This is a genomic window from Lactococcus sp. (assembly GCF_036648155.1).
Lineage (GTDB): Bacteria > Bacillota > Bacilli > Lactobacillales > Streptococcaceae > Lactococcus > Lactococcus cremoris.
In genome coordinates, this window is record NZ_JAVXIY010000001.1 from 287,017 (window position 1) to 344,687 (window position 57,671).

General features: G+C 36.4%; 52 protein-coding genes and 1 riboswitch (1 of these 53 running past the window's edge). Of the genes, 43 read left to right on the forward strand and 9 right to left on the reverse strand.

What is annotated here, in order from left to right:
• The 6 genes from phnC to RSC39_RS01525 form a co-directional block, all read left to right on the forward strand.
• Positions 1–167, forward strand: partial view of a phosphonate ABC transporter ATP-binding protein gene (phnC, locus tag RSC39_RS01500; protein ID WP_011834377.1) — the end only. The gene continues 574 nt to the left of window position 1, outside the view; only the last 167 of its 741 coding nucleotides appear in the window; its start codon lies off the left edge, out of view; its stop codon occupies positions 165–167.
• Positions 168–980, forward strand: a complete 813-nt coding sequence (gene phnE, locus RSC39_RS01505; protein ID WP_011834378.1) for a phosphonate ABC transporter, permease protein PhnE — start codon at positions 168–170, stop codon at positions 978–980.
• A 19-nt stretch (positions 981–999) separates the two neighbouring features.
• The gene (gene phnE, locus RSC39_RS01510; protein ID WP_011675354.1) at positions 1,000–1,809 is read left to right on the forward strand and encodes a phosphonate ABC transporter, permease protein PhnE; all 810 of its coding nucleotides are present in this window, start codon (positions 1,000–1,002) and stop codon (positions 1,807–1,809) included.
• 6 nt (positions 1,810–1,815) lie between these two features.
• Complete coding sequence (locus RSC39_RS01515; protein WP_332534671.1) at positions 1,816–3,375, forward strand: bifunctional metallophosphatase/5'-nucleotidase; 1,560 nt, start codon at positions 1,816–1,818, stop codon at positions 3,373–3,375.
• A 325-nt stretch (positions 3,376–3,700) separates the two neighbouring features.
• On the forward strand, positions 3,701–4,183 hold the full coding sequence (locus RSC39_RS01520) for a peroxiredoxin (protein ID WP_096816128.1): 483 nt from the start codon (positions 3,701–3,703) through the stop codon (positions 4,181–4,183).
• Positions 4,184–4,351: 168 nt separating this feature from the next.
• Positions 4,352–6,892: a M1 family metallopeptidase gene (locus tag RSC39_RS01525; RefSeq protein WP_332534572.1), complete on the forward strand. Its 2,541-nt coding sequence runs from the start codon at positions 4,352–4,354 to the stop codon at positions 6,890–6,892.
• 47 nt (positions 6,893–6,939) lie between these two features.
• Here the strand turns inward: RSC39_RS01525 and RSC39_RS01530 are convergent, their stop codons facing one another.
• From RSC39_RS01530 to RSC39_RS01540, 3 genes are all read right to left on the reverse strand, one after another.
• Positions 6,940–8,130 (reverse strand): MFS transporter, encoded by a 1,191-nt coding sequence (locus RSC39_RS01530; protein WP_332534574.1) that lies wholly within the window; start codon positions 8,128–8,130, stop codon positions 6,940–6,942.
• Positions 8,131–8,612: 482 nt separating this feature from the next.
• The gene (locus RSC39_RS01535; protein ID WP_332534576.1) at positions 8,613–9,086 is read right to left on the reverse strand and encodes a MarR family transcriptional regulator; all 474 of its coding nucleotides are present in this window, start codon (positions 9,084–9,086) and stop codon (positions 8,613–8,615) included.
• Positions 9,083–10,366 carry a cation diffusion facilitator family transporter gene (locus RSC39_RS01540; RefSeq protein WP_332534578.1) on the reverse strand — a complete coding sequence of 428 codons (1,284 nt, stop codon included), beginning with the start codon at positions 10,364–10,366 and terminating at the stop codon, positions 9,083–9,085. Before RSC39_RS01540 ends, RSC39_RS01535 begins: the two co-directional genes overlap by 4 nt.
• Before the next feature lie 275 nt (positions 10,367–10,641).
• Between RSC39_RS01540 and RSC39_RS01545 the strand changes: the two genes are divergently transcribed.
• The 5 genes from RSC39_RS01545 to RSC39_RS01565 all read left to right on the forward strand — a co-directional run bounded on the left by RSC39_RS01545 (position 10,642) and on the right by RSC39_RS01565 (position 16,724).
• Positions 10,642–10,992, forward strand: a complete 351-nt coding sequence (locus RSC39_RS01545; protein ID WP_021036680.1) for a PadR family transcriptional regulator — start codon at positions 10,642–10,644, stop codon at positions 10,990–10,992.
• A 309-nt stretch (positions 10,993–11,301) separates the two neighbouring features.
• Entirely contained in the window at positions 11,302–13,023 is a 1,722-nt protein-coding gene (gene lmrC / locus RSC39_RS01550) for a multidrug efflux ABC transporter LmrCD subunit C (RefSeq protein WP_080656311.1), read from the forward strand.
• A 3-nt stretch (positions 13,024–13,026) separates the two neighbouring features.
• Positions 13,027–15,021: a multidrug efflux ABC transporter LmrCD subunit D gene (gene lmrD / locus RSC39_RS01555; RefSeq protein WP_332534582.1), complete on the forward strand. Its 1,995-nt coding sequence runs from the start codon at positions 13,027–13,029 to the stop codon at positions 15,019–15,021.
• Between the two features lie 173 nt (positions 15,022–15,194).
• Entirely contained in the window at positions 15,195–16,460 is a 1,266-nt protein-coding gene (locus tag RSC39_RS01560) for a UDP-N-acetylglucosamine 1-carboxyvinyltransferase (protein ID WP_042748371.1), read from the forward strand.
• A 45-nt stretch (positions 16,461–16,505) separates the two neighbouring features.
• Positions 16,506–16,724, forward strand: coding sequence for a YdbC family protein (locus RSC39_RS01565; protein WP_003131683.1), 219 nt, complete (start codon positions 16,506–16,508; stop codon positions 16,722–16,724).
• Between the two features lie 35 nt (positions 16,725–16,759).
• Here the strand turns inward: RSC39_RS01565 and RSC39_RS01570 are convergent, their stop codons facing one another.
• From RSC39_RS01570 to thiT, 4 genes are all read right to left on the reverse strand, one after another.
• Positions 16,760–17,116, reverse strand: coding sequence for a DUF3397 domain-containing protein (locus tag RSC39_RS01570; RefSeq protein ID WP_011834393.1), 357 nt, complete (start codon positions 17,114–17,116; stop codon positions 16,760–16,762).
• A gap of 23 nt (positions 17,117–17,139) precedes the next feature.
• On the reverse strand, positions 17,140–17,688 hold the full coding sequence (locus tag RSC39_RS01575; RefSeq protein ID WP_011675372.1) for a biotin transporter BioY: 549 nt from the start codon (positions 17,686–17,688) through the stop codon (positions 17,140–17,142).
• A gap of 111 nt (positions 17,689–17,799) precedes the next feature.
• On the reverse strand, positions 17,800–18,276 hold the full coding sequence (locus tag RSC39_RS01580; protein WP_332534585.1) for an aminoacyl-tRNA deacylase: 477 nt from the start codon (positions 18,274–18,276) through the stop codon (positions 17,800–17,802).
• Positions 18,277–18,338: 62 nt separating this feature from the next.
• The gene (thiT, locus tag RSC39_RS01585; protein WP_011834396.1) at positions 18,339–18,887 is read right to left on the reverse strand and encodes an energy-coupled thiamine transporter ThiT; all 549 of its coding nucleotides are present in this window, start codon (positions 18,885–18,887) and stop codon (positions 18,339–18,341) included.
• 46 nt (positions 18,888–18,933) lie between these two features.
• Positions 18,934–19,033, reverse strand: a riboswitch (TPP riboswitch).
• A 586-nt stretch (positions 19,034–19,619) separates the two neighbouring features.
• On the opposite strand from thiT, the gene RSC39_RS01590 reads away from it, so the two are divergent.
• The 15 genes from RSC39_RS01590 to RSC39_RS01660 all read left to right on the forward strand — a co-directional run bounded on the left by RSC39_RS01590 (position 19,620) and on the right by RSC39_RS01660 (position 33,703).
• Positions 19,620–20,480, forward strand: a complete 861-nt coding sequence (locus tag RSC39_RS01590; protein WP_332534587.1) for a MetQ/NlpA family ABC transporter substrate-binding protein — start codon at positions 19,620–19,622, stop codon at positions 20,478–20,480.
• Between the two features lie 144 nt (positions 20,481–20,624).
• Positions 20,625–21,485 carry a MetQ/NlpA family ABC transporter substrate-binding protein gene (locus tag RSC39_RS01595; protein WP_332534589.1) on the forward strand — a complete coding sequence of 287 codons (861 nt, stop codon included), beginning with the start codon at positions 20,625–20,627 and terminating at the stop codon, positions 21,483–21,485.
• Between the two features lie 145 nt (positions 21,486–21,630).
• Positions 21,631–22,494: a MetQ/NlpA family ABC transporter substrate-binding protein gene (locus RSC39_RS01600; RefSeq protein ID WP_021165861.1), complete on the forward strand. Its 864-nt coding sequence runs from the start codon at positions 21,631–21,633 to the stop codon at positions 22,492–22,494.
• 20 nt (positions 22,495–22,514) lie between these two features.
• Positions 22,515–23,375 carry a MetQ/NlpA family ABC transporter substrate-binding protein gene (locus tag RSC39_RS01605; RefSeq protein WP_332534591.1) on the forward strand — a complete coding sequence of 287 codons (861 nt, stop codon included), beginning with the start codon at positions 22,515–22,517 and terminating at the stop codon, positions 23,373–23,375.
• A 123-nt stretch (positions 23,376–23,498) separates the two neighbouring features.
• Positions 23,499–24,605: a methionine ABC transporter ATP-binding protein gene (locus RSC39_RS01610; RefSeq protein ID WP_011834402.1), complete on the forward strand. Its 1,107-nt coding sequence runs from the start codon at positions 23,499–23,501 to the stop codon at positions 24,603–24,605.
• Positions 24,605–25,300, forward strand: a complete 696-nt coding sequence (locus RSC39_RS01615) for a methionine ABC transporter permease (RefSeq protein ID WP_332534594.1) — start codon at positions 24,605–24,607, stop codon at positions 25,298–25,300. The genes RSC39_RS01610 and RSC39_RS01615 overlap by 1 nt, the downstream gene beginning before the upstream one ends.
• A 42-nt stretch (positions 25,301–25,342) precedes the next feature.
• Positions 25,343–25,891, forward strand: a complete 549-nt coding sequence (locus RSC39_RS01620; RefSeq protein WP_011834403.1) for an ECF-type riboflavin transporter substrate-binding protein — start codon at positions 25,343–25,345, stop codon at positions 25,889–25,891.
• 118 nt (positions 25,892–26,009) lie between these two features.
• A complete protein-coding gene (locus tag RSC39_RS01625) occupies positions 26,010–27,707 on the forward strand; it encodes a DUF3744 domain-containing protein (RefSeq protein WP_332534596.1) in 1,698 nt (565 codons plus the stop codon).
• On the forward strand, positions 27,700–28,521 hold the full coding sequence (locus tag RSC39_RS01630) for an energy-coupling factor transporter transmembrane component T (RefSeq protein ID WP_063281884.1): 822 nt from the start codon (positions 27,700–27,702) through the stop codon (positions 28,519–28,521). Before RSC39_RS01625 ends, RSC39_RS01630 begins: the two co-directional genes overlap by 8 nt.
• Positions 28,522–28,832: 311 nt before the next feature.
• A complete protein-coding gene (locus tag RSC39_RS01635) occupies positions 28,833–29,126 on the forward strand; it encodes a helix-turn-helix transcriptional regulator (RefSeq protein ID WP_010905285.1) in 294 nt (97 codons plus the stop codon).
• Entirely contained in the window at positions 29,050–29,829 is a 780-nt protein-coding gene (locus tag RSC39_RS01640; RefSeq protein ID WP_021036694.1) for an ABC transporter ATP-binding protein, read from the forward strand. The genes RSC39_RS01635 and RSC39_RS01640 overlap by 77 nt, the downstream gene beginning before the upstream one ends.
• Positions 29,822–30,772 (forward strand): iron ABC transporter permease, encoded by a 951-nt coding sequence (locus tag RSC39_RS01645; RefSeq protein WP_332534600.1) that lies wholly within the window; start codon positions 29,822–29,824, stop codon positions 30,770–30,772. Before RSC39_RS01640 ends, RSC39_RS01645 begins: the two co-directional genes overlap by 8 nt.
• The gene (locus tag RSC39_RS01650) at positions 30,773–31,711 is read left to right on the forward strand and encodes an iron ABC transporter permease (protein WP_332534602.1); all 939 of its coding nucleotides are present in this window, start codon (positions 30,773–30,775) and stop codon (positions 31,709–31,711) included.
• A gap of 83 nt (positions 31,712–31,794) precedes the next feature.
• A complete protein-coding gene (locus RSC39_RS01655; protein WP_021036696.1) occupies positions 31,795–32,736 on the forward strand; it encodes an iron-hydroxamate ABC transporter substrate-binding protein in 942 nt (313 codons plus the stop codon).
• 61 nt (positions 32,737–32,797) lie between these two features.
• Positions 32,798–33,703 carry a LysR family transcriptional regulator gene (locus RSC39_RS01660; RefSeq protein WP_011834410.1) on the forward strand — a complete coding sequence of 302 codons (906 nt, stop codon included), beginning with the start codon at positions 32,798–32,800 and terminating at the stop codon, positions 33,701–33,703.
• A 61-nt stretch (positions 33,704–33,764) separates the two neighbouring features.
• On the opposite strand, the gene RSC39_RS01665 is transcribed toward RSC39_RS01660, so the two are convergent.
• Both RSC39_RS01665 and RSC39_RS01670 read right to left on the reverse strand, forming a co-directional pair.
• Positions 33,765–34,940: an MFS transporter gene (locus RSC39_RS01665; protein WP_332534607.1), complete on the reverse strand. Its 1,176-nt coding sequence runs from the start codon at positions 34,938–34,940 to the stop codon at positions 33,765–33,767.
• Positions 34,941–34,952: 12 nt separating this feature from the next.
• The gene (locus tag RSC39_RS01670; protein WP_332534609.1) at positions 34,953–35,771 is read right to left on the reverse strand and encodes an aldo/keto reductase; all 819 of its coding nucleotides are present in this window, start codon (positions 35,769–35,771) and stop codon (positions 34,953–34,955) included.
• Positions 35,772–35,912: 141 nt separating this feature from the next.
• Between RSC39_RS01670 and RSC39_RS01675 the strand changes: the two genes are divergently transcribed.
• The 17 genes from RSC39_RS01675 to RSC39_RS01755 all read left to right on the forward strand — a co-directional run bounded on the left by RSC39_RS01675 (position 35,913) and on the right by RSC39_RS01755 (position 57,487).
• Positions 35,913–36,260, forward strand: coding sequence for a helix-turn-helix domain-containing protein (locus tag RSC39_RS01675; RefSeq protein ID WP_011675392.1), 348 nt, complete (start codon positions 35,913–35,915; stop codon positions 36,258–36,260).
• A gap of 43 nt (positions 36,261–36,303) precedes the next feature.
• Positions 36,304–36,696: a VOC family protein gene (locus RSC39_RS01680; RefSeq protein ID WP_011675393.1), complete on the forward strand. Its 393-nt coding sequence runs from the start codon at positions 36,304–36,306 to the stop codon at positions 36,694–36,696.
• 178 nt (positions 36,697–36,874) lie between these two features.
• A complete protein-coding gene (locus RSC39_RS01685; protein ID WP_011675395.1) occupies positions 36,875–37,576 on the forward strand; it encodes a phosphoglycerate mutase in 702 nt (233 codons plus the stop codon).
• A gap of 184 nt (positions 37,577–37,760) precedes the next feature.
• On the forward strand, positions 37,761–38,324 hold the full coding sequence (gene ahpC / locus RSC39_RS01690; RefSeq protein WP_063281877.1) for an alkyl hydroperoxide reductase subunit C: 564 nt from the start codon (positions 37,761–37,763) through the stop codon (positions 38,322–38,324).
• 65 nt (positions 38,325–38,389) lie between these two features.
• Positions 38,390–39,916 carry an alkyl hydroperoxide reductase subunit F gene (gene ahpF / locus RSC39_RS01695; protein WP_332534675.1) on the forward strand — a complete coding sequence of 509 codons (1,527 nt, stop codon included), beginning with the start codon at positions 38,390–38,392 and terminating at the stop codon, positions 39,914–39,916.
• A gap of 194 nt (positions 39,917–40,110) precedes the next feature.
• The gene (locus RSC39_RS01700; protein WP_332534612.1) at positions 40,111–42,276 is read left to right on the forward strand and encodes a penicillin-binding transpeptidase domain-containing protein; all 2,166 of its coding nucleotides are present in this window, start codon (positions 40,111–40,113) and stop codon (positions 42,274–42,276) included.
• Between the two features lie 129 nt (positions 42,277–42,405).
• Entirely contained in the window at positions 42,406–43,002 is a 597-nt protein-coding gene (gene recR, locus RSC39_RS01705; protein ID WP_063281875.1) for a recombination mediator RecR, read from the forward strand.
• Positions 43,003–43,118: 116 nt separating this feature from the next.
• Complete coding sequence (locus tag RSC39_RS01710; protein WP_021036701.1) at positions 43,119–44,168, forward strand: D-alanine--D-alanine ligase; 1,050 nt, start codon at positions 43,119–43,121, stop codon at positions 44,166–44,168.
• Positions 44,169–44,419: 251 nt separating this feature from the next.
• On the forward strand, positions 44,420–45,742 hold the full coding sequence (gene murF, locus RSC39_RS01715) for a UDP-N-acetylmuramoyl-tripeptide--D-alanyl-D-alanine ligase (protein ID WP_332534615.1): 1,323 nt from the start codon (positions 44,420–44,422) through the stop codon (positions 45,740–45,742).
• A 168-nt stretch (positions 45,743–45,910) separates the two neighbouring features.
• Complete coding sequence (locus RSC39_RS01720; protein ID WP_043737361.1) at positions 45,911–47,563, forward strand: peptide ABC transporter substrate-binding protein; 1,653 nt, start codon at positions 45,911–45,913, stop codon at positions 47,561–47,563.
• Positions 47,564–47,872: 309 nt separating this feature from the next.
• A complete protein-coding gene (locus RSC39_RS01725) occupies positions 47,873–49,510 on the forward strand; it encodes a peptide ABC transporter substrate-binding protein (protein ID WP_332534622.1) in 1,638 nt (545 codons plus the stop codon).
• 78 nt (positions 49,511–49,588) lie between these two features.
• Positions 49,589–50,500: an ABC transporter permease gene (locus RSC39_RS01730; protein ID WP_011834421.1), complete on the forward strand. Its 912-nt coding sequence runs from the start codon at positions 49,589–49,591 to the stop codon at positions 50,498–50,500.
• A 15-nt stretch (positions 50,501–50,515) separates the two neighbouring features.
• Positions 50,516–51,547 carry an ABC transporter permease gene (locus tag RSC39_RS01735; protein WP_011834422.1) on the forward strand — a complete coding sequence of 344 codons (1,032 nt, stop codon included), beginning with the start codon at positions 50,516–50,518 and terminating at the stop codon, positions 51,545–51,547.
• A gap of 2 nt (positions 51,548–51,549) precedes the next feature.
• On the forward strand, positions 51,550–52,599 hold the full coding sequence (locus RSC39_RS01740; protein WP_011834423.1) for an ABC transporter ATP-binding protein: 1,050 nt from the start codon (positions 51,550–51,552) through the stop codon (positions 52,597–52,599).
• Positions 52,596–53,537: an ATP-binding cassette domain-containing protein gene (locus RSC39_RS01745; RefSeq protein WP_332534625.1), complete on the forward strand. Its 942-nt coding sequence runs from the start codon at positions 52,596–52,598 to the stop codon at positions 53,535–53,537. The genes RSC39_RS01740 and RSC39_RS01745 overlap by 4 nt, the downstream gene beginning before the upstream one ends.
• 400 nt (positions 53,538–53,937) lie before the next feature.
• Positions 53,938–55,509, forward strand: a complete 1,572-nt coding sequence (locus RSC39_RS01750; protein WP_332534627.1) for a peptide chain release factor 3 — start codon at positions 53,938–53,940, stop codon at positions 55,507–55,509.
• 322 nt (positions 55,510–55,831) lie between these two features.
• A complete protein-coding gene (locus RSC39_RS01755) occupies positions 55,832–57,487 on the forward strand; it encodes a DEAD/DEAH box helicase (RefSeq protein WP_310835241.1) in 1,656 nt (551 codons plus the stop codon).
• Positions 57,488–57,671: the final 184 nt, after the last annotated feature.

The window sequence follows — 57,671 nt, forward strand, 5'->3', positions numbered from 1 at the left end:
ACGAAGAGCTCAATAAAACGATTTTACTAAATATTCACCATGTTGAACTCGCCTTAGAATATGCCTCACGAATTATCGCCGTCAAAAAAGGAAAGATTGTCTATGACGGGCCTTCGCAAGAAGTAACCAAAGAAATCTTAGATGAAGTCTATAGAAAAGAGGCTTAAATGTACGATAAAATATTTAAGCCCAAAAAAATAGAACTCCTCACGGGTGAAGTGGTTGAAGAAAAAGTCAGTCGTACTTGGATTTACTGGATAATTATTATTATAATTATCGGTTTATCTGTACTTCTTACAAATTTTGACTTTAGTGCGCTTAGTCGAAGTGGACTCTTTTTACAAAAATTAGCAAGTATGCTTCCACCAAACTGGTCTTACTTTGATAAGGTACTTCCTCCTTTGCTTGATACGATTAAAATGAGCTTTTTTGCTTCCTTATTGGGAGCTTTATTAGCGGTCCCTTTTGCAATTTTAGCAGCCAATAACATCGTTAAAAATCGGTTAGTAAATGGAATCATTCGCTTTATTTTTATGCTTGCAAGAACTTTGCCGACGCTAGTTTTAGCTTTAATTGCGACTTATATTTTTGGACTTGGGACTTTTGCTGGGGTCGTTGCGATTTTTATTTTTACTTTTTCTTTTATCGGAAAACAATTATTTGAAGTCATTGAAACGGTTGATATGGGACCATTTGAAGCGGCAGAGGCCTTGGGAGTGAGTCCCTTAAAAGCCTTCTTTATTGCTGTTTTTCCTCAAGTTTTACCTACTTATCTTTCAACTGCCCTTTATGCTTTTGAAGGAAATGTTCGTTATGCAGCGATTTTAGGTTATGTTGGTGCAGGCGGGATTGGAAATATCTTAAATGACCGTGTAAATTTTCGAGATTTTGCCAGTGTCGGCATGATTTTGGTTTCAATTTTGGTTACGGTCATGATTATAGACTCTGTCAGTGCACTCATTCGCAAGAAGATTGCCTAGGAATGAAATGAGAGGAAAAATGAATTCACAAATTATTGAAGAATACAATCGACGTCCTAAAAAATGGTTTTATTATCTTTTGATTTTTATCATTTTGTTAGCTATTTCAATTTGGTCGACCTCGGTTGTTCATTATCACGGGGTGTCAGAACATGGTGCTTTAATTGCTAAAAATATTTTCACAGGAATTTTTCATCCAGATAGTAGTTTAATTTTCAATTTCACTGAAACAGGTTTGGCTTATCTCTTGCTGCAAACTTTTGCTATTGGGATTCTTGGAACTTTGGTCGGTGCGATTATCGCTGTTCCACTATCTTTTCTGGCGGCAACAAATCTGGTTCCTAACTGGCTGGCTTATTTGATTCGTTTTGTTTTAATGGCTATTCGGACGATTCCTTCATTTATCTATGCCCTTTTGTTTATTCCAGTTGTTGGTTTAGGTTCGTCAGCTGGTGTGATGGCGCTTGGTTTTGAGTCCATTGGGATGATTGCAAAGTTATTTATTGAGGCCATTGAGGATTTGGATATGGGGGTCATTGAAGCGATGGATGCAGCTGGTGCCACGACTTTTCAAAAAATTCGCTTTGGGGTTTTGCCACAACTTTTACCAGATCTTTACTCCATCCTGCTTTATCGTTTAGATATGAATCTTCGTGATGCTGCCATTTTGGGCTTGGTCGGTGCTGGAGGGATTGGTGCGCCATTGAGTTTTGCAATGTCTGGCTATAAATGGTCGTCTGTTGGAGCAATTTTACTCGGACTTTTAGTATTAATCATTTTTGTTGAACTCATTTCATCAAGAATTAGAAAAAAATTAGCGAAAGGATAAAGGATGATGAAGATAAGAATTCTTGAAACAAGTGACTTGCATGGCTTTGTTCTTCCCACAAATTTTACAGAAAAAGACATGGATTTACCTTTTTCGATTGCTAAAGCTCGAACTAAAATGGACGAACTGACAAGCTCTTCTGAACAAAAAGGAGAAATCGTCATAAAAATTGAAAATGGCGACATCTTGCAAGGGTCTGCTCTGGCTTACTATCTGGCAAAAAAAGCAAAAGATGGCGTCAAAGATTTAGTCAATGTCACAAATTCTTTTGGCTATGACGTTGGCTTACTAGGGAATCATGAGTTTAATTATGGGCTGGAGTATTTAGAAACGTATGTCAAGCAAGTCAATTATCCTATTTTAGCAGCCAATGTTTTGGATAAAAAAGGACAACCAGCTTTTGGACCAACTTATCAAATCATTGAAAAACAAGGCGTAAAAATTGGAATTGTTGGTTTCTTGACTCAGCATATTCCTCATTGGGAACAGCCAGCTACAATTAAAGATTTAACTTTTCAATCAATTGTTGAAGCTGCCAAAGAAATTTTACCCGACTTACGTCAGCGCGTTGATGTGCTTCTTGTAGCTTATCATGGGGGCTTTGAACGAGATTTAGTGACAGGAATTCCTACGGAAAGCTTAACAGGAGAAAATGAAGCCTACCAATTATTAGTTGAATATGGAGAATTGATTGACGCTCTAGTCACGGGACATCAGCATCGGGAAATTGCTCAACATGTTTTAGGAGTTCCCGTGATTCAGCCCGGATTTCGAGGGGCTTTTGTTGGGGAAATTGAGCTAGAATTAGATAAGCAAAAAAAAATTACCCATTCAAAAGCCAAAATTCATAGAACAGCCAAGTCGAAAGTTTCGACAGAGGTGGTTGAACTTATTTCTGATATCAGTAAGGAAACAGAAGAATGGTTAGACCAGCCAATGGGAAAAGTATTGGGGAATATGAAAATTCTGGATCCAATGGCCGCGCGGATTAGTGAGCACCCTTATATTGAACTGATAAATAAAATACAAATGGAAGCAACAGCTGCCAAAATTTCGGGGACAGCCCTTTTTAACAATGAAGCCAAAGGTTTTGATGAACAGATTACTATGCGCTCAATTTTGACAAATTATATTTACCCCAATACTTTAGCTGTTTTAAGAGTGACAGGAGCAGATTTAAAAGCTGCCTTAGAACGAACGGCTGAACATCTTGAAATTAATGATGAGGGAGAAATTATTTTTAGTCCTCGCTTTGTTGAACCTAAACCTGAGTATTATAATTATGATATGTATGAAGGCATTGATTATACTATTGATTTGAAGAAAAAGATTGGTCAGCGAATTGTGAACTTAAGTTTTGAGGGACGTCCAGTTGCCAGTGAGGAGTTTTTAGAAATTGTAGTCAATCAGTATCGAGCAGTCGGTGGTGGAAATTATCCAATGTTTTCTGCTGACAAGATTGTCAGAGAAATAACAGTGGACATGACAGAATTGATTGCGGCTTATTTGAAAAATCATCCTGTGATTCAAGCGACTGTCAATCATAATTTTATGATTTTAAAATAATAATTACTGACAGCTTTTTTAGCATTAATAAAGCGCTAAAAATTACTGTCAGTAATTTTTTTATTAAGTTTTGCTTTAGAATAAGCTAAGTTATTCTAAAGTTTTTCCTGATATACTTTATTTATTCAAAGGAGGAGCCTATCATAAAACAAACACTTAAAATCAAGAAAATTAATTATCAATTTGTGAAATCAGAAGACAATAAGCTAATACTTCCAAGTCCTTTAGAAAGTCCCTACCTGACAGCGAAAGATGAGCAATAAGAGCCAGATGAGAGGATATTCTGTGATAGAATGAAAATATAACTATTAATAAAGGAGCATTAATGACAATGAATATCACATCTCATGGTGAAAAAATAGCAACAATAAATCCGACAACAAGTGGTGATGCACCTGATTTTGAACTGACAGATTTAAAAGGAAATAAAATTAAATTATCAAAACTTGAAAAGCCTGTTTTGATTAGCGTGTTCCCAGACATCAATACTAGAGTTTGTTCACTTCAAACCAAACATTTTAATCTTGAAGCAGCAAAGCATTCAGAAATTGACTTTTTGAGTATTTCAAATAATACAGCAGATGAGCAAAAAAATTGGTGTGCAGCCGAGGGAGTTGACATGACAATTCTTGCTGATGATGGAACTTTTGGACAAGCTTATGGTCTTGTTTTAAATGATGGACCACTCAAAGGTCGTCTTGCTCGTAGTGTTTTTGTTGTAAAAGGGGGGCAAATCGTCTATAGTGAAATATTAGCGGAGCTTTCGGATGAGCCTAATTACGAAAAAGCCTTAGAAGCAACTAAATAATTAATGACAAAAAATTGAGGATATTGATAAGAGTGAATATCCTCAGTAAAAGCTGTCAGTAGACAGTTTTTTTAATAAGTGAAAGAAAAGATGTAATTTTTCTTTGTACTCGAAATTTTCTATTCAATTTGATATAATTATATTAATACTGAATATTTAGGAGAAGATATGGCTGTAAAACGTTTAATTGAAACTTTTGTTCCGGAAAATTATAAAATTTTCCTTGATATTGACCGTAAAACTAAGAAAATAAAAGGTCAAGTGGCAATTACTGGGGAAGCAAAAGATACTGTTGTTGCCTTTCATGCCAAAGGATTACACTTCAACAAAGTTCGCGCTTTTAGTGTTGATACAAACTTCATTGAAAATGAAGAAGATGAAGAAATTGTTGTTAAAATTGGTGAAACAGGGCGCGTGACTGTTTCATTTGAATATGAAGCCGAATTGACTGACAACATGATGGGAATCTATCCTTCATATTATGAAGTCAATGGTGAAAAGAAAATGCTAATTGGCACACAGTTTGAAAGCCATTTTGCTCGCCAAGCTTTCCCATCTATTGATGAACCAGAAGCGAAAGCAACTTTCGATTTGTCAGTAAAATTTGATGAAGAAGAAGGCGACATCATTGTTTCAAATATGCCAGAACTCTTGAATATTAATGGAATTCACGTTTTTGAACGTACTGTTAAAATGAGTTCTTACCTTTTGGCTTTTGTATTCGGTGAACTTCAATATAAAAAAGGCAAAACAAAATCTGGTGTTGAAGTAGGTGCCTTTGCAACGAAAGCTCATAGTCAGGCAGCACTTGATTTCCCACTTGATATTGCTATTCGTTCAATCGAATTTTACGAAGATTATTATCAAACACCCTATCCACTTCCACACAGCTGGCATATTGCCTTGCCCGACTTCTCAGCAGGAGCAATGGAAAACTGGGGATGTATCACTTATCGTGAAGTTTGCATGTTGGTTGACCCTGAAAATGCAACCATTCAAAGTAAACAATATGTGGCAACAGTTATTGCCCATGAATTGGCTCACCAGTGGTTCGGTGACCTTGTAACCATGCAATGGTGGGATGATTTGTGGCTCAACGAATCATTCGCTAACAACATGGAATATGTTTGTATGGATGCTTTGGAACCAAGTTGGAACGTTTGGGAATCATTCTCAATTTCAGAAGCCAATATGGCATTGAATCGTGATGCAACGGACGGAGTTCAATCTGTCCACGTTGAAGTAACTCACCCAGATGAAATTGGAACACTTTTTGATCCAGCAATCGTCTATGCTAAAGGTTCACGCTTAATGGTTATGCTTCGTAAATGGCTTGGAGATGAAGACTTTGCTGCTGGCTTAGCCCTTTATTTCAAACGCCATCAATATGGAAATACAGTTGGAGACAATCTTTGGGATGCCTTGGCTGAAGTTTCTGGAAAAGATGTGGCAGCCTTCATGCACTCATGGGTTAATCAACCGGGTTACCCTGTCGTTACAGCAGAAGTCGTTGATGATACTTTGATTTTGAGCCAAAAACAATTCTTTGTTGGTGAAGGTGTTGACAAAGGACGTTTGTGGAATGTTCCATTGAATACCAATTGGACAGGGCTACCAGACTTGCTTTCTTCTGAAAAAGTTGAAATTCCAGGGTTTGCTGCTTTGAAAGCTAAAAACAAAGGTAAAGCTCTCTTTTTGAATGATGCAAATATGGCTCATTACATCATTGATTATAAGGGTGCTTTACTGACAGACCTTCTTTCAGAAGTTGAATCTTTGGAGAATGTGACAAAATTCCAAATCTTGCAAGACCGTAAATTGTTGGCTAAAGCAGGGGTGATTTCTTATGCTGACGTTGTAAATATCTTGCCATCATTCACTAATGAAGAATCTTACCTTGTTAATACTGGTTTGAGTCAACTCATTAGTGAGTTGGAACTTTTTGTTGATGAAGATTCAGAAACTGAAAAAGCCTTCCAAAGCTTGGTAGGAAAACTTTTTGCTAAAAATTATGCTCGTTTGGGCTGGGATAAAGTTGCCGGTGAATCTGCTGGGGATGAGAGCCTTCGTGGAATCGTGTTGAGTAAAACTTTGTATTCTGAAAATGCAGATGCCAAAACAAAAGCTAGCCAAATTTTTGCAGCACATAAAGAAAATTTAGCAAGTATTCCAGCTGATATTCGTCCAATTGTTTTGAACAATGAAATCAAAATAACTAACTCGGCCGAATTGGTTAAAACTTATCGTGAAACTTATATCAAAACAAGCCTCCAAGAATTCAAACGTGAACTTGAAGGAGCAGTTGCTTTGATTAAAGATGAAAAAGTTATTGCTGAATTACTTGAAAGCTTCAAAAATGCCGATATTGTTAAACCACAAGATATTGCTTTCTCTTGGTTCTACCTCTTACGAAATGATTTTTCACAAGATGCGGCATGGGCTTGGGAAAAAGCAAATTGGGCTTTCCTTGAAGAAAAATTGGGTGGTGATATGAGTTATGACAAATTTGTCATCTATCCAGGGAATACTTTCAAAACTGCTGATAAATTAGCGGAATATAAAGCTTTCTTTGAACCAAAATTAGAAAACCAAGGCTTGAAACGTTCAATTGAAATGGCAATTAAACAAATTACAGCACGTGTTGCTTTGATTGATAGCCAAAAAGCAGCAGTTGATCAAGCAATCACTGATATTGCTGAAAAATTGTAATTTATAAATAAAAATCACCTTTTAGAGGTGGTTTTTTTATTTATAAATTATTCGTTTGACTTCGCTTTCGATAGAACAATCAAAGCGAGAATAAGGAAGATAAATCCCATAAGGGCGGGAGCAGAATGTCCGAGACTAATGTAAATTTGTCCACCAATTAAAGGACCGATAACGCGTGTAAGTGCTTGAAGAGCTTGACTTCCGCCTTGAAGTTTACCTTGTTCAGAAGAAGTCGCTGATTTTGAAAGTTTGCCATTGAAGGCAGTTCCGAAAATACTATCTCCAAAAGCAAAGATAAACATTGCCAGAATGAAGAGGGGCCACATTTTAGAAAAGGCAGAAAGAGCGAAAAGTAAGTAAGCAATTATTTCGCAGACTATTGCTAGACGGATAAGTTTATCTTCATTAGCTAATTTTAGAAGTCTGGGCATGATGAAAATTTGAGTTAAAATATCCATCAAACCCATGATTGAAATGGCAAGACCAATTAATACAGGTGTCCAAGCAAAACTATCAAGTGAAAACTGACTGATAATAGCTTGGAGCGCACCATTTGGCAACCAAAGTAAGATACCGGCAAAGAGGAGACGATTGAGATTTTTCATGCGTAAGAGCTGAAAAAGTTGGGTGAATGGATTAAGCTGCTTAAGGGAAAAATTTTTTGTGCGATTATTTTCAGGAAGGCTTTCATCCATGACAAAAGCACCATAAAGAAGATTTGCAAGGGAGATGATTGCTCCAAAGTAGAAGGGGACTGAATTTCCAAAATGGGCTAGGAGTCCACCAACAGTTGGGCCAGAAATTGTTCCAACACCAACAGCAGCAGCTGTCCATCCGAATACTTTTGTTCGATTTTCTTCATCAGTAATATCGGCGAAATAAGCGAAAAGTGTCACGATATTTCCACCGGTTAAGCCATCGATGATTCGTCCGATAAAGAGCATCCAAAGACTGCCAGCTAAACCAAAGACCAGATACCCCAAGGCAGAACCAGCTAAAGAAATTAGTAAGATTGGTTTGCGACCAAAGCGGTCTGATAAAGAGCCAAGTGCGGGGGCGGCAAAGAAAGTACAGAGTGCATAAATGGCCATTAGTGCAGAGACGATGAATGCTTGGTCATGAGCATTTGCAAAAGGAGCGACCATAAATGGGACAACAGGGGAAATGATTGTAAAACCAAGTCCTGTCAGAAAAGTTGTGATAAGCCCAAAAGTGAGGGCGTGTTTATTGATGTTCATAGTAAGAACCTCCATTAAGATGTGAGTTCGTTCTAGGGTCTTTGCACCTTTTTTCTTTTTCGATTGCTTTAGCAAGTGGGGGAAAGGGTCAAGGGCAACAAGAATTTGACAGTTTTGATGTCAGATTCTGCTTGACTAAATTGAATTGATGAAATTTTCCATTCGATGAGTTACATTAGTAACTTAGTGAGAATGGACAAACTAGATTGAAAAATGAGGGATTCTACTCAAGGAGTAGTTTCGCAATTTTATCTAATTTCAGTCACTTCAAGGCGAACGAGCTGAATTGTGATGATTATTTGATTTCTTAGGAAGTTTTTTGCGCAGGTTTTCAGCTGCTAAAGTGAACTCTGTCAGACTAAAGACTTCACTTTTCTATTCGAGTTTCCTTGGAAACAAAAATAGTATATCGCATTATTGTTTCTTTGTCAACAAAAAAGCGAATAAAAAAACCGTCAGTAAAAATTAATTTACTGACAGACTTATTTTTCAATATTTTTTCGGATAGAAGAATCAAGGTGATTATTGTATTTATCAAGGAATTCTAAAATATTACTGACGGCTTCATCAGTTAATTCGTCAAAGATCACTTGGTCATTTTGGGAAAATTTTTGGTGAAGACTTTCGTGACGGTCATTGATTTGCTGCCCCTCTTTCGTTAATCGAAAATAAATTTCTTTTTTATTTTGAGGAATTTGATAACTTTCAATCAAATTTTTTTTGAGAAGTTTTTTAGCAATTTTACTGGCAGCACCGCGTGTCATATAAAGATGATGAGCTAATTTTGTCACATTAGGATAGGGAGTTTTGGCAATAAATTCAATTGTTTCGATTTCTGATAATGAAATATTTGAAAATTCAGCTTCCATCTGTGGCTTATAATAAGCATCAATTTTGTTAAACAAGTCAGTCAAAGAGGTCATAATTTGTTCCTGATTTTCTTGAAACTGAGTCATGAGTCATTTTCCTCCGTCTTTAAAGTGCTTTGCCGATAAATGCAAGACCAATAGTCATTTCGGCGCCAAATGCTTGTGACAATATAATTTTGCTCATTTTGCCAGTAGTCATAAGTTAAAATAAATGTTTTTTTACTAACTTGCGAAGCTTTATAATGATTTATGGCCAAGGGAATTACTGACCGACTAGATAGCAGATTTCCAGATTCATTATTTTTACTGACAGAATTTTCGTCAGTCATTTGTCCGAAAGTATTCAATTTTTCACTGGCATTTATCATTCTTCCATCAGCAAGAATTTCCTGATACTTTTCATCAGTCAATTTTGGCAAATTTTGATGATTCAAAAATTGTTCTTCTTTTGCTAAAAGCTCAAGTGAGCGGCTAGCATAGTGTTCTTCCTCAGGTAAAGCAGCAGGTTCGACGTGAACATCAACATCATAGACCCCAAAACCATCAATCAACATTTTTTCAATAGATTCTGTCGCTTCATGACTTTCATAAACACTTAAATCAGGAGACATTTCAACCACAACATCAAGAAAAATGTTGCTTCCATACGAACGACCGCGAACGAGTTTAACGCCTTTAACTTTTGGAGCTAAACAGATAGCCTCTCTATATTCCTTAACAAGATTTTCATCAAAGCCATCAGAAAGACTAAAAACCGATTCGTGGAAAATATCATAAGCAGTTTTTAAAATAAAACCACAAATAATGATTGCCATAGCAGTATCGAGCCACTCCCAGCCAACGCTACTTGCTAAAATAGCGACCACAGTTCCAATAGAAGTTACCGCATCAGAAAGATTGTCCTTACTTGCTGCAGAGAGAGCCTGAGAGTTCGTTTTTTTAGCCAAATCACGATTATAAAGATAAACTCCGAGCATGACAAAGGCTGAAAATAAACCAACAAGCGCTCCTAGTGGATCAATGGTTTCTTCTTTTCCGGATAGTAGAGTCATCACGGTTTCACGTAAGACCTCAAAACCAACGAAGAACATGATAAAACTAGAAATTAAACTCGCAATAGATTCAATTTTCCAGTGACCGTAGACATGGTCACTGTCTGCTGGAATTCGAGCAATTCGAAGTCCAATTAAGATTGCGATATTTCCCATAATATCAGTCACATTATTAAAACCATTGGCTTGAAGAGCGCTAGAGTGAACAATTGTCGCAAAAGCAATTTGTCCGATAGACAAAACAATATAAGCGAGAATAGAAACCCAAACTCCTTTTTCAGCGAGTTTCAGATTGTTTGTACTTGAAGCTGCCATATAAATCCTCCCAAAATTACATCATTCCATTATAACAAAAAATTCAAGGAAAGTTGGCTTCCACCGCTAAAAAAACCTTTTATAATAAGGCCTCTTAAAATAGAATTAAAAAAGAAGGATGGACTAATTTCTTAAAAACGGAGATGATTTTTTCTTATCTTCTATAGTAGAAAGTCGTCAAAAATAAAATATTATATAAATAGTTTAAGTACCTTGACTTACATAGTAATGTGAAGTATAATATACTTTGTTTAAAATGATAGAAAGGAAAAAGAATGGCAGAAATACCAAAAGAAATGTTACGAGCCCAAACCAATGTAATTTTGCTCAATGTCCTAAAACAAGGAGATAATTATGTTTACGGTATTATCAAACAAGTCAAGGAAGCCTCAAATGGAGAAATGGAACTTAATGAAGCCACGCTCTATACAATCTTTAAAAGACTTGAAAAGGATGGGATTATCAGTTCTTATTGGGGAGATGAAAGTCAAGGTGGGCGTCGCAAGTATTATCGACTGACAGAGATTGGTCATGAAAATATGCGACTTGCCTTTGAATCTTGGTCAAGAGTCGATAAAATTATTGAAAATTTAGAAGCAAATAAAAAAGATGAGTCTAATAAATAATTTCCAATTAAAATTTAAGTTACTAAATAGGGGCTAAAGGTAAAAAATATTCGTCGCAAATCGTTGACTTAAACTTTAAAAAGCGTTACAATATTTTTGTTAGTTTACCGTTCGTGAAACTAACTATTGTAATCTTTAATAGCATTAACAATTAATGCTTGTTTACTAAAAAAAATAATGTTATAATAATCTTCTCAAAAAATTTATTGAAATTATTTTGAAGTAAAATGAAATTGAAAATTCAATTTAATGTAAAGTAGTTTACATTATTTAACTCTAGAAAGGAATTTTATGATTTTCAAATCAATCATGAAGCATAAATGGGTTGCCTTATTCTCAATCTTTTCAACCTTCGTTTATGCAGGAGTACAGCTTTACCAGCCCCAAATCATGAAACGAATTATGACAGTAATGTCATCAACAACTTATAGCCGTCATGAGATGGCTGACAAAGTTTCAGGATATGGAGTTGAGTTGCTGATTGTTGCAGGGATAGGGATTCTCTTTGCTATCTTCAGTACCCTTTCAGCAGCACGTATTGCTCAAGAAATTGGGGCAGACGTTCGTGAAGCAACTTACAAAAAAATTAACACATTCTCTTATGAAAATGTCGAAAAATTCAATGCCGGAAACCTTGTTGTCCGTATGACCAATGACGTTACACAAGTGCAAAACTTGATGATGATGGTCTTCCAAATTTTGATGCGGATTCCAGTCCTTCTGATTGGTGCGGTCATTCTATCAATTACAACTCTTCCAAAACTTTGGTGGATTACTGTTCTTTTAATCGTCTTAATCCTTGTGGTTACAGCTGTATTGATGGGACGCATGGGCCCTCACTTTATGGCCTTCCAAAAATTGATGGACCGTATTAATGCCATTGCTAAACAAAACTTACGTGGCGCACGTGTCGTTAAATCTTTCGTTCAAGAAAAAAATCAAATCAAAGATTTTGATGAAACTTCTGACGAACTTTACGACCATAACTGGGCAGTAGGGAAACTCTTTTCAGCAATGATTCCACTCTTTACCGTTATTGCTCAAGGAGCGATTTGGCTTGCAATCTACTTCGTTTCAACTTTTGTAACAGATTCACCAACCGTTGCCCAAGATAGTATTGGTGGGATTGCCACATTCATGACTTACATGGGAATGATTATGTTTGCCATTATCATGGGTGGTATGATTTCAATGTTTGCTTCACGTGGTATGGTCTCAATCGGTCGTATCAATGAAGTACTGAAAACAGACCCAGCTATGAAATTTGACGAAAATGCGAAAGACGAAGAACTTTCTGGTTCTGTTAAATTTGACCATGTTTCATTCTCATATCCTAATGATGAAGAACCAACACTCAAAGATATTAGCTTTGAAGTAGAAGCTGGTCAAATGGTCGGGATTGTCGGAGCGACTGGTGCTGGTAAATCAACCTTGGCACAATTGATTCCAAGACTCTTTGACCCAACAGAAGGGACTGTTTCAGTTGGTGGAAAAGACCTTAAAACAGTTAGCCGTGGGACTTTGAAGAGAAATATTTCTATCGTTCTTCAAAAAGCTATTCTTTTCTCTGGTACAATTGCTGGAAACATCAAACAAGGTAAATCTGATGCAACCGATGAAGAAATGACTCGTGCGGCACAAATTGCCCAAGCTGCTGAATTTATCACGACAAAAGACGGACAATATGAATCAGAAGTTGAAGAACGTGGGAATAATTTCTCAGGTGGTCAAAAACAAAGATTGTCTATCACACGTGGGGTTGTTAAAAATCCAAATGTCTTGATTTTAGATGATTCAACGTCGGCACTTGATGCTAAATCTGAAAAACTTGTTCAAGAAGCCTTGAATAAAGAACTTAAAGAAACAACAACTATTATAATTGCTCAAAAGATTTCATCAGTAGTTCATGCAGATAATATTTTGGTTCTTGACCAAGGAAAACTTGTTGGTCAAGGAACTCACCAAGAATTAGTTGCCGAAAACAAAATTTACCAAGAAATCTACGATACACAGAAAGCACAGGAGGACTAAGACATGGAAAATACCAAATCAACAAGAAAAATGTCTGACACCACACGTGCCATCCGATTTTTTTACCTCTATCTCAAAAGATATAAACTCCAATTTGCTGTGATTATGATTTTCATCGTCGCAGCAACATGGCTGCAGGTAATTGCACCCTCACTCTTAGGGGATGCAATTACCAATCTTGGGGTTTATGTTAAAGACTTCTTTACACATCAACATGCTGGACAATCACAAGATGCATTACAACAGATTGCTCAACAATTAAGCCAACAAATGCACCAAACCGTAGATTGGCACAATGTTCCTGAAGTCGTTAAAACATTACCACAAGCAGCTCAGGACCAAATTACAGCTCATCTTCCTAAAGGAACAACTTTAGAAACACTCAAAACAGTGGCAACTTCACATGCTGCTAGCACTTCTACATTCATGAAAGGAATGTGGCAATTGCTTGCAGTCTATGTAGCAACAGGTGTGTCAATGTTGATTTATACCTTGCTCTTTAGCCGTATCGTTGCTCATTCAACAAATCGCATGCGTAAAGGTTTGTTTGGTAAACTTGAACGTTTGACAATTTCATATTTTGACCGTCATCAAGATGGAGATATCCTTGCTCGTTTCACCTCTGACTTGGATAACATTCAAAATACATTGAACCAAGCACTCGTTTCAGTGATTTCAAATGCTGCTGTTTTTGTCGGAGTAATCATCCAAATCTTCCTTAAAGATGTAACTTTTGCTTGGTTGACAGTGGCGGCTTCACCAGTTGCCATTTTATCTGCAGTTATCATTATTCGTCAATCGAAAAAAGCAACAGATAAACAACAAGAAGAAGTTTCACAACTCAATGCCTATATGGATGAAAAAATCTCTGGGCAAAAAGCAATTATCGTTGAAGGTTTGCAAGAAGATTCTATTGATGGTTTCTTGAAACATAACGAAAATGTTAAAAAACGTACCTTTGCTGCTCAAGCATGGTCTGGTATGATTTTCCCATTGATGAATGGTTTCCAACTTTTGTCAATCGCCATTGTTATCTTCGGCGGAACAGCTTATGTCCTTAATGATGATAGCATGTCAATTGCCACAGGTTTGGGTCTCTTAGTTGCCTTTGTTCAATATGTTCAAAGTTACTACAACCCAATCATGCAAATTTCATCAAACTTTGGTCAACTTCAGCTTGCCATTACAGGTGCAACTCGTCTGAATGTTATGTTTGATGAACCAGAAGAAGTTCGTCCTGAAAATGGTAAGAAATTTGACACGATTAAAGATGGTATTCAAATCGAAAATCTTGATTTTGAATATCTTCCAGGTAAACCAGTCCTCAAAAAAGTTAATATTGATGTTAAAAAAGGACAAATGGTTGCCCTCGTTGGTCCAACTGGTTCAGGTAAAACAACTGTCATGAACTTGATGAACCGTTTCTATGATGTCAATGGTGGAGCAATCAAGTTTGATGGAACAGATATTCGTGAATTTGATTTAGATAGTTTACGTTCAAATGTTGGGATTGTACTTCAAGAGTCTGTACTCTTTGATGGAACAATTGCCGATAACATCAAGTTTGGTAAACCAAATGCCACTCAAGAAGAAATTGAAACAGTTGCGAAGACAACACATATACATGAATTTATCGAAAGCTTGCCTGACAAGTATGAAACACACGTTTCTGATGATGAATCAGTCTTCTCAGTTGGTCAAAAACAACAAATCTCTATTGCACGTACTATTTTGACAAATCCAGAACTTTTGATTTTGGACGAAGCAACATCGAACGTAGATACCGTAACAGAAGAACAAATTCAATGGGCAATGGAAGCAGCCATTGCTGGACGAACTTCATTCGTTATTGCTCACCGTTTGAAAACAATTCTTAATGCAGATAAGATTGTTGTTCTTAAAGATGGTGAAGTCATTGAAGAAGGAAATCATCATGAACTCGTTGCTCAAGGTGGATTCTACTCTGAACTTTATCATAATCAATTCGTTTTTGAATAAGAAAAACTTGTTTGAATAAAAGAAATAAAAACTACAGCTAAATTTTTAGTTGTAGTTTTTATTTAGAAAAAAAGTCTATGAAAAACTACCATAAAATGTTAAAATAGAGAGCGGTTCTTAAAAAAATAATTTTTTTAAGACAATAAAAATGTGAAAAGTGATTTTGAAATAATATGAAAAAAATAGTAATTAATGGTGGGAAGCGTATCTCTGGAACAATTCCAATTTCTGGAGCAAAAAATTCAGTGGTTGCTTTAATTCCTGCAACCATTCTAGCTAACGATATTGTTACTCTGGAAGGAGTTCCAGATATTTCTGATGTCGCAAGTTTAGTCGAAATTATGGAAATCATGGGAGCAAAAATTGAGCGAAATCTTGAAGAAGGTCGACTTGTGATTGATACACGTAGTGTTGTTTCACGTCCTCTGCCTTATGGAAAGATTAATTCTTTGCGTGCTTCTTATTATTTCAATGGTGCACTTTTGGGTCGTTTTGGACAAGCGACAGTTGGCTTGCCCGGAGGCTGTGATTTAGGTCCTCGTCCAACCGATTTACATGATAAAGCCTTTAAAGCTTTAGGGGCTAAGAAGATTCAAGAAGAAGAAGCTGAGCACTTAGAAGTGATTGGTGATTCATTAGTTGGAACAACCATTTATATGGACGTTGTTTCCGTTGGAGCAACCATCAATACGATGCTTGCTGCTAGTCGTGCAAAAGGTGTAACTGTGATTGAAAATGCCGCACGTGAGCCTGAAATTATTGATGTGGCAACCCTTCTTAATAACATGGGGGCAAAAGTTCGTGGTGCTGGAACAGATATTATCCGTATCACTGGGATAGATGAAATGCACGGAGCTCAACATACGGTAATTCCTGACCGAATTGAGGCTGGAACTTACCTTGCTTTAGCTGCTGCAATGGGTGATGGGGTTATTATTGAAAATGTCATCTATGAACATTTGGAATCTTTCATTGCTAAGCTTGAAGAAATGGGCGTACGTTTGACGATTCGTGAAGACAGCATTGAAGTTCATAAATCTGAAAATTTAAAATCAGTTAATATTACCTCTGTTCCTTACCCAGGATTTGCGACTGATTTGCAACAACCAATTACGCCACTGTTGTTAAAAGCAAAAGGTCGTGGTTCGATTGTTGATACGATTTATCAAAAACGTGTTAACCACGTACCTGAATTAGCGCGTATGGGTGCTAATATTTCTGTTTTGGATGATAGAATTATTTATGACGCTCCGAATGAGTTAACTGGAAGCTGTGTTCAAGCAACAGATTTACGTGCTGGTGCGGCTCTGGTTACTGCTGGAATTATTGCCAGTGGAACTACAAAAATTTCTAATATTGAGTTTATCCTACGAGGCTATGATCATATCATTGAAAAATTGACTGCTGTTGGTGTAGATATTCAATTGATTGAAGAGTGACAAAATAGATTTATTTGCGTATATACTAATGAGAAAGGATATAAGATGGCTGATAAATTAAAGTTTGAAATCATTGAAGAATTGATTGTTCTCTCTGAAAATGCAAAAGGTTGGCGCAAAGAACTCAATCGTGTTTCTTGGAATGATGCAGAACCTAAATACGATATCCGTACTTGGTCACCTGACCATGAAAAAATGGGTAAAGGAATCACTTTATCCGAAGAAGAATTTGGCGTCCTCTTAAAAGAATTGGGCAATAAATAAAAAAAGTCCTGAATTTTCAGGACTTTTTTATTATTTTAATGGGTAAAGGTCATCACAACAAGGATGAGGTAAATAATCAAAGTAATAAAGAAGGTCAGTCGCCACCAAAGCTTTAAAAAGCGGCGGTAGGCGAATTGTTTATAATAAAACAAATCAAGTAACAACAAAATAAGTGCTAAACCAGAAATGATTAGCAGATAGTAAGGAATAATACTGATACTTGTTACATTTTTTGAAAAGATTTGCATTCCTAGAATTAGAAAAAGTGTGAATACATCTGGAATTTTTAATTTACGATTGGTTAAATGACGTAGTCTGAAAAACTTGAAAATAAAGACCAACGCAATAAAGACGATAAGCGGATATAGCGCCATAAGTACTTTTATAAACATAGACTAATTGTAGCGGTTTTAGACTAGTTTGTAAAGTATTTATTTGTGTGAGAGAGTGCACGTATCAGTGCTAATCCAAAGATTGTAACAAGGATAGCTTTAATGATTTCAACAAATACAAAGGGAGTGAATCCAAGCTTTAATGCCAAAGACCAATCCACTTGAGTGAAAAATTTGAGCCAGAGAGTGCCGATGACCAACATTAGGAGATGACCAACAATATTTATGATAAAAGCTGGGATTGTTTTGTATTTGATTTGATGAAGTCCCCAAGAAATGAGGGTTCCCATGATTAAAAAAGCAAGTAGAAATCCACCAGTTGGTCCAAAAAGAACAGCAATTCCCGAAGTTCCTCCAGTGAATACGGGAATTCCAATAAATCCGAGAAGTAGATAAAGTAAAATGGCAAAGAAAGTTTCACGTGCTTTGAGTACTGTGGCAACGAGTCCAACAGCTAGTGTTTGTAAGGTGACTGGGACGATACCAATTGGGATAGCCAATGGAGAAAGAACCGCGATAATCGCTGCACCAAGAGCAATTAGGGTTAATGAATATAATTTTGTGTTTTGCATTCCGAGTCCTTTGTTTTATGTATAAAATAAAATATACTAAAAAAGAAGAATTTTTGCAAACTCTTGCTCCAAATATACAAAAAAATACTGACAGAATTTCTGTCAGTATTTTTATTCTCTGATTTCAACAAAGTGAGCATGGACAAAATCTGCTAGTTTTTGGGGAGCAATTTTTATACTACGTCCAACTTCACCCGCGGAACAGACAATAAAGTCATGTTCCAAAGCAATGGAATCAATATAAATTGGAAACTTTTTATTTTGCCAAATGCCTACGGGATTATTTGCCCCGTGAATATAACCCGTGGTTTTTTGTAGGTCTTTTTGAGGAATCATACTTACTTTTTTGTTGCCCGAAACTTTTGCTAATTTTTTTTCTGATAAATGCTCTGTCAGTGGAAGAATGCCAATGACAGGTCCTGTTTTATCTCCAATCAATGCGAGTGTTTTATAGATATCACTACGATTAATATCGTCAGGAAGGCTATCACTTTCCAAAGCATTGATGGCAAGTCCAGTATGCTCAATTTTCGCCTTATCAAGAATTTGTTCTACAAGTGTTTTCTTTAATTTTTGCTTTTTAGACATAGCTATATTATAGAAGATTTTGTTCTGACTGACAAGATATAATAATTTTACTGACAGGTTTATTAGTAATTACTATGGATAAACAGTTTAGGGAATTTTTTGACAAAAATTATTAAGATAACAAAGGCAGCAATGGCCGTCAAAATACCGCTGATTCCATTAACAGCAAGAGAATAAGCAACAGCACCCCAACCTTTCCAAGCATATTGGCTCCAGAAAATAATTCCGGCAATGAAATGGAAAAAGTATTTAAGAAGAACAGCAACAAAAGTTCCCAAAAGTACAGGTGCTAGTTTTAGAGGGGCTGTTTTTTGGCGGAAAAGGCCAGCTATTCCGAGTGAAACAGGGGCAACCAGATATTCAAGGAAAGCTTGGGATAGGCTTAAGATATAAGCATGTCCAGTAATCATTGAAAGAATTCCCCAGATTAATCCTCCAACGAGACCAGCGGTTAAACCTCGTCGTAAGCTGAGAAGAAGGATAGGGATACAGGCGATTTCAACGATAATCCAACCATAAACAGTATTTGGAATGAGGCTGATGATGAAGGCGAGTGCCGCCATGAAGGCAATTTCCGTTAATAAACGGACATTGAACTTAGAATTAGACATAAAAAAACTCCTTTTTGATGCGCACAAAAGGAGGGTTAGAAATTAGACGATTGTCTTAACACATCCCTACGCTGGCATTACCCAGATCAGGTCAGATGGTATTTCTCGCTACTGACAGACTTGTCAATAGACCCATTGTGCAAATATTTATTTTTACTCTTTAAGTTTAGCATAATTTATGTTGAAAAGCATTGATGGGAGATTAGGATTCTATTTTATAAATTAAACTTAAAAATTTTTTAAGGCAACATAAAAAATCAATAATCCAAAAAATTTGAAAGTCTGTTAGAATAAATCTATACACAAATTCGGACAAAATAAAAGCGGTCGAGTAAGTAATTGTGAAAGTCAGTACAGAGAGCTTGTAGCGGTGAGAGCAGGCCTGAATGAAGCAATGAAAATGGCTTGATAAGCGTAGCAAAAGTGAGGTTTTACCAAGCTTTTGACGGTATGGTTCTCGTTATTGAACTTAAAAGTTTGCTTTTGTAAAGTTTATCTGAAAATTTTCAGTGAGCTACAAAGTGCTTAAATCAAGAATGGTACCACGATATAGCTCGTTTCTTTTTATGAAATGGGCTCTTTTTGTTTAGTCAGATTGTTTTTGTTTGACGAATTTGTTTAGAGTCAGAAAATTGGCAGGTGCACGGTTAATTTTCTGATATGATGCAAAAGTTTATCAAAGGGGAATAATTGATTTTGAAAAATAAATCAATTAGAAAAAAGGGAGAAGAAATGAATCCAAGAAACAGAAATATTTTACTTGTCGTTATTGTTGTTGTAATTGTTGCTATCGCTGCATTTTTCGGTTTTAATCATAAATCTGGTGGAAGTAAAACGGCAAATAAAACTGTGAATATTGGAATAATGACAGGAACAAAAGAAGATGATGCCATTTGGTCAACTGTTTCTAAAACAGCTAAAGATAAATATGGAATTACTTTAAAATTCACTCATTTTACAGATTATACACAACCAAATACAGCTTTGAAAAATGGCGATATTGATTTGAATGCCTTCCAACATTATGCTTTCTTGAATGCTTGGAATAAAGCTAATAATGGTGATTTGAAGGCGATTGGAAATACTACGATTTCACCTATTCGTCTTTATTCTAAAAAAATCACTTCATTGAGCCAAATTAAATCAGGAGATACAATTGCTGTACCGAATGATGCTTCAAATGAAAGCCGCGCGCTTTATGTTTTGAAAAATGCTGGTCTGATTGGCCTTTCTGTATCAGGTGATACACTTGCGACGGTTAAAGATATTAATTCTAATCCAAAAAATTTGGTCATAAAAGAGTTAGATGCGGCACAAACACCACGTGCGCTTGATTCAATTACAGCGGCAGTAATTAATGACGATTTTGCAACAACAGCAAAATTAACGGTTGAAGAGTCTATTTATACTGAACCTGTAAACAAAGATAGTCAACAATGGATTAATATCATCGTTGCAAATAAAAAAGATGAAAATAACAAAATTTATAAAGAAGTAGTCAAAGCTTACCAAACTGAAGCAACGAAGAAAGCAATTGAAAAAGCTTATCCTGATAAGAGAAAAATTGCTGCTTGGGGATTGAAACTCGACTAGCAAATTCGTTGACGGAGTAACGGTTAGGTCAGAACTTCGGGAGTTTCTATTTTAGAAATTCTTGCCTTAAGGCTAATAAATTTTACTGACAGAAGACTTAAACTGTTTTCAAAACAGTTTGGTCAGTAGAAATTGGAGAAAATTATGAATCCTAGAAATCGTAATATTATTATTGGAATAATTGTGGTTGTTATTGTTGCTATTGCTGCTTTCATTGGCTTTGGACATCAAACTAAAGCAAATAAAACAGTCAATAAAACAGTGAAAATTGGAATAATGACAGGAACTAAAGAAGATGACAGTATTTGGCAAACAGTATCTAAAACAGCCAAAGATAAGTATGGAATTACTTTGAAGTTCACTCATTTCACAGATTATACACAACCAAATACAGCCTTGAAAAATGGCGATATTGATTTGAATGCTTTTCAACATTATGCTTTCTTAAAAGCGTGGAATAAAGCAAATAATGGTGATTTGGTGGCCATTGGTGATACTGTAATTTCGCCAATCAGTGTCTATTCTAAGAGTCTTAAGACTTTGTCTGATATCAAAGAGGGCGGAACTATTGCAGTACCAAATGATGCGTCAAATGAAAGTCGTGCGCTTTATGTCTTGAAGTCTGCCGGCTTGATTAAATTGGATGTTTCTGGTCAAACGCTCGCGACAGTCAAAGATATCACTTCAAATCCGAAAAATTTGGTTATTAAAGAACTTGATGCTTCACAAACTGCGCGTGCTTTAGATTCAGTTGACGCCGCAGTTATCAATAATAATTATGCCGTTACTGCAGGTTTAAAGAAAGCTGATGCAATTTTCACTGAGCCTGTCAACAAAGATAGTCAACAATGGATTAATATAATTGTTGCTAACAAAAAAGATGAAAATAGTAGCGTTTATAAAGATGTTGTCAAAGCTTATGAATCAGAAGCAACCAAAAAAGCCATCGCAAAAGCATATCCAGATAAGAGCACCATTCCTGCTTGGGGCTTGAAATTAAAATAATTTCTTTTGCACTTAATTATTTATCAGCATCACAGGAAGTTAGAGTTACTGACGAAATTTCCTATTTTCTGATGAATGGATGAGTTTTCCTGAGAAGTAAATGAAAGTTCTCTGACAGCTTTGTCAGTAGAAATTGGAGAAAATTTTGAATCCTAAAAATCGAAATATTATCATTGCTGTTGCTGTTCTTATTCTTGTTGCGCTGGTTGCCTTCTTTAGTTTGAACCATCAAGGCGGAGTGAAAGCATCTGCTGGCGAAAAAACAGTCAAAGTTGGAATTATGAGTGGCGACAAACAAGATCAGGAAGTTTGGAAATCAGTAGCTAAAACCGCTAAAGAAAAATACGATTTGAAGCTGAAATTTGTTTATTTTTCTGATTATAATCAACCAAATGAAGCTCTCCTGTCAGGAGATATTGATATCAACGCTTTTCAGTCTTATAATTATGTAAAAACATGGAATAAGGCGCACAAGAGTGATATTGTTGCCGTAGGCAATACTTATATCACACCGATGCACATTTATTCAAAAGAAATTAGCAAATTGTCAGATTTAAAAGAGGGTTCAACGGTTGCTATTCCTAATGATGCTTCAAATGAAAGTCGGGCATTGTTTGTGCTCCAAAGTGCAGGTTTGCTTAAATTGACAACTAGTGATTCAAGTAAACTGGTGGGCTTACCAGATATCACAGAAAATCCTCATCAATTGAAATTCAAAGAAGTGGATGCAAGTCAAACACCACGTGCGCTTGATTCAGTTGCTCTTTCGGTGGTTAATTATAATTATGCGACAGCCGCTAGTTTGCCAAAATCTGAATCAGTCTTCATGGAGCCACTTAATAAAACTTCTGCTCAATACATCAACTTTATTGCTGCGACAAGTAAAGAAAAAAATAATAAAGTTTATAAAGAAGTTGCCAAAGCCTATGCTTCAAAAGCAACAGAAAAAGCAATCAAAGAACAGTATCCTGATGGTGGAGAATTGCCCGCTTGGGACTTGAAACTTTGAATAAATGAAAGGATTTATTTATGAATCCAAGAAATCGTAGAATTCTTTTGGGAAGTTTGCTTTTCCTTCTTGTTATTGTAGGTATTCTAGCTTTTACTTTAAGACAAGGAAAAAGTAAAACAACTTCTGTCAGTAAAATTGTAAAAATTGGATTGATGCCTGGTGGTAAACAAGAAGATGTCATTTGGAAACAAGTTCAAAAAAATGCTAAAGACCAATTTGGGATTACATTGAAATTTGTCAATTTTACTGATGGAGATGAGCCTAATAAGGCTTTGGTTAACCATGAAGTAGACCTCAACGCCTTTCAACATTATGCTTATTTGAAATCATGGAATAAAGCTAATAATGGAAATATTGTGTCAATTGGTGATACAATTATTACGCCGATTCATTTATACTCAACGAAATACAAAAAGGTCGATGAAATTCCTGATAAAAGTACGATTGCCATTCCAAATGATGTCACAAATGAAAGCCGTGTACTTTATGTTTTAAAAAATGCGGGACTCATTAAACTAGACACCTCTAGAGGAGTATTAGCAACGGTCAAAGATATCAGAGAGAATCCAAAAGGCTTAATCATCAAAGAAATTGATGCCAGTCAAACACCACGTGCGCTTGATTCAGTTGCTGCAGCAGTCATTAATTATAATTTTGCTATTTCGGCAAAAATTTCTGAGAAAGAATCAATTTATCAAGAACCATTAAATGAAGATTCGGCTCAATGGATTAATTTTATTGCAGCAAATCAGTCTGATAAAAATAATAAAGTTTATAAAGAAGTCGTCAAGGCTTATGAACAAAAAAATATCGCTGATATCATCAAAAATGAATATCCAGATGGAGGAGAACTCCCCGCTTGGAATTTAAAATTGTAAATAAGAAAACTCGTCTTTGACGAGATTTTCTGTCAGTATTAACAAAGCTGAATTTTACTGACGAAAGTTTAGGAAAAGCTTTGTCAGCACTGACAGAGAATGAAAAAGATAAAGGAAGTAAGTATGACAGCAATTATTGAATTAAATAATCTTTCTGTGCAATTTCATCAGAAAGGACGATTAGTCACAGCAGTGAAAAATGCCACTTTACACATTGAAAAAGGGGATATTTATGGTGTGATTGGTTATTCTGGAGCTGGGAAATCAACTTTGGTTAGAACCATCAACCTGCTTCAAAAACCAACCGAAGGTCAAATTGTGATTAATGGTGAGAAGATTTTTGATAGTGAAAATCCCGTGAAGTTTACAGGTGCAAAATTACGTGAATTTCGTCAAAAAATTGGGATGATTTTTCAACACTTTAATCTTTTGAGTGAGAAAACTGTTTTTAATAATGTGGCTTTTGCTTTGCAACATAGTCAAATCGAGGATAAAAACGGGAAAAAACGTTATCTCACAAAGAAAGAAAAGAACGATAAAGTCACTGAATTATTAAAATTGGTTGATTTAGCAGACCTTTCTGATAAATATCCGGCACAACTTTCTGGAGGCCAAAAACAAAGAGTAGCGATTGCACGTGCTTTGGCTAATGACCCCGAAATTTTGATTTCAGATGAAGGAACCTCAGCCCTCGACCCGAAAACAACCAATCAAATCTTGGATTTGCTCAAATCCCTTCATGAAAAATTGGGAATTACAGTGGTTTTGATTACTCATGAGATGCAAGTGGTTAAGGAAATTGCTAATAAAGTAGCCGTTATGCAAAATGGTGAAATCATTGAACAAAATTCTTTAATTGATATTTTTGCGCAACCTAAAGAAGCTTTGACCAAACAATTTATTGAAACAACAAGTTCGGTCAATCGATTTATTGCCAGTCTTTCTAAGACAGAACTTCTGGCTCAATTAGCAGATGATGAAGAATTAATTCACTTAGATTATTCAGGTTCAGAACTTGAAGACCCAGTGGTTTCTGATATTACGAAAAAATTTGATGTAACGACTAATATTTTCTATGGGAATGTTGAATTACTTCAAGGTCAACCTTTTGGCTCATTAGTCTTGACCTTAAAAGGTTCAAGTGAACATCGAGCTGCCGCAAAGGCATATTTTGTTGAAAGACATTTGAAATTTGAAGTTTTAGGTAAAATTGAAAGGACGGTAGACTAATGACAGAATGGTTTGCACATACATTTCCTAATGTAGTTTATTTAGGATGGACGGGCGAGACAGGTTGGTGGACAGCAATTGTTCAAACGCTTTATATGACATTTATTTCGGCACTTATTGGTGGCTTATTGGGATTGATTTTCGGAATTGGGGTTGTTGTGACTGCTGAAGATGGAATTACACCCAATCGACCATTATTCTGGATTTTAGATAAGATTGTCTCTATCGGACGCGCTTTTCCCTTTATTATCTTATTGGCAGCCATTGCGCCCTTGACTAAAATATTAGTGGGAACGCAAATTGGTGTAACAGCAGCCTTGGTTCCCTTGGCCCTTGGAGTTGCTCCTTTCTACGCTAGGCAAGTTCAAGCATCACTTGAGTCTGTTGACCACGGGAAAGTAGAGGCTGCTCAGACGGTGGGGGCAGATTTCCTTGACATCGTCTTTACTGTTTATCTTCGTGAAGAACTGGCAAGTTTGATACGGGTTTCAACGGTTACCTTAATTTCCTTGATTGGTTTGACCGCAATGGCCGGTGCAATTGGGGCTGGTGGACTTGGAAATACTGCTATCTCTTATGGTTACAATCGATTTGCCAATGATGTCACTTGGTTTGCTACGATTTTGATTTTGATTTTTGTTTTATTGGTTCAACTTGTCGGGGATTTCTTGGCAAGACGCGTTTCACATCGATAATTAAATAAATAGACTTAAGTCTATTTGATTAAAGGAGAAACAATGAAAAATAATTCTGTAAAAATTGTTGTTGCGACTGGAATTGGTGCCGCTCTATTTGTAATTATTGGCTGGTTGATTAACATTCCTACGCCAATTCCAAATACTAGTATCCAATTACAATATGCTGTACTTGCCCTATTTTCGGCCTTGTTTGGCCCTCTTGCTGGCTTTCTAATTGGATTTATTGGTCATGCCCTCAAAGATTCATTTCTTTATGGGGCTCCTTGGTGGACTTGGGTTTTAGGCTCAGGTTTGATGGGTCTATTTCTAGGCTTTGGAGTCAAAAGAGAAAGTTTGACTCAAGGGATTTTTGGAAATAAAGAAATTATTCGTTTTAATATTGTCCAATTTTTGGCAAATGTAGTCGTGTGGGGTCTAATTGCTCCCATTGGGGATATTCTGGTTTATAGTGAACCGGCTAATAAAGTCTTTACACAGGGAGTAGTTGCAGGTTTAGTTAATGCCTTAACGATTGCTGTAGCCGGTACTTTATTGCTCAAGCTTTATGCTGCGACACGAACAAAATCAGGAACGCTTGATAAGGAATAAATATTTTTAACATCAGATGTGCTAGAATAAAAGCAGCAAATACTTGCTGCTTTTGCGCTTGTATCCTTAGAGTGAGACCATTGTCTAAGAATGTTTGTAATTAATAAGAAGGGTGAAAATGGAACCATTAATCTCGTTCAAAGATTTTACATTTAAATATGATTTGCAAAAAAATCCAACATTAAAAAAGATAAATTTAGAAATTTTTCCTGGCGAAAAAGTACTGATTGTTGGGCCATCTGGTTCAGGAAAATCAACAATTGGCTCATGTCTGAATGGAATATTGCCCCATTTGTACAAAGGGGAGGCAAGCGGGGAATTATCAATTGCAGGCTTACCTTTTGGGACTTCAATTACTGAACTATCAGAAAGAGTATCCACCGTGCTCCAAGATACTGATGGACAATTTATTGGCCTAAGCGTAGCTGAGGATATTGCTTTTGCTTTAGAAAATGACGGTCTGATTCATGATGAAATGGTCAGCAAAGTTGCCTATTGGTCAGAGAAAACCGAAAGCAAGAGCCTTTTGAATCATCGTCCTCAAGACCTGTCAGGTGGACAAAAACAAAGAGTTTCTTTGGCGGGAGTTTTAATTGATGAATCACCAATTTTACTGTTTGATGAGCCTTTAGCCAATTTGGATCCACAAACTTGTGGAGAAACAATAGCTTTAATTAAAAATATTCATGAAGAAAATAATGTGACGACAATTATCATTGAACATCGAATTGAGGAAGTTCTATCACTTGGAATCGATAAAATTGTGGTTGTCAATGAGGGTGAAATTGTTGCGATTGGTAGCCCTGATGAGTTATTGAAAACAGAAGTTTTCAGAGAAAATTCTTTACGTGAACCACTTTATTTATCAGCATTAAAGGCTGTAAAAGTGGCTGACTCACTGACAAATTTTTCTGATTTGAAAACGTTAGATGCCCCAAATCTAAAAAAAATACTGACAGATTTTACAAGTTCTTATAAAGTGACTGACAAAGCTGTCAGTAAAAATAATATCCTGTCAGTAAAAAATTTGACGGTAAATTTTGGTCAACATGAAGTTCTAAAAGGAATAAATTTAGAGATTCAAGAAGGAGAAAAAATTTCGATTGTTGGGAAAAATGGTGTTGGGAAATCGACTTTTGCGAATGCGCTCTGCCATTTTGTTGAAGCCAGTGGTGAAATTTTGTATCGTGGGCAATCAATTGTTAATGATTCTATTTCGGAACGTGCAGCAAAAATTGGTTATATTATGCAAAATCCAAACCTTATGATTTCGCAAAATATTGTCAGTGATGAGGTGGCTTCTGGTTTGAGACTTCGCGGGTTTGATGAAGGAGGCATTAGTGAAAAAGTTGAAGAAATTTTACAGGTTTGCGGACTTTATCCATTTAGAAATTGGCCAATTTCTTCTTTGAGTTATGGGCAGAAAAAAAGAGTAACAATTGCCAGTATTTTAATTTTGGAGCCAGAAATTTTGATTCTTGATGAGCCAACTGCTGCTCAAGATTTAAAAGCTTATCGTGAAATCATGGATTTTCTTGACCAGCTTAATCATCGTCTTCATTTGACAATGATTATGATTACGCACGATATGTATTTGATTACAGAATATACAGATCGGACTTTAGTTTTTGCTGATGGGAAAATTATTGCTGACGAAAGTCCATTTGAAATTTTAGAAAATGAAGATTTTGTAAAAATGGGCAATTTAAGTCAGCCAAGTCTTTATCAACTTGCCAGACAAACGGATACCAATCCCGTTTTACTGACAAAAGCTTTTATTAATTTTCAAAATCAGGAGAGATTAAAGCATGAATAATCAACTTAAAGTCTTAGGCTATCAAGCCGGAAGTGGTTTTATTTATCAACTCAATGCGACTGCCAAGCTCTTGTTTTTTCTTTTGATTTCCATCAGTAGTATGGTCACTTATGATACAAGATATCTGGCTTTTGTGGCTCTCTTTTCTATGCTCCTCTTTTACTTTTCGAAGATTCCTTTTTCGTCAGTCAAACGAGTCGCTCAGTTTGCCGCCCTTTTTGCTTTCTTAAATCTCCTATTTGTGTTTATTTTTGACCCTGGATATGGTGTAAGACTCTATGATTCTAAAACGATTATTTGGGGGCCTTTAACTTTAGAAGAACTTTTTTATCTCTTTAACCTCGTCTTGAAATATTTTTCGACCATTCCACTTGCCTTATTGTTTATTTTAACGACTAATCCGAGTCAATTTGCTAGTAGTCTGAACAAAATTGGTCTTCCTTATCGTTCCTCATATTCGGTATCATTGGCTTTGCGCTATATTCCCGACATGCAAGAAAAGTTTTTGGCTATTCGTAATGCTGGGCAAGCTAGAGGAATGGATTTATCAAAAAAAGTAGGTCTTTTTTCTCGAATAAAACTAAATGTTCAATTGTTATTGCCTTTGATTTTTTCTAGCTTGGAGCAAATTGATACCATTTCAACAGCAATGGAATTACGACGATTTGGGAAAAAGAAAAAAAGAAGTTGGTATTCATATCAACCATTGAAAGTAAAAGACTACTTTGTTATCTTACTCGCGCTTTTAGGAGTGGCTCTTGTAATTCTTTTGTTTTTTGTTAATCAAGGGAGATTTTTTAATCCCTTTCATTAAAAAAGCCTGCGCAAGCTAGCCTTTGTAAATCTAATAGTGAATCTGGAGTCCATATTAGCTATTTTTATCGTATTTTCCTAAATGTCTTCTTTCCGCTCAAAAATTCAAAACTCCCTTCTCAAACTTTGAAAAGGGAGTTTACCTTTGTTCTGAGGCAAGTTTTTTGCTTTTTGTTATCTTGCAAAAATGAGTGGAAAATGGCATAATAGGACTTGTAAAAAACTTTTGACAAGCCGATTGTTTGCAAAAGCTTATAAAATTTGAATTAAATCTATAACAAAGAACTTCCAAAAGAATTAGAAGGGAAAAACATGGAAAATAAAATACGTGAATTGCGTCGTTTGTCTCATCTTTCACAAGAGGATGTTGCTCATATCGCACATGTCTCGCGGCAGACGATTAATGCAATCGAAAATGACAAATACGACCCAGAGTTAACGCTTGCTTTCAAACTTGCCGAAACCTTAGGGACAACCGTTGATGAGCTTTTTAACTATCAACCAACCGTTGTGAAAAGGAAAGAAAACGATGTATTTTGGTGCGAAAAATATCAATGTGTCTTATGGAAAAGAGCAGGTATTGAAAAACGTAACGCTGTCGATTGAAAAAGGAAAAACGACAGCTATTATTGGAGTCAATGGTTCTGGAAAATCAACGATACTAAAAGCCCTAGGGCGCTTGATTAAAGCAGAAGGTCAGGTTATTTTTGATAATCAGCCCTTAAGCAATCATTCAAATCGGGAGATTGCTCGCATTTTAGCCCTCTTGCCTCAATCAATTACTGCTCCCGCAGATATTACAGTCTATGAGCTTGTTAGTCTAGGACGTTTCCCACACCAAAAACTGATGCAACAACGTTTATCAAAAGAAGATATTACTTTTATTGAGGAATTAATGAGGGAAACGAATGTTTGGGATATTCGTGAAAGTAAAGTATCAGAACTTTCTGGTGGGCAAAAACAAAGAGTATTTATCACAATGATTTTAGCCCAAGATAGTGAGATTATTTTACTAGATGAACCCACAACATATTTGGATTTAGCTCATCAGTTGGATATTTTGTGTCTGCTTAAAGATTTAGCGACAAAGCGAAATAAAACCATTGTTTACGTTATTCATGACTTGAACCATGCCGCTCGTTTTGCTGACAACCTAGTTCTCGTCAAAGATGGGGAAGTGGTCGAGCAAGGGACTGTTGATGACTTATTTACTCAAAAAACCTTGAAAGAATGCTTTGGATTGGACGTTACTTTAGGATGTGATACCTTTACCAAAAAATTAATGATTACTGGGGTGAAAGATGCCTAAAAAACATTTTCTGACAATCTTTTTTGCCCTAGTTTTTTCTTTACTTTTTTTGTCAGTTCTTTATCTGATGTTAGGAAACAAAAATGTTCCACTGACAGAGTTATCCACAAATAAAATGGTTTTACAATTACGCTTACCACGATTGATAAGTCTTTTTCTAACCGGATTTCTCCTGTCGGTCAGTGGATTTCTAGTTCAAATTATGACCAGAAATCCAATTGCCGAAATGTCTACTCTAGGAATTTCTGGCGGTTCAAGTCTGGCTTTATCTCTTTTGTTGACTTTGGGTTGGTCGACAAATGATGGAATTTCAGTCATGGTTTCATCACTAGGAGCATTTATTGCTCTAGCCGTCGTCATGCTTTTGACTGCCAGGACACATTTTCAGCCCCTAAAAGTTGTTTTAGTTGGAACATCAGTCGGACTTTTTGCAACGAGTTTAGCGAGCTCAATGACTTTTGCTAGTCATGATACGCAGGCTTATTTTCGCTGGATTGTCGGGTCTTTTTCTGGTATAACCAATACTAAAGTTCTTTTAATGGCAGTCGTGAGTCTGATTTTTCTCCTACTCTTGCTCCTATTCTCTAAACAAATTTATTTATTAAACTTTGGAGACGAGCTGGCCCAATCTTTTGGAGTTTCCGTAAATTTTGTCCGTCTACTCATTATGTTTTTAGTTGCTCTTGCTTCGGGGGTGACCGTTGCCTCAGTTGGAGTGGTTAGTTTTGTTGGTTTGATAGCTCCACATATTGCCAAGAAAATTGTTAGAACGAATTTTTGGCAAAATATAGTTCTGTCAGTACTGACAGGGATGCTTTTGCTTGTTTTGGCAGATTTGGCGGCTAGAAATTTATTTAAACCATACGAATTTCCAGCAGGAAGTTTAACCATGCTTCTGGGGGCTCCTTTCTTTTTGTGGGTCATTACAAAGGAGGCGAAATAAATGAAAAGAAAATTTACTTTACTTTTTGTCCTTCTTTTGGTTTTGATTGTGGCTGATTTGACACAATTTTCGACTAATTCTCAAATCTTATCTATTTTGATTCCTAATTTTCGTTTACCAAGATTAATAACTATTTTGTCAGCAGGGATTGCCCTTTCATTATCCGGTTATATCATTCAAAATATCACAGAGAACCCTCTTGCTGATAGTGGAACAATTGGGATAACTTCTGGTGCATCAGCAGGAAGCGTCGGCTTTTTATTAATTGCTGACCATTTTAAATTGACGGGCATTTGGAATTTTTCTTATCCCCTATTCGCCTTAATTGGTGCCCTTCTTTCTTTTGCTTTAATTTATTTTTTTGCTCTGAGAAAGCAAGTGAGCTCTGTCAGAGTACTCTTGACAGGGATTGCAATTACAGCTTTTTTCCAAGCCCTGATTACGATTGGTCAACTTTCTGTCAATGCTTTTGATTTTCAGAAAGTGGCAGTTTGGCTGTCAGGAGATATTTGGCAAACGGGAACCACTTATCTGATAATTTGTATTTTATTATTAGTCATCGGATTGATAATTCTCCCTTTTTTCCTCAAAAAACTTGAAATTTTATCCTTGGGAGAAGAAATGGCGACGGTTTTGGGACTTGATGTTCCCAAAACTAAAATCTATCTATACTTGCTGGCTTTACTTTTTGCAGCTGTTGGTGTTTTATTGGTTGGTGGATTAGCCTTTGTTGGTTTGATTGCTCCGCACATTGCACGTGAAATTGTTGGATTTAAATCACGGAAAAGCCTAATCGCAACAGCTCTTTCAGGGATGAATATATTATCTTTTGCTGATATCGTCTCCCAAATGATTATAGCTCCATCAAGTTTACCTTTAGGCTTTGTTGTCGCCTTTATTGGGGCTCCATATTATATTTATCTTATACAAAAAGTTTAAGAAATTAATTTACTTTTGTAAATTTCTTATAAAAAAATAATGGTTCATTTCTAAAAAATGACCTAAAAATAGAGGAGATTCTTTTGAAAAAAGTACTCACAACCCTAATTGCTGCAGGAGCTTTACTTACTTTAGCTGCCTGTTCTCCAAATTCATCATCAAAAAAATCAACATCGAGTGAAGACAAAGTGACCTTTCACGCTTTGAATGGTGATGTTAAAGTTCCTAAAGATCCAAAACGTATTGCTGTTCAAAATTACCCAGATGAAGTGGCTTCATTAGGTGCAAATGTTGTTGGAACAGACTCATGGGCTTTTCCAAATACCTTCTTATCGAAAGAACAAAAAAAGAATATGGTTGATTTGGGAGCACCAAAATTCAATATGGAAAAATTGATTGCTCAAAATCCTGATTTGATTATTACAGTTGATAAAGACCAAGTGGCTGACTATCAAAAAGTGGCACCAACTGTTCTCGTTAATTATAAAGATCTTTCAGGAATGAATAAATCATTGGATTACTTTGCTAAACTTCTTAATCGTGAAGATGAAAAAGCAAGTTTCCTTAAAAACTTTAAAAAAGAAGCTGATAAACAAAAAGAAAAATTGGCTAAGGTTGATGTTAAACCAGCTAAAAATACCATTTCACTTCTTGAACTTCAAGGAGATAAGGTTTATGCCTTTGGAGATAATTTTGCTCGTGGAGGACAAGCCTTAACAACTGGTTTAGGCTTTAAAGAATCAAGCAAAATGGCTGAACTCTCAAAAGGAGTGGGTTATGCCGAAGTAAATACAGAAAGCTTGGGCGAATTTGATGCAGATTATATCTTTATTGATTTTGCAGAGAAAGATAAAGAACAATATGCTGCTCTAAAAAATAATCCGGCTTGGCAAAATCTTAAAGCGGTTAAAGAAGGACATGTCATCACAATGGACTACGACAAAGTTTACTTCTTTGGCGGACCAACAGCGGCTAAAAAAGAGCTGTCACTCTACACTGATGCTATCATTAAAGCTACAAAATAAAAAGAAAAAGTGTATAATCAACTTATACACTTTTTTTGTGAAAAATTAAGGACTTTATGACATGAATATTAAACAATTACGGTACGTCGTCGCCATTGCTAATAGTGGAACTTTTCGTGAAGCCTCAGAGCAACTCTTTGTTAGTCAACCCTCAATGTCAATTGCAGTAAAAGATTTAGAACAAGAACTTGGCTTTCAAATTTTTGAAAGAACAAATACAGGCGCAACTTTGACTATTGAAGGCGAACGATTTTATGAACAAGCACAAACTGTTTTACGTAATTTCGAAAGCTTTGAATCGAAATATTCTAAACCTAAAGAATCAGACAAAACATTTTCAGTTGCTAGCCAACATTATGATTTTTTAGCACCGGTCGCCGTTGAATTTGCGAAGAAAAATCCCGAAATAAAGAATTTTAGAATTTTTGAATCTACCACTTATAATATTTTACAAGAAGTGGCACAAGGGCATAGCGAACTTGGGGTCGTTTATTTGAATAAACAAAACCGCTCAGGGATTTTAAGAATGCTCAATAAACTTGAATTAGATTATGAAGAGATTTTCTTATCGCAGACGCATATTTATATTCGCAAAGGACATCCACTCGCTCAGCGCGAGACGATTTCAGATGATGACTTAAAACCGCTAGATCGTGTTCGATTTACCCAAGAAAACGAACAGTTTCTTTACTATTCAGAAGATTTGGTTGAAACTTTTGAAAATACATTGATTTATAATGTTACTGACCGAGCTAGTTTAAATGGTATTTTAGAACGAACAGACGCTTATGCGACAGGTCTTGGCTTTATCGATAAAGCAAGTGTTCACAACGTGACTGTTGTTCCTATGCAAGGGGATAATGGAAATAGTTTGATTTTAGTCAAACACCGTGGACATTTACTTTCAAATGCGGCAACTTCTTATAAACGTAGCCTTGAAGTTTATTTTGAAAACTATGAATTCTAAAATAAAAATACTCTCTGATAAATGAATCAGAGAGTATTTTTATTAGGATTACTAAAACTTCTTACTGAGCTTTTTGTTTTTGGGCCATGCCAATGAGAATCATTGCAAGCAAGATGATAACAATTCCTCCGATAGGCGTAAAGACAACACTAGAGGTTTTGGAAATTTGACCTCCTACAAAAGAACCAAGAGTAATTCCAATGTTAAAGGCTGCAATATTGAATGCAGAAACCAGAGTAATATCTTTTGGAGTGAATTTTTCGGCCAGTTGAACAACATATAATTGTAAACCAGGAACATTCATAAAAGCAAAGAGTCCCAAGAGTAATGTTGCAATCAATCCCAAAGGTTGAGAAGCTAAGCTTGTACTGATAAAAAGAAAGAGTAAGCTTAAGGCAAGAGCCGCAAACATTTTTTGCAAAGCAGGAAGGATATTTTTATTTGCTAGATGTCCACCTAGTGAATTACCAATGGCAACCATCACACCATAGGCAACTAAAATAATAACGACTGTACTTGCTGAAAATCTAAAAGTCCCTTCAAGTATGGGGGTAAGATAAGTGTAAGCAGCGAAAGTTCCACCATATCCAAAAGCAGTGATAAAGAAGGACATCATAATTGATTTATTCGTGAAAATTCTTGCAAGTCCACTCAAGTTGATTTTTCCAGGGATTGGAAGACCTTTAGGAACAAGAATACTTGTAGCTATCAGTCCAATCAATCCAATGACAACAATGAAAATAAATGACATGTGCCAAGTAGAGTGTTGACCAATGAAAGTTCCCAATGGAACACCGATAACTGTAGCAACTGTAAGTCCTGTAAACATTAAGGCAATTGCTGAAGCTCTTTTTTCAGGACGAACAACATCAGCAGCAATGACTGTGGAAATGGACATGAAGATTCCATGGGCAAGTGAAGCTAGCACCCGTCCAACTAAAAGTAAAATAAAAGTTGGGGCAAAGGCTGAGAGTAAATTACCAAGGATAAACAAAATCATAATGGCAACCATCAAAGTTTTTCGATTCCAAGTTCCTGTAAGAATAGTTAGTAATGGTGCACCAACCGTTACACCTAACGCATAAAGAGAGACTGTTAAACCGGCTTGCGATAAACTAATATTAAAAGTGTTCACAATCATTGGCATTAAACCAACGCTGATAAATTCTGTTGAACCAATTGCAAAAGCATTAATTGCTAAAGCAAGAAGTGTAAGACTAGGAGAGATTTTTTTCATTATATTTCTTTCTTAAAAATTAAAAGTATCTGGATTAGGACCAACACGAAGGGATTCATTTAATGAGTTTAGAGCCTCCATATCTTCTTGGTCAAGTGCAAAATCAAATATTTGTCGATTAGCAATCATTCGCTCACTCTTGATTGATTTGACATTGACTAAAATCTCTTGCTGGATATCCCAACGAAGAATAATTTGGGCAACAGATTTTCCATGTTTGTCAGCAATTTTTTTGAGCATTTCATTGTCTAATAGTTGACCTTGCATCAAAGGAGACCAAGCTTGAACCTTAATATCATGAAGTTTCAAAAATTCACGAAGTTCTTTTTGTGAAAGCTTAGGGTGAAGTTCAATTTGATTTAATACTGGTTTTATTTCAGCATAGCTAAGAAGTTCTTCTAAATGATGTTTTTGAAAATTGCTGACACCAATCGCTTTAACTTTTCCCGCTTTATATAAATCTTCCATTGCTTTCCAAGCTTCTTTGTAAGCATAATTAGTGCCAGGCCAGTGGATAAGATATAAATCAAGATAATCCAAATCTAATTTTTTCAAACTTTCTTCAAAGCTTTGAATTGTTTCTTTATAAGAATGATTGTCTCCCCAAAGTTTCGACGTGACAAAGAGATCTTCACGAGTAAGCCCTGTCGAGGTTAAACCTTCTTTTATTCCTTGACCAGTCCCTTCTTCATTTTCATAAATTTTAGCTGTATCAATTAAACGATATCCATTGATAATTCCGTTCTTTACCACTTCAGCAGTTTCTTCATTCGGAATTTGAAAGACTCCTAAACCGAGTTCTGGAATTTCAATTTGATTATTAAGTTTCATTTTTTGCTCCTCATCTATTTTGTTTTGGCAGAAAATTAGTATATAATAAATAAAACCTCTTGAACAGTACATACTTTTTTGTGTCATACGTACTAAAAAGTAATAATTGGATAGAATAAGGGATTAGAAAGGAAATTAATTTTGAAAAAAATTTATAATATAGGTGTGGAAGCGACAATGGATGTTATTGGTGGAAAATGGAAACCAATTATTTTGTGTAATTTAAGACATCATCCAAGTCGTCCAGGAGAATTGAGAAGACTAATTCCAGGGATCAGCCAAAAAATGCTGACTCAGCAATTAAGAGAATTAGAAATTGATAATATTATCGTGCGTAAGGTTTATAATCAGGTCCCACCTAAGGTTGAATATTCACTAAGTCCTTATGGGGAAACTTTAAATGGTTTACTAGATATTCTTTGTTCATGGGGCGAAGGCCATGTCCAAACTTTAAAAAGTAAAGGTGAAGAAGTTCAAATTTTAGAATAATCTAGTGAATAATGAGTAGCTGATAGGTAAGAGGAGTTAGGAAATGTATCAACCAAGATTCAACAAAATTCATCATATTGCAATTATCGCCGACGATTATGAAAAAGCTCGTCATTTCTATGTTGATATTTTAGGATTTTCAATTATTCGAGAAAATCATCGGCCAGAAAAAGAGGATGTTAAACTTGATTTAAGACTGAATGATGAAACAGAACTTGAATTATTTATTAAATCAGGAGCTCCCGAACGTTTAACTTATCCAGAAGCAAAAGGATACCGACATCTCGCTTTAACAACAACAAATATTGAAGAAGATCGAAATTATTTGATAAGTCAGGGCGTAAAAGTAGAGGAAATTCGGCAGGATGAAATTACTGACAAAAAAATGCTCTTCTTTTATGACCCAGATGATTTACCAATAGAACTTCATGAGTAATTTTTTGAAAAAATCAGATGAAGGAAAGATTTTTATTTTTACTGACGCTTCTGTCAGTAAATAAAAGGGCTTACAGAAAATAAAAGCTAGAAAAAAAAGAAAAAATGTAGTAAAATTAACTTTGTAAATGAACGAACTAAATGTCGTTCAAGTAAAAAACAAACGGAGAATACACAAAATGCCAAAATTAGTATTTGCACGTCACGGTGAATCTGAATGGAATCTTGCTAACCTTTTCACAGGTTGGGCTGACGTTGACCTTTCTGAAAACGGAACTAAACAAGCGATTGAAGCTGGTAAATTGATTAAAGAAGCTGGAATCGAATTTGATATTGCATACACTTCAGTATTGAAACGTGCGATCAAAACAACTAACCTTGCTCTTGAATTTTCAGATCAACTTTGGGTACCAGTTGTTAAATCATGGCGCTTGAACGAACGTCACTACGGCGGTTTGACAGGTTTGAACAAAGCTGACGCTGCTGCAAAACATGGTGATGAACAAGTTCACATCTGGCGTCGTTCATATGATGTATTGCCACCTGCAATGGATCATGATGATAAATATACAGCTCACGGAGACCGTCGTTATGCTGGTCTTGAAGATTCATTGATTCCTGATGCTGAAAACCTCAAAGTTACTTTGGAACGTGCTCTTCCATTCTGGGAAGACCAAATCGCTCCAGCTTTGAAAGAAGGAAAAAATGTCTTCGTTGGTGCTCACGGTAACTCAATTCGCGCCCTCGTTAAACAAATCAAAAAACTTTCTGATGACGAAATTATGGATGTTGAAATCCCTAACTTCCCACCACTTGTTTTCGAATTTGATGACAATTTGAACGTTCAAAACGAATACTATTTGGCTCCAAAAAAAGCTTAATTATCGTTGAAGATAACGAATCGCACCAAGTCTTAAAGAGATGTTACTCATCTATTTAAGACTTGGTGCTTTTTTTGTAATTGATGGAATAATTTGTAAAATTGTGAACAAATTAATTGATTCTCTATTTTATTCTTGAGATAATACTAAGAGTAAGTACTGATATAGCAAAAAGGAGAACATCATGTCACTAGTTGGTAAAAAAATAGAAGAATTTTCAACAGATGCTTATCTTGGTGGGAAATTTATTAAAGTTTCTGACAAAGATTTTTATGGAAAATGGAATGTACTTTGTTTCTATCCAGCGGACTTTTCATTTGTTTGTCCGACGGAGTTAGAGGATTTGGAAGAAACATATCCTGAGTTGAAAAAACTCGGAGTAGAAGTTTACTCTGCTTCAACAGATACTCATTTTGTTCATGCTGCCTGGCATGACCATAGCGATGCAATTTCTAAGATTACTTATCCTATGCTTGCAGACCCTTCACAAAAAATTTCACGGGCTTTTGATGTTCTTGATGAAGAAGCTGGACTTGCTCAACGTGGAACATTTATTATTGACCCTGATGGTGTGATTCAAGCTTTTGAAATTACAGCAGATGGAATTGGGCGAGATGCCAGTCAGTTAATTGATAAAATTAAGGCAGCCCAATATGTCCGCAATCATCCAGGTGAAGTTTGTCCCGCTAAGTGGAAAGAAGATGGGGAAAGCCTTCATATAGGAATCGACCTTGTAGGAAAAATTTAAAATAAATAAGTGAGTCTTGACTCACTTTATTTGTCTTGAAAAATTTAATGACAGAAAGGTTTAATATGATTTTAGATGAAAATCTGCGTTCTCAGTTACTGCCGTATATGGATTTATTAGAAAATCCAATTATTTTAAAAGTGGATGCAGACGATAGTGAAAATGGACAAAAAATAAATGATTTTACAGATGAACTGGCAAGTTTATCAGACTTGATTTCAAAAGAGAAAACAAATCTGAATCATAAACCAGCTTTTTCAATTGAAAGAGAAGGTGTTTCAGGGCTTGTTTTTTCAGGTCTTCCTTTGGGTCATGAGTTAAATTCATTGGTTTTGGCCCTTGTGCAAGTGAGTGGTCGACCACCACGTATTGAACAAGAATTAATTGAACAAATTCAGGCCATTAAAACTTCACTTCATTTTGATACTTATGTCAGTTTAACTTGTCATAATTGTCCAGATGTGGTTCAAGCTTTAAATACAATGACCATTCTCAACCCTAACATTAGTCATACCATGATTGAGGGAGGCATGTTCCAAGCAGAAGTAGAAGCAAAAGGAATTATGGCTGTTCCTGCTGTCTTTAAAAATGGCGAAGAATTTCATAGTGGACGAGCAAGTCTTGAAGAATTGTTGGAAAAAATTACAGGTCCAGAAAGTTCGGATAGTTTCGCAGAAAAAGAACCTTATGATGTTTTGGTAGTAGGAGGTGGGCCAGCTGGTGCGAGTGCAGCTATTTATGCGGCACGTAAGGGAATCAGGACAGGATTGATTGCCGAGCGCTTTGGAGGCCAACCTTTAGAAACTTTAGGGATTGAAAATCTGATTGGAACACCCTATATAGAGGGTGTTCAGCTTGGGCGTCAGCTTGAAGAACACGTAAAAAAATATCCAGTAGATTTGATGAATCTGCAAAAAGCAGTTAAACTTGAGAAAAAAGATTTAATTGAAGTAAGTCTTGCAAATGGTGCAACCTTGAAGAGTAAAGCTGTTATTCTCTCAACTGGCGCTCGTTGGCGTGATTTAGGAATCCCAGGAGAACAACGCTTTAAGAATAAAGGAGTGGCTTATTGTCCTCATTGTGATGGTCCGCTTTTCTCTGGTAAAGATGTGGCAGTTATTGGTGGAGGAAATTCAGGGATTGAAGCAGCGATAGACTTAGCTGGTTTGGTCAACCGCGTTACTGTTCTTGAATTTTTACCAGAACTTAAAGCAGATAAAATCTTACAAAAAAAACTTGCTAGTCTAACCAATGTTACTGTTTTGACCAATGTGGAAACTAAAGAGATTTTAGGAGATGAACAAGTCACGGGGCTAAATTATCAAGCTCGGGGCTCTAAAGAAACGATTCATTTAGAACTTGCCGGTGTCTTTGTTTTGATTGGTTTAGTTCCCAATACTCAGTGGTTGGAAGGGACAATTGATTTGACAGAGCGTCATGAGATTGTGACTGATAAGGTTGGAGCAACAAATATTCCGGGTGTCTTTGCAGCAGGAGATTGCACAGATACTGTTTATAAACAAATTATTGTGTCAATGGGAAGTGGAGCGACTGCTTCCTTAGGTGCCTTTGATTATTTGATAAGAAATTAAGTTGTTTTTCTTAAAAAGGAAGCTTGTCTGAGTTTCCTTTTTTAGTCTTTTCATTTTTCTTGATTAAGTTGCGTTTCTCGATTAAACTAGAACTAATCAAAATTGTAAGGAAAACTTTTCATAAATGTGGTAAAATGTTTAAGTACAAATTTTGAATTAAAAAATTATTTATAAAACTCATTCTTGGAGTCCAAATGTCAGTTAATAAAAGAAAAAACGATAAGCGCAATAAATCCGACAATCCTAAAAAATCAACTAAAGAAACAAAAATTTTACAAAATCCGACAAATTTAATTCCTAAGCGAGTGAATCTCCTGTTTTTTGTTATCTTCGTTTTATTTATGATTTTAATAGGGAAACTTTTCAATATGCAAGTTTTGAATTCGCACTTCTATGCCGAAAAGTCGGTAAGTGCAGGAGGAAATGTTCAAATTATTGAAGGAGCTCCGAGGGGGAATATTTACGATGCAAGTGGGAAAGCTTTAGCAACAACAATCCCTGTCCAAGCTGTTGAATTTACAAGGAGTCAAAATGCAACGGCTGATGAAATGTATCAGGTAGCAAATAAGTTAGCAACTATTTTGTCCAGTAACATTGATGTGGCTGATTTAACGACTCGTGATAAAAAAGACTATTTCCTAGCCAACTCTAAGAATCTAGAAAAAATTGTTAACAGTTTAACTGATAAAGAAAAGAAAGATAAACAAGGAAATGATTTAACTGGCTCACAAATCTATGAGGTTGAGCTAAGTAAAGTTAAAGATAGTGACTTGAACTTTACGGCGGAACAAACTTTTGCTGCTAAACTATTTAAAGAAATGAATAGTACAAGTACTTTTAACACTACTAAAATTGCAACTGGAAGTATTACGGCAGAGCAACAAGCGACAATTGCGGAGCAAGAAGGAGATTTGCCAGGAATTACGATTGGAACTTCTTGGGATCGCTCTTATGCTCAAAATTCGCTAACTCCATTAATGGGGACTATTACTTCACAGAAATCGGGGATTCCGGCGGAAGATTTAGATGCCTATCTTAAAAAAGGTTATCAACGTAATGACCGTGTGGGAACGGGACTTCTTGAGAAAGGCTACGAAAGTGAACTTCAAGGAACGCACAGTATTAGCAAAGTCAAATTTGATAAAAATGGTGATGTTTCTGGAACGAAAACAATTCAAAAAGGAAAACGTGGGGATGATTTAAAATTAACCATTAACCTAGATTTCCAAAATGCTGTCAACAATTTGGTTAAAACACAATTGGACCAATTAATTTCCCAAGGGTATGGTCAGTATAACAGAGGGGCTTATGCTGTTGTTCTCAATGTTAAAACGGGTGCAGTACTAGCCCTATCTGGCTATCACCGTGACCCTAATACAGGGGTAATTACGGATAATACACTCGGAACTTTCCAAAGCGTCTTTACGCCAGGGTCTGTTGTGAAAATGGGAACATTGACTGCTGCTTGGAATGCAGGAGTGATTTCGGGAAATGACACTTTAACTGCGCAGTCTATTCAATTTAAAGGTTCACCTCCTATCAATGACTGGTGGGGAGATGCTTCACCAATGGCTTTAACGGCTGTTGAAGCCCTGCAATATTCATCAAATACTTATATGATGCAGTTAGCAATGAGAATGTTAGGGGCTCCTTATACTGCTGCTGGACAATATCTCAATGATAGTAACCGGGTTAAAGTCTATGAGCAGCTACGAAGCGCATTTGCTTCTTATGGTTTAGGGGCTTCAACAGGATTCGATATTCCGGGAGAGTCCACAGGATTTATTCCTTCAGCAAAATCTAAAGATGCTTCAGGGGTTAATGTATTGTATGAATCATTTGGTCAGTATGATAACTATACTCCACTTCAATTGGCAGTTTATGCTGCAACTTTAGGAAATAATGGAACGCGCTTATCGCCACACATCGTCCAAGGGATTTATGAGGGCGGAAATGATGGACAACCAGGGACCTTAATTAAAAATATTACGCCTAAAATTATGGATAAGGTTAATATTACTCCAGACAATATGGATGTTCTTCATCAAGGGATGTATGCTGTTGTTCATGGTGCAGGTGGTTTGACTACTGGTAAACCAATGAGCGCTGCAACGGTTTCTATTTCCGGTAAAACGGGGACTTCCGAAAGTACGAAAATATTAGCAGATGGTAGTCAAGTTATCGTAACAGCAAATAATGCAGTTGCTTTTGCTCCGTCAGACAATCCAGAGATTGCGATTGGAGTTGTGTTGCCAGATAATACTGAAAGTAATGCTTCTAGTGGTACGAAGGCAAACCAAAGCATTGTCACTGGAATTACCGATTTATACTACTCAAACGAAGCTTTTCGAACAAATTAAAATGAAAAAGCCCTCTTGAATGAGGGTTTTTCTTTTAAAAATCTTGTCGCATTTCCTTTTCATTTTAAGCCTTTTATAGTAAAATTAATAAATTGAATAAAATATTTACAAGTGAAGAATTGGTGAAATATGTACTATCCAGAACCTATTGCTCGCCTGATTGAGTCATTTTCAAAATTACCCGGAATTGGGCAGAAAACGGCAACTCGGCTAGCTTTTTATACGATTGGCATGGAAGATCAAGATGTCAATGAATTTGCGAAAAATCTCTTGTCAGCAAAACGGGATTTGAGTTTTTGCTCGATTTGTGGGAATTTAACAGAAAGTGATCCTTGTGCTATTTGTACTGATTCCACACGTGATAGAACAACGATATTGGTCGTTGAAGAATCTAAAGATGTTCTTGCCATGGAAAAAATTCGGGAATATCGAGGACTCTATCATGTCTTACATGGAACAATTAGTCCAATGAACGGGATCTCTCCTGATGAAATTAATGTTAAATCTTTGATTACAAGGTTAATGGACTCAGAAGTTAAAGAAGTGATTATTGCGACCAATGCGACTTCGGATGGTGAAGCAACCGCCATGTATCTGGCTCGAATGATTAAACCTGCGGGAATTAAAGTGACACGACTGGCTCGTGGATTAGCTGTAGGGTCTGATATAGAATACGCTGATGAGGTTACCTTATCAAAAGCCGTAGAGAATCGGTTGGAAATTTGATTTTTTCTGTGGTAAAATAAAAAAGACAATTACTGACAGAATTGTATTGTAAAAAAATCACATGCTGTCAGTAAAAAGAAGTGTCTGACAAAGCTGTCAGTAAAAAAGGAAGAAATATGTCAAAAGAAACATTAATTTTGTTGTATGGTGGTCGTTCTGCTGAGCGAGAAGTATCAGTTTTATCAGCAGAATCAGTGATGAGAGCTGTCAATTATTCTCGTTTTATTGTGAAAACTTACTTTATCACTAAGGGTGGTGAATTCATAAAAACACAAGAATTTACTGACACACCTGCTGAAGAAGAAAAATTACTGACAAACGATTTGGCAGAGTCTTATCCAAAGATTTCACCTGCGGCAATTTATGAAAAAGATGCTGTTGTATTTCCAGTTTTACATGGTCCAATGGGTGAAGACGGCTCTATTCAAGGATTTTTAGAAATTTTGCGTTTGGCATATGTCGGACCAAATATTTTATCTGCCTCAAGTACAATGGATAAATTATTAGCAAAACATGTTTTTGAAGCTGTTGGTGTGCCACAAGTTCCTTATGTTGCCGCTTTTGCTGACGAAAATCAAGCGGAGATTGCTCAAGAAGTCGTCGAAAAATTAGATTTCCCAGTTTTTGTAAAACCAGCGAACATGGGTTCTAGTGTGGGGATTTCAAAAGTTGATGATTTAGCAGATCTTCAACCAGCCTTGAGTGAAGCTTACAAATATGATAACCGTGTGGTCATTGAACAAGGGGTGGATGCGCGTGAAATCGAGTGTGCTGTCTTGGGAAATAATAGTGACGTTTCTGCAACACTTCCAGGAGAAGTCGTGAAAGATGTTGGATTTTATGATTACAACTCAAAATATATTGATAATAAAATCCAAATGGACATTCCTGCAAAAGTTTCAGCAGATTTAGCTCAAAAAATACAAGAATATGCCAAGAAAGCTTATAAAGCAGTTAATGGAGCTGGTTTGTCACGTTGTGATTTCTTTGTGACTAAAGATGGAAATGTGTATCTTAATGAAGTCAATGCCATCCCTGGTTTCACTCAATGGTCAATGTATCCATTGCTTTGGGAAAATATGGGCTTGTCTTACTCTGATTTAATTGAAAAATTAGTTGATTTAGCTAAAGAAACGTTTGAAACACGGGAAAATCATCTTTTATAAAAAATACGAATCTGTCAGTAAATTAATTGCTGACAGATTTTTTTATCAGTAAAAAGTGTTATAAGTATCACTGCTTATAATACGCTAATGTGTGAACGCGCAGACGGAAGTCGCTATAGCGTCCTTTCTAGATCACCATATTAATCACTCAGTGGAAAATCATCATTCTCGCTTCATTCGGTCTTAATAAATTGAAAGCCAATCACATGAAACGTGTTTCACATGACTGGCTGTGTTATAATGGAGTCACTATGAAACTCACAATTCACGAAATCGCTCAAGTCGTTGGCGCAAAAAATGATTGGTCGCAACTGGCAGATTTGTCAGTAAATAAAATTGAATTTGACAGCCGTTTGATTGAAAAAGGAGATATCTTTTTGCCACTTAAGGGGGCAAGAGATGGTCATGATTTTATCGAGATTGCTTTTGGAAATGGAGCAATAATTAGCTTTTCAGAAAAAGAAGTTGAACAAGCTCATCTTTTGGTTGATGATAATCTAGTAGCTTTCCAAACATTAGCAAAATATTATCTGGAAAAAACAAAAGTTCCAGTTATTGCGGTGACAGGCTCAAATGGTAAAACAACCACCAAGGATATGATTGCTGCTGTTTTATCTAAAAAATATAAAACCTATAAAACACAAGGGAATCATAATAACGAAATTGGATTGCCTTACACAATTTTACACATGCCAGAAGGTACTGAAAAATTAGTATTAGAAATGGGAATGGACCACCCTGGCGATATTGATTTTCTCTCACAACTAGCTCAACCTGAACTAGCTCTTATTACCTTAATTGGTGAAGCTCATCTTGAATTTATGGGTAGTCGTGAAAATATTGCAAAAGGTAAAATGGGGATTACTGCTGGTCTACATGGTGAATTAATTGCCCCTGCTGACCCAATTATTAATGCTTTTATTCCAGAAAATCAAAAAATCAGTCGTTTTGGTTTGCCCGGTGAAGATTTATTCATTACAAAATTAATTGAGCACAAAGAAAGATTGACTTTTGAAACTAATTTTTTAGATGAATCAATAACGATTCCAGTTCCTGGTAAATATAATGCAACGAATGCTATGTTAGCTGCTTATGTTGGCTTACATTATGGATTGACAGAAGCTGAAATCAAAAAAGCTTTGAAAGAAGTTGAACTGACCAGAAATCGGACAGAGTGGAAAAAATCTAAAAATGGAGCTGACCTTTTAAGCGACGTCTATAATGCTAATCCAACTGCTATGCGCCTGATTTTGGAAACTTTCCAAGCCATTCCTAAAAATGAAAATGGTCGAAAAATCGCAGTTCTTGCTGACATGTTAGAACTCGGGCCAACTGCTGCTCAACTTCATAAAGAGGTGCTGAAATCGATTGATTTCACAAAAATTGATAAAGTCTATCTTTATGGCGAAATGATGAAAAATTTGGCAGATATTTCGACTGACAAACCTGTCAGCTATTTTAAAGATTTGGATTTACTGACAGAAAGTCTGTCAGCAGATTTGAAACCAGCAGACCAAGTTTTATTCAAGGGTTCAAACAGCATGAAACTTTCAGAAGTTGTTGAAAAATTATAATGACAAAAAAGTACTGACAAGAGTCGGTATTTTTTAGTTTTGTTAAATTGTCAGAAAAATACAATAATATTCTTGACATTAGATTTTTGAAGAAGTATAATAGGTCCACGTTTAATTTTCAGAATAATTAGAAAATTCGATAGTACTTTTATGATTTGGAGAAACCAGATGAAACAAGCAAAAATTATTGGGCTCACCACCGTCATTGCTCTGTCAGGAATTATTTTAGTGGCCTGTGGTTCAAAAACAAGTGAGCAAAAAAACATTCAATTTTCAATTCCCACTGATGTGGCGTCGCTGGATACCACAATTTTAACTGACCAGTATTCTTATGATGTTGCAGGAAATGTTGAAGAAGGATTGACACGCGTTGACTCTAAAGGAAATGCTGCCTTGGCTCTTGCAAAATCAATTGATGTTTCAAAAGATGGTTTGACTTATACGGTCACCCTTAAAGATAATTTAAAATGGTCAAATGGTGATAAGTTGACCGCTAAAGATTTTGTTTATTCATGGAAAAGAGCAGTAGACCCTAAAACAGGTTCAGAATATGCCTATTTGATGGGAGCAGTTTCTGGAGCTAATGATATTATTTCTGGTAAATCATCACTTGATACTTTAGGAATTAAAGCTGAGTCAGATACAGAATTTACAGTCACCTTAGCACAACCAACACCATATTTTAAATTCCTTTTGTCAGAACCCGTTTATTATCCACTTGATCAAAAAGTCGTTGATAAATATGGTAAACAATATGGGACATCCTCAGATAAAACCGTCTATAATGGCCCATTCATGTTCAAATCAGATAAAGCTTGGACTGGAACAAATAAGAATTTTTCAATTTATGCCAATCCAAATTATTATGATAAATCAGCAGTCAAATCTAAACAAATTGATTTTCAAGTCATTTCAAATGCTAATACAGGAGCTCAACTCTATAAACAAGGAAAACTCGATTTTACACTCCTTTCAACAACTGATTTGATTAATGCCAATAAAAAAACAGAGGGTTATACAGTCTTTAAACAAGCACGGACAGACTATATTGAATACAATCAGTCTGGAAAAAATGCCTCAAGTCCTGATGCTCAAAAAGCTTTAGCAAATCAAGACATCCGTCAAGCTTTAAACTTAGCAACAAATCGAGCAGAGGTTGTCAAAACAGCCCTCCCTGGCTCGACCGTTGCGACAAGTTTCACACCAGTGGGGATGAGTAAGACCTCAACGGGAGAAGATTTTGCAACTTATGCCAAACAAGATTATAGTTATGACCCGACAAAAGCAAAGGAACTTTGGGCAAAAGGCTTAAAAGAACTTGGTTTGACCAAACTCAGTCTTAGCCTTGAAGCTGCTGGAGATTTGGCACCATCAGAAGCAACGGCTAACTTCTTGCAAACGGCTTATCAACAAAATCTGCCGGGTTTGACGGTTAATTTAAAACTCGTTCCATTCAAACAAAGACTGAATGATGCGCAAAATGGAAATTTTGACATGGTACTCTCAGGTTGGGGTGGAGATTATGCTGAACCCTCTACCTTCTTGCAACTCTTTACAACAGGTCAATCCTATAATGACGGAAAATTCTCAAGTAAAACCTATGATGATGCTTTTAAAGCAGCAACAACAACACCAGATGTTCTTGAGCCAGCCAAAGTAGACGAGCATTATAAAGCGGCAGAAGCAGCTCTTTATGAAGGATCATATATCAATCCAATTGATTTTCAAGCCAATCCAGCTTTAATGAATCCTAAAATCACAGGCTTAGAATTTCATTCAACAGGTCTAGCTTACGACTTAAAATCAGCTTATATTAAATAATTAAAACATAAAGATAAATTTTCTGAAAATTTATCTTTTTTATTGAATATTCTTACTGGTTGAAATAGAATACAAACTATTCAGAGCCTAGCTAGATGAAAGGGTTTTAAAGAAAAAGAGGAGATAAAAATTTTTTTCAAAAGTTTGTGAAAACTTTCCGCTATTAAAAAATTAAATGTTAATTTTCAGAAAACATAACCATTATACTTTACAATTCAGGTTGAATTAAGTATAATACCAATATAATAAATTTTCTGACAATAATAAAAATTGCGAAGTCAGACACAATTCATGAAAGAGGGAAATTACATGAAGACTTGGAAAAAAGTTACCTTAGGTACAGTTGCACTTGGTTCGGCAGCTTTGCTTGCAGCATGCGGCAATAGCGGTTCTAGCTCATCGTCATCATCAAAAGACATTCAATGGAATTTAACATCACCAATTCAAACATTGGATTCATCACTCGCGACAGATACATACTCAAACATCATTATTGGTAACACCAATGCAGGTTTGACACGTGTGGACAAAGATGGTAAAGCACAGCCAGAATTGGCAAAATCTGTTGATGTATCAAAAGATGGCTTGACTTATACTTTCCATCTTCGTGATGGCTTGAAATGGTCTAATGGCGATGCTTTGACTGCTAAAGACTTCGTTTATTCTTGGCAACGTGCGGTTGACCCAGCGACTGCTTCAGAATACGGATACCTCCTTGGCCCAGTAAAAAATGCCAACGAAATCAATGCAGGTAAAGCTGATAAATCAACACTTGGTGTTAAAGCAACCGATGATACAACATTTGTTGTCACACTTGCACAACCAACACCTTACTTTGAATTCTTGACAGCTAACTCTGTTTATTTCCCACTCAACCAAAAAGTTGTTGAAAAATACGGAAAACAATACGGAACATCATCAGAAAAAATGGTTTACTCAGGACCTTATAAATTTGAAAAATCAAAAGGTTGGAACGGTTCAAACCAAACATTCTCAATCGTGAAGAATGATGATTATTGGGATAAGAGCGCAGTTAAGACTAAAGAAATCGACTTCCAAGTTGTTCAAGATGTTAAAACATCATTTAACCTTTACAAACAAGGTAAAATTGACCAAACAGGTATCGGTGACCCAGACCTTTACAAAGCAAACAAAACAGATAAGAATGTTGTCTCTCTGAACGAATCAACTACTTCATATGTTCAATATAACCAATCAGGCAAAAATAAAGCCCTTGCGAATAAAGATATTCGTGAAGCCTTCAACCTTGCAACTGACCGTAAACAATATGTTGACACTGTAACACCAGCTTCTACACCAGCAACTGGATTGACACCAGCAGGTATGGCTAAAACAAATACTGGTGAAGACTTCGCTAAATATGCTGAACAACCTTACAAATACGATGTCTCGGCAGCTAAAGCCGCTTGGGAAAAAGGTTTGAAAGAAATTGGGGAAACTAAGCTTACTTTGACTTTGACCACTGACGATACAGCAGCGGCTAAAGACTCAGCAACATTCCTTAAGCAAGCATGGGAAGAAAAACTTCCAGGTTTGACACTTAACATCAAGTCAGTACCATTTAAACAACGGTTGAATGACTCAACGACCGGTAACTTCGATATGGTTATCTCACTTTGGGGTGGTGACTATGCTGAACCATCAACATTCCTTGATTTGTTCACATCAACTTCACCAAACAACAATGGTAAAATCAATAATGTTACTTATGATAAAGCCATTAAAGCTGCTGAAGTGACAGACGCACTTGACCCTGAAAAACACTATGCAGATTACAAAGCTGCCGAAGAAGCACTTTATACAGAATCAAATATTAATCCGCTTTACTTCCGTACTTCACCAGTTCTTCGTAACCCTAACCTTAAAGACGTACGTTTTGGTTCAACTGGTTTGACTTATGACTTCAAAACGGCTTACCTCAAATAATAATAGAGTTTTAGAGCAAGAAAGTTAGGATTGGCAGATTGCCAACCCTATCTTTTCGCTTAGATTAGGAAATTTTTTATGGTTAAATATATTCTTAAACGTTTGGGGCTTTTGCTTCTAACTTTGTTCCTGATAGTGACATTGACTTTCTTTATGATGCAAGTCATGCCCGGAACGCCTTTCTCAAATCCCAAACTAACTCCAGATCAACTGGAAATTTTGAAACATGCTTATGGTTTAGATAAACCGCTCTGGCAACAATACTTTATCTATGTTGGACATATGTTCACAGGTAATTTTGGTACTTCATTCATTTATACCAACCAACCGGTTATTACGATGATTGCTCAACGTTTACCAGTTTCAATGCAGTTAGGAACACAAGCTCTTATTCTAGGTACTGTTCTTGGTGCTTTGATGGGGAAAGCTTCTGCGCGTCGTAAAAATGGCCTTCTTGATGGAATTTTTGGATTTCTATCAGTACTTGGGATTTCAGTTCCTTCATTCGTAATTGGTACCTTGATTCTTCTTTATCTAGGATTTAATTTGAATCTTTTCCCAATTTCTGGTTGGGGGACTTTCTCACAAACGATTATGCCAACAATCGCTCTTTCATTTGCACCGATGGCCGTAGTAACACGTTTTGTACGTTCTGAAATGATTGAATCACTGTCTTCAGACTACATCTTGTTAGCACGTGCTAAAGGTTTATCTGAAAAAGAAGTTGTCAATAAGCATGCGTTGCGTAATTCATTGATTCCAATGTTGACTTTGATTGGGCCAATGGCCGCAGGTCTCTTGACAGGGTCAGTCTTGATTGAAAAAATCTTTTCAATCCCTGGAATTGGTGCTCAATTTGTTGATTCGATTCCTGCCAAAGACTTCCCAGTTATTATGGCAACAACGATTGTTTATGCGGTAATCTTGATGGTGTTCATCTTGGTTACAGATATTCTGACTGCAATTGTTGATCCACGAGTTCGTCTCTAGAAAGGGTTTGTCGAAATGGAAAATTTAAATAAAGACTTCACCCTTGTTGGTTCAAAGGGTTCAGATTCAACAGAAAAAATTGCGAAACCTGCCTTGAGTTTTTTCCAAGATGCTTGGCGTCGTTTCAAGAAAAATAAAATTGCCCTAGTAGCGATGTGGATTATTGCGATCACATTAGTTTTCTCAGTGATTTCAGCATTTGTTGTGCCACAATCAAAAGCAAACTATTTTAATCCAAATAAATCACAAGTTTATGGAAATCTTCCACCCAAACTTTCGGGTGATTTACCATTTTGGAATGGTGATTTCAAAGCTCCTGGTTCAGCTGAAAAAACAGATGTTTATAAAGCTCAAGGTGTTCCGGAAAAAGATAAATATGTCTTTGGAACGGATAAATATGGACGTTCATTAGCTAAACGGACAGTTGTTGGTTTGCGTATTTCATTGATTATTGCCCTTGCTGCGGCTCTAATTGACTTAGTAATTGGGGTGACCTACGGGATTATTTCCGGCTGGATGGGCGGAAAAGTCGATATGGTCATGCAACGGATTATTGAAATTATCCAATCTGTACCAAACTTAGTTGTGGTAACCATGCTTGCCCTCTTATTGGGACAAGGGATTTCATCAATTATCATTGCCATTGGGCTCTTTGCTTGGACCGGAATGGCCCGGCAAGTCAGGAATATGGTGCTCTCCTATAAAGAGCGTGACTTTGTCTTAGCTTCAAAAACTTTAGGACAATCTACTTGGAAAATTGCAGTAAAACATTTATTACCAAACGTTTCAGGGGTTATTGTTGTCCAAATCATGTTTGATATTCCAAGTATGATTATGTATGAGGCTGTTTTATCAGCGATTAATCTTGGGGTTAAACCGCCAACGTCTTCTTTGGGGACTTTGATTAATGATGGGATTGCGAGTTTGCAATTCTATCCATTCCAATTGATTATTCCAGCAATCGTCTTGTCTGTGCTCTCACTCACATTTATCTTCTTTGGAGATGGTTTGCGTGATGCATTTGACCCTAGAGCAAGTGAGGATTAGAAATGGCAGAAGAAAAAGTATTAGAAGTTAAAAATTTGCATGTCAATTTCCACACCTATGCTGGAGATGTTAAAGCGATTCGTAATGTTTCTTTTGATTTAGAAAAAGGACAAACCTTGGCTATTGTTGGTGAGTCTGGTTCTGGTAAGTCTGTAACAACAAAAACTTTGATGGGATTGAATGCTAAAAATGCAGAAATTCCTGAAGGGGAATTGTTATTTAAAGGTCGTAACCTTCTTGATTTGAAAGAAGAAGAATGGCAAAAAATTCGTGGAAATGAAATTTCGATGATTTTCCAAGATCCAATGACTTCTCTTGACCCAACCATGCGTATTGGAAAACAGATTGCTGAACCTTTGTTGAAACACAATAAAGGCATGAGTAAAGCCGATGCCATGAAACGGGCCCTTGAATTGATGCAACAAGTAGGAATTCCTGATGCCGAAGTGCATATCAATGATTATCCACACCAATGGTCAGGTGGGATGCGTCAACGGGCGGTTATCGCAATTGCCTTGGCTGCTGATCCTGAAATCTTGATTGCAGATGAACCAACAACTGCGCTTGACGTTACCATTCAAGCCCAAATTATGCACATGATGGCCGAATTGCAAGAACGTATTAATTCATCTATCGTCTTTATCACCCATGATTTAGGAGTTGTTGCTGGCTTTGCACATAAAGTTGCAGTAATGTATGCGGGAGAAATCGTTGAATATGGGACAGTTGAAGAAATTTTCTATAACCCACAACATCCTTACACTTGGGGACTTTTGGATTCAATGCCAACAGTTGATTCAAGTGTAGACCGCTTGGTTTCAATTCCAGGAACTCCTCCTGACTTGTTGAATCCGCCAAAAGGGGATGCCTTTGCGGCACGTAATAAATTTGCCCTAGCAATTGACTTTGAAGAAGAACCTCCATACTTTGAAGTTTCTCCAACTCATTTTGCTAAAACTTGGCTTTTAGATCCACGAGCACCAAAAGTAACGCCTTCCGATAATATCTTGGCACGTTGGAAACGCTGGGAAGAATTGAAAGGGGATAAATGATGACAGAACCTAAAAAAGTGGTTGAAATAAAAAACCTTGATTTGACTTTTAATAAAGGAAAAAAAGGGGCAAATAAAGCAATTAATAATGTTTCTTTAGATATTTATGAAGGAGAAACATTTGGACTTGTTGGAGAATCAGGTTCTGGTAAAACAACGATTGGTCGAGCAATTCTTAAACTTTACGATAATTTTATTACTGGCGGAGAAATTCTCTTTGAAGGTAAAGATGTTCGTAATCTAAAAGGCTCAGATTTGCGAGAATATCGATCAGAAGCACAAATGATTTTCCAAGACCCACAGGCTTCTTTGAATGGACGGATGCGCGTTAAAGATATTGTTGCTGAAGGACTTGACGCTAACGGTTTAGTAAAAACTAAAGCTGAACGTGATGCTCGTGTATTGGAACTTTTACGTCTGGTTGGATTGAACGATGACCATTTGACACGTTATCCCCATGAGTTTTCTGGTGGACAGCGTCAACGGATTGGGATTGCACGTGCACTTGCTGTAAAACCAAAATTTGTCGTTGCCGATGAACCTATCTCGGCACTAGATGTATCAATTCAGGCCCAAGTCGTTAACTTGATGAGAGATATTCAAGCAAAAGAAAATTTGACTTACTTATTTATCGCTCATGATTTGTCAATGGTTAAATACATTTCAGACCGCATTGGTGTGATGCATTGGGGGAAAATTTTGGAAGTTGGAACTTCTGAGCAAGTTTACAATCATCCAATTCATCCTTACACTAAGAGTTTGCTAAGTTCGATTCCGTCACCAGACCCTATCTCTGAACGTCAGCGGACCCCAATTGTTTATGACCCAACAGCAGAATTGGATGGGCAAGAACGTGAGATGCGTGAAATTACGCCTGGACATTTTGTCTTTTCAACAGAAGCTGAAGCGGAAGTGTATAAGAAAAATGCCACTATATAAGTAAAAAATAATGATAAAACAATTAGTTCTACTGATTGTTTTTTCTATTGTTTTCTTACTGCCCGAATAAATTTTTCACTCTTTAATCCATCAGTAAGTGTAAAAAAATCAGCTATAAAATTATGGCAAATTTTGGTATAATTGAGTTCGTCCTCCTAGAAACTAGGAAAGTAGAAAAATCGGAACCTGCACAAGTGCAGAACCACGATTCCCTATCTTACGTTGTCCGCTCTCGCTATGTCGCTGAAGCGACAAGTTGAGCTGCAATTTTCTACGTTTCTTGCAGTCGGCCTCGCATCTTGATATAATTAAAAGAACTATTTTTTTGAGGTTTAGCCAATGTAAATTAAATTAAAAGTATAAATGAATAATTAAATAATTAAAGAAAATGAGAGTATAAATGACTTTACAAGAAGAAATAAAAAAACGTCGGACTTTTGCCATTATCAGTCACCCGGATGCTGGTAAGACGACGATTACAGAACAACTATTGAAATTTGGGGGTGCCATCCGTGAAGCTGGTACTGTAAAAGCACGTAAAACAGGAAATTTTGCCAAATCAGACTGGATGGACATTGAAAAAGAACGTGGAATTTCTGTAACGAGTTCTGTCATGCAGTTTGACTATGCGGGAAAACGGGTTAATATCTTGGACACGCCAGGGCATGAGGATTTCTCAGAAGATACTTATCGAACGTTGATGGCAGTTGATGCGGCAGTCATGGTTATTGACAGTGCTAAAGGGATTGAAGCACAAACGAAAAAACTTTTCCAAGTTGTCAAACGTCGTGGAATTCCGGTATTTACTTTTATCAATAAACTTGACCGTGACGGTCGTGAACCACTTGATTTGCTTTCTGAATTGGAAGAAATTCTAGGAATTGCTAGTGTACCAATGAATTGGCCAATCGGCATGGGGAAAAATTTCCAAGGGCTTTATGATTTTACACATGGTCGTGTGGAAGTTTATCAACCAGAAGATGGAAAACGTTTTGTTGAATTTGATGAAAATGGGGAAGTTCCAACAAGTCATCCTTTAACGAAAAATCCATTTTTCACGCAAGCTTTAGAAGATGCTGAATTACTTTTGGATGCAGGCAATCAATTTTCAGAAGACGAAGTGGTTGCTGGGCAATTGACACCAGTTTTCTTTGGGTCAGCTTTGACCAGTTTTGGGGTGGAAACTTTCCTCGAAACATTTTTAGAATACGCACCAGAACCTCATTCACACAAAACGGTTGATGAAGAAGAAATTGAACCTTTAAATCCTGATTTTTCTGGTTTCATTTTCAAAATTCAAGCGAATATGGATCCGCGTCACCGTGACCGAATTGCTTTTGTCCGTATTGTTTCTGGCGAATTTGAACGTGGAATGGATGTTAATCTTGTCCGCACGGGTAAAAAAGTAAAACTCTCAAATGTCACACAATTTATGGCTGAATCACGAGAAAATGTCGAAAATGCGGTCGCTGGTGATATTATTGGGGTTTATGATACCGGAACTTATCAAGTTGGTGATACTTTGACAACTGGTAAATTAAAGAAATCATTTGAGCCACTTCCAACGTTTACACCGGAACTTTTCATGCGCGTGCAGGCTAAAAATGTCATGAAACAAAAATCATTTCAAAAAGGAATTGACCAATTGGTTCAAGAAGGAGCCATTCAGCTCTACAAATCTTTTACGACTGGCGATATTATGCTTGGGGCGGTTGGGCAATTGCAATTTGAAGTTTTTAAAGACCGGATGGAGCGCGAATATAATTCGGAAACAATCATGACACCGATGGGGTCAAAAACAGTGCGTTGGATTAAAGAAGAAGATTTAGATGAAAAAATGTCAAGTTCGCGAAACATCTTGGCGCGAGACCGTTTTGACCATCCATTGTTCTTATTTGAAAATGAATTTGCCATGCGCTGGTTCAAAGATAAATATCCAGATGTTGAATTAATGGAACAATTTTCAGTATAAGTTTTATAAATCTACTGACAGAATGTTTATTTTTAATAAAAATTTCCATTAAAAAAATGATATATTTTAAAATTACTGACAAAAATTTGTGGATAGTGTAGTTGTAAAATTACCGATAATTATCCTTTAAAAAACTGTCAGTAATTTTTTTATGAAAATATTTTTAAAAAAGTAAAGGGCGTAAGCATTTTCAGTCAAAAAATTATGCTATAATAGATAAGTTACGTCAGGCGAGTCACATAAATTTCGCCTGTAGCAAGGGTTTCGTACCCTGTAATAAAAATTTTGGCGTGGGAACACGCAGTAGAAATATAGGTAAAAAATGAAATTTAGTGAACTCGGCCTGTCAGAAGGAATCGTAAAAACACTTACAGAGATTGGTTATGAACAACCTACACCAATCCAAGAAGAAACAATTAAATTGGCGCTTGAAGGACGTGACGTTCTTGGTCAAGCGCAAACAGGGACTGGTAAAACAGCGGCATTTGGTCTTCCTACTATTGAGAAAATCAATGCTGAAAATCCAGCCATTCAAGCACTTGTTATTGCTCCAACCCGTGAACTTGCAGTTCAAGGACAAGAAGAACTTTTCCGTTTTGGTAAATCAAAAGGACTTAAAGTTCGTACTGTATTCGGTGGTTCAAGTATTGAAAAACAAATCAAAGGACTTAAAGCTGGCGCACATATCGTTGTGGGAACACCAGGTCGTTTGGTTGACTTGATTAAACGTAAAGCAATCAAACTTGACCAACTTGAAACTTTGATTCTTGATGAAGCAGATGAAATGCTTAACATGGGATTTTTGGAAGATATTCATTTTATTATTGAAAAAACACCAGAAAATCGTCAAACATTGCTTTTCTCAGCAACAATGCCTGCTGATATCAAAAAAATTGGTGTGAAATTCATGAAGAATCCTGAACACATCAAAATTGCAGCCAAAGAAATGACTGCTGACCGTATTGACCAATATTTTGTGAAAACAAAAGAATTTGAAAAATTTGATGTTTTGACTCGTTTGCTTGATGTTGAACGTCCAGAACTTGCAATTGTTTTCGGTCGTACAAAACGCCGCGTTGACGAATTGATTCGTGGTCTTAAATTGCGCGGATATCGTGCTGAGGGAATGCACGGAGATTTGGACCAAAATAAACGTTTGGCTGTTTTGCGTGATTTCAAAGCTGGACATATTGATGTCTTGGTTGCTACTGACGTTGCCGCTCGTGGGCTTGACGTATCAGGTGTAACACACGTTTACAACTACGATATTACCCAAGACCAAGAAAGCTATGTTCACCGTATCGGACGTACAGGTCGTGCTGGTAAATCAGGCCGCTCAGTAACTTTTGTTTCATATAATGAAATGGGCTACCTTCGTGCCATTGAAAAATTGACAAACAAAGAAATGAAAGGCTTGAAACCACCAACAAAAGAAGAAGCTTACCAAGCGTCACTTTCTGTTGCGATGGATGATGTTCTTCGTGATTTGTCTGATGAATCAGGTAAAGCAAAATTAGCAAAATTTGACAAACAAGCAGCAAGCTTACTTGAAAAATTTGATGCTAAAGAATTGGTTGCCTTACTTCTCCAAGGACGTGTTAAAGACCCTGATAACCAAGAAGAAGTTAAAATTACAGCCGAACGTCCATTACCATACAATGGTGAAGGAAAAGGATTCAAGAAAAAAGGTAAAGGCGGCGGCGGACGCTACAAAGGCCGTGGAAATGGCGACCGTGATGGTAATCGTGACGGAAACCGTGGAGGCTACCGTGGTAATCGTGATTCTAAAGATGGCGACCGCGGTGGAGATCGTAAACGTAACTGGAAAGACCGTGATGACAATCGTGGAGGTTACCGTGGAAAACGTGATGACCGTCGCTTTGACGACCGTAAACAAGGTGAAAAAACTCCTCGTAAACGTACCACAGGAACTGAAAAATCAGCTGGCTTCGTAATGCGTAGCCGTGGCGATAAATAAAATAAGTTATAAAAATTACTGAAATGAGCGGCTTAATGAGCTTTAAATCGGTAAATAAAGGAATCATCAGTTATCTGATGATTTTTCTTTTGTCAGCTGTCAGTATTTTTTATATTAGTCATAAGTCTGTCAGTTTAATCTGATTGAGTAGAGGCATTAATTCTGTGGATAAGGAATTTGTCAG

Bases quoted from the DNA above. Each gene is read 5' to 3' on its own strand.
- phnE (WP_011834378.1), top strand. From the start codon at position 168: ATGTACGATAAAATATTTAAGCCCAAAAAAATAGAACTCCTCACGGGT.
- phnE (WP_011675354.1), top strand. From the start codon at position 1,000: ATGAATTCACAAATTATTGAAGAATACAATCGACGTCCTAAAAAATGG.
- RSC39_RS01515 (WP_332534671.1), top strand. From the start codon at position 1,816: ATGAAGATAAGAATTCTTGAAACAAGTGACTTGCATGGCTTTGTTCTT.
- RSC39_RS01520 (WP_096816128.1), top strand. From the start codon at position 3,701: ATGACAATGAATATCACATCTCATGGTGAAAAAATAGCAACAATAAAT.
- RSC39_RS01525 (WP_332534572.1), top strand. From the start codon at position 4,352: ATGGCTGTAAAACGTTTAATTGAAACTTTTGTTCCGGAAAATTATAAA.
- RSC39_RS01530 (WP_332534574.1), bottom strand. From the start codon at position 8,130: ATGAACATCAATAAACACGCCCTCACTTTTGGGCTTATCACAACTTTT.
- RSC39_RS01535 (WP_332534576.1), bottom strand. From the start codon at position 9,086: ATGACTCAGTTTCAAGAAAATCAGGAACAAATTATGACCTCTTTGACT.
- RSC39_RS01540 (WP_332534578.1), bottom strand. From the start codon at position 10,366: ATGGCAGCTTCAAGTACAAACAATCTGAAACTCGCTGAAAAAGGAGTT.
- RSC39_RS01545 (WP_021036680.1), top strand. From the start codon at position 10,642: ATGGCAGAAATACCAAAAGAAATGTTACGAGCCCAAACCAATGTAATT.
- lmrC (WP_080656311.1), top strand. From the start codon at position 11,302: ATGAAGCATAAATGGGTTGCCTTATTCTCAATCTTTTCAACCTTCGTT.
- lmrD (WP_332534582.1), top strand. From the start codon at position 13,027: ATGGAAAATACCAAATCAACAAGAAAAATGTCTGACACCACACGTGCC.
- RSC39_RS01560 (WP_042748371.1), top strand. From the start codon at position 15,195: ATGAAAAAAATAGTAATTAATGGTGGGAAGCGTATCTCTGGAACAATT.
- RSC39_RS01565 (WP_003131683.1), top strand. From the start codon at position 16,506: ATGGCTGATAAATTAAAGTTTGAAATCATTGAAGAATTGATTGTTCTC.
- RSC39_RS01570 (WP_011834393.1), bottom strand. From the start codon at position 17,116: ATGTTTATAAAAGTACTTATGGCGCTATATCCGCTTATCGTCTTTATT.
- RSC39_RS01575 (WP_011675372.1), bottom strand. From the start codon at position 17,688: ATGCAAAACACAAAATTATATTCATTAACCCTAATTGCTCTTGGTGCA.
- RSC39_RS01580 (WP_332534585.1), bottom strand. From the start codon at position 18,276: ATGTCTAAAAAGCAAAAATTAAAGAAAACACTTGTAGAACAAATTCTT.
- thiT (WP_011834396.1), bottom strand. From the start codon at position 18,887: ATGTCTAATTCTAAGTTCAATGTCCGTTTATTAACGGAAATTGCCTTC.
- RSC39_RS01590 (WP_332534587.1), top strand. From the start codon at position 19,620: ATGAATCCAAGAAACAGAAATATTTTACTTGTCGTTATTGTTGTTGTA.
- RSC39_RS01595 (WP_332534589.1), top strand. From the start codon at position 20,625: ATGAATCCTAGAAATCGTAATATTATTATTGGAATAATTGTGGTTGTT.
- RSC39_RS01605 (WP_332534591.1), top strand. From the start codon at position 22,515: ATGAATCCAAGAAATCGTAGAATTCTTTTGGGAAGTTTGCTTTTCCTT.
- RSC39_RS01610 (WP_011834402.1), top strand. From the start codon at position 23,499: ATGACAGCAATTATTGAATTAAATAATCTTTCTGTGCAATTTCATCAG.
- RSC39_RS01615 (WP_332534594.1), top strand. From the start codon at position 24,605: ATGACAGAATGGTTTGCACATACATTTCCTAATGTAGTTTATTTAGGA.
- RSC39_RS01620 (WP_011834403.1), top strand. From the start codon at position 25,343: ATGAAAAATAATTCTGTAAAAATTGTTGTTGCGACTGGAATTGGTGCC.
- RSC39_RS01625 (WP_332534596.1), top strand. From the start codon at position 26,010: ATGGAACCATTAATCTCGTTCAAAGATTTTACATTTAAATATGATTTG.
- RSC39_RS01630 (WP_063281884.1), top strand. From the start codon at position 27,700: ATGAATAATCAACTTAAAGTCTTAGGCTATCAAGCCGGAAGTGGTTTT.
- RSC39_RS01635 (WP_010905285.1), top strand. From the start codon at position 28,833: ATGGAAAATAAAATACGTGAATTGCGTCGTTTGTCTCATCTTTCACAA.
- RSC39_RS01640 (WP_021036694.1), top strand. From the start codon at position 29,050: ATGTATTTTGGTGCGAAAAATATCAATGTGTCTTATGGAAAAGAGCAG.
- RSC39_RS01645 (WP_332534600.1), top strand. From the start codon at position 29,822: ATGCCTAAAAAACATTTTCTGACAATCTTTTTTGCCCTAGTTTTTTCT.
- RSC39_RS01650 (WP_332534602.1), top strand. From the start codon at position 30,773: ATGAAAAGAAAATTTACTTTACTTTTTGTCCTTCTTTTGGTTTTGATT.
- RSC39_RS01660 (WP_011834410.1), top strand. From the start codon at position 32,798: ATGAATATTAAACAATTACGGTACGTCGTCGCCATTGCTAATAGTGGA.
- RSC39_RS01665 (WP_332534607.1), bottom strand. From the start codon at position 34,940: ATGAAAAAAATCTCTCCTAGTCTTACACTTCTTGCTTTAGCAATTAAT.
- RSC39_RS01670 (WP_332534609.1), bottom strand. From the start codon at position 35,771: ATGAAACTTAATAATCAAATTGAAATTCCAGAACTCGGTTTAGGAGTC.
- RSC39_RS01680 (WP_011675393.1), top strand. From the start codon at position 36,304: ATGTATCAACCAAGATTCAACAAAATTCATCATATTGCAATTATCGCC.
- RSC39_RS01685 (WP_011675395.1), top strand. From the start codon at position 36,875: ATGCCAAAATTAGTATTTGCACGTCACGGTGAATCTGAATGGAATCTT.
- ahpC (WP_063281877.1), top strand. From the start codon at position 37,761: ATGTCACTAGTTGGTAAAAAAATAGAAGAATTTTCAACAGATGCTTAT.
- ahpF (WP_332534675.1), top strand. From the start codon at position 38,390: ATGATTTTAGATGAAAATCTGCGTTCTCAGTTACTGCCGTATATGGAT.
- RSC39_RS01700 (WP_332534612.1), top strand. From the start codon at position 40,111: ATGTCAGTTAATAAAAGAAAAAACGATAAGCGCAATAAATCCGACAAT.
- recR (WP_063281875.1), top strand. From the start codon at position 42,406: ATGTACTATCCAGAACCTATTGCTCGCCTGATTGAGTCATTTTCAAAA.
- RSC39_RS01710 (WP_021036701.1), top strand. From the start codon at position 43,119: ATGTCAAAAGAAACATTAATTTTGTTGTATGGTGGTCGTTCTGCTGAG.
- murF (WP_332534615.1), top strand. From the start codon at position 44,420: ATGAAACTCACAATTCACGAAATCGCTCAAGTCGTTGGCGCAAAAAAT.
- RSC39_RS01720 (WP_043737361.1), top strand. From the start codon at position 45,911: ATGAAACAAGCAAAAATTATTGGGCTCACCACCGTCATTGCTCTGTCA.
- RSC39_RS01725 (WP_332534622.1), top strand. From the start codon at position 47,873: ATGAAGACTTGGAAAAAAGTTACCTTAGGTACAGTTGCACTTGGTTCG.
- RSC39_RS01730 (WP_011834421.1), top strand. From the start codon at position 49,589: ATGGTTAAATATATTCTTAAACGTTTGGGGCTTTTGCTTCTAACTTTG.
- RSC39_RS01735 (WP_011834422.1), top strand. From the start codon at position 50,516: ATGGAAAATTTAAATAAAGACTTCACCCTTGTTGGTTCAAAGGGTTCA.
- RSC39_RS01740 (WP_011834423.1), top strand. From the start codon at position 51,550: ATGGCAGAAGAAAAAGTATTAGAAGTTAAAAATTTGCATGTCAATTTC.
- RSC39_RS01745 (WP_332534625.1), top strand. From the start codon at position 52,596: ATGATGACAGAACCTAAAAAAGTGGTTGAAATAAAAAACCTTGATTTG.
- RSC39_RS01750 (WP_332534627.1), top strand. From the start codon at position 53,938: ATGACTTTACAAGAAGAAATAAAAAAACGTCGGACTTTTGCCATTATC.
- RSC39_RS01755 (WP_310835241.1), top strand. From the start codon at position 55,832: ATGAAATTTAGTGAACTCGGCCTGTCAGAAGGAATCGTAAAAACACTT.